The sequence below is a fragment of the Stenotrophomonas sp. BIGb0135 genome, assembly GCF_024810105.1.
In the GTDB taxonomy this organism is placed as follows: Bacteria; Pseudomonadota; Gammaproteobacteria; order Xanthomonadales; family Xanthomonadaceae; genus Stenotrophomonas; species Stenotrophomonas maltophilia_AB.
On the sequence record NZ_JANUDX010000005.1, the window covers coordinates 57672 to 114883 of the forward strand.

A 57212-nucleotide genomic window follows, 5' to 3' on the forward strand; every position below is an offset into this window, starting at 1 on the left:
GCGGCCGCTGGGCCGGCGCCATCACCGCCGGCTGCTTCCTGTCGCGCTTCACCGACGGCCAGCGCTGGGCCCACCTGGACATCGCCGGCGTCGCCAGCGACGAAGGCAAGCGGGGCATGGCCACCGGTCGCCCGGTCGGCCTGCTGAGCCAGTGGCTGCTGGACCAGGCCGCCCGCGCCTGATGCTGTCCCGATCGCGGCCGCCGCACGGCGGCCGCGGTCCTGCCCGGCCCGCGCCGGGCCTTTCCCTCCGTTCCTGGCCTGCCCATGTCCCGTGCTGATTTCTACCTGATCGCCAAGCCCCGCTTCCTCACCGAGCCCCTGCGCCTGGTCTGCGAGCTGGCCCGCAAGGCCAATGACGCCGGGCTGTTCACCTTGGTGCTGGCACGCGACCAGGCCCAGGCCGAGGAGCTGGACGAGCTGCTGTGGGCCTTCGACAACGATGCCTACATCCCGCATCAGATCGCCGGCGAAGACATGGACGAGGAGGAGGCCCTGGTACTGATCGCCGTGCCCGGCACCCCGGCCCCGGCGCGTCCGCTGGTGATCAACCTGCGCGACGACCCCTACCTGGCCGAGTGTGACCGCGTGCTGGAAGTGGTGCCGGCCGACCCGGAAGCGCGTGAACCGCTGCGCGAGCGCTGGCGCCAGTACAAGGCCCTGGGCTTTGACCTGAACAAGTACGACATGTAACCGGCGCGGCGCCCGCCGCGGTGCCGCTGCCTACCGGAGCCCTTGATGCGCCTGCTGATCGCCCTGATCTTTCCCTGGTTCGCCTTCTTCACCATCGGGCGCCCGTTCGCAGGCATCCTCTGCCTGATCCTGCAGATCACCCTGATCGGCTGGCTGCCCGCGGCCATCTGGGCCGCGTATGCGGTCTCGCAGTTCCATACCGACCAGAAGATCCGGCGCGCCCTCGGCCGCTGATCTTCCGGAACCCCATCTCCCGTCTTCGATCCTGGTTCCCGCATGACCCAACTCGCCTCCAGCTACGACCCCACCTCCTTTGAAGCCGAGTTGTACGACTCGTGGGAGAAGGCCGGCCATTTCAAGCCGTCCGGCAAGGGCGAGCCGTACACCATCCTGCTGCCGCCGCCGAACGTGACCGGCACGCTGCACATGGGCCATGCCTTCCAGCAGACCCTGATGGACGCGCTGGTGCGTTACCACCGCATGCGCGGCTACGACACCTTGTGGCAGGTGGGCACCGACCACGCCGGCATCGCCACCGAGATGGTGGTCAGCCGCAACCTGGCGCTGGAAGGCAAGGGCGAGACCCGTGACTCGCTGGGCCGCGAAGGCTTCATCGGCAAGGTATGGGAGTGGAAGCAGCAGTCCGGCGACACCATCGAACGCCAGATGCGCCGCCTCGGCACCTCGGCCGACTGGTCGCGCAGCACCTTCACCATGGACCCGCAACCGTCCGAAGCGGTGATCGAAGCCTTCGTGCGCTGGCACGAACAGGGCCTGATCTATCGTGGCCAGCGCCTGGTCAACTGGGACCCGGTGCTGAAGACCGCCATTTCCGACCTGGAAGTGGAGAGCGCCGAGGAAGACGGTTTCCTGTGGTCGATCGCCTACACGCTGGACGAAGGGCTGAGCTACGAGCACGTCGAGCGCGATGCCGATGGCGTGGAAACCCTGCGCGAAACCCGTGATTACCTGGTCGTTGCCACGACCCGCCCGGAGACCCTGCTGGGCGACACCGCGGTGATGGTGCACCCCGAAGACGAGCGCTACCTGCACCTGATCGGCAAGCACGTGGTGCTGCCGCTGACCGGTCGCCGCGTACCGGTGATCGCCGACGACTACGTCGACCGTGCGTTCGGCACCGGCGTGGTCAAGGTCACCCCCGCGCATGACTTCAACGACTACCAGGTGGGCGTGCGCCACGACCTGCCGATGATCAACCTGTTCACCCCGGTGGCGGCGATCAACGAGAACGCGCCGGAGCGCTTCCAGGGCCTGGACCGCTACGAGGCGCGCAAGGCCGTGCTGGGCGAACTGGAGGACCTGGGCATCCTGGTGGAGACCAGGGCGCACAAGCTGCAGGTGCCCCGCGGTGACCGCACCGGCCAGGTGATCGAGCCGTACCTCACCGACCAGTGGTTCGTGAAAATGGACGAACTGGCGCGGCGTGGCCTGGAGCTCGTCGAAGGTACCGATGGGCAGCCGGGCGCGATCGGCTTCGTGCCACCGAACTGGATCAACACCTATCGCCACTGGATGGCCAACATCCAGGATTGGTGCATCAGCCGCCAGCTGTGGTGGGGCCACCGCATTCCGGCGTGGTTCGATGCCGCGACGGGCACCTGCTACGTGGGCCGCAGCGAAGCGGAGGTGCGCGAGAAGAACGCACTCGGCACCGAGGTCGTGCTGCGCCAGGAAAGCGACGTGCTGGAGACGTGGTTCTCCTCGCAGCTGTGGCCGTTCTCCACCCTGGGCTGGCCCAACGCGCAGGCGATGGCCGAGCGCGGCTTCGACCGCTACCTGCCGTCGTCGGTGCTGGTCACCGGCTTCGACATCATCTTCTTCTGGGTGGCGCGCATGATCATGGCCACCGACAACCTGACCGGGAAGATCCCGTTCAAGGACGTCTATTTCACGGGCCTGATCCGCGATGGCCAGGGCCAGAAGATGTCCAAGAGCAAGGGCAACGTGCTCGACCCGCTGGACATCATCGACGGCATCAGCATCGACGACCTGGTGGCCAAGCGCACCGGCGGGCTGATGCAGCCGCGCATGGTGGAGAAGATCGAGAAGGCGACCCGCAAGGAATTCCCCGAGGGCATCATCGCCCACGGTGCCGATGCGCTGCGCTTCACCATCGCCGCGCTGGCCACCCACGGCCGCGACATCAAGTTCGACATGAACCGCGCCGAGGGCTACAAGAATTTCTGCAACAAGCTTTGGAACGCCAGCCGCTTCACCCTGATGAACACCGAGGGCAGCAGCTTCACCGGCGTGCCGAAGCCGCGTACCGATGCCGAACGCTGGATCCTGGCGCGCCTGGCCGCGGTCTCGGCCGAGGCGCAGGGCCACTACGCCACCTACCGCTTCGACCTGCTGGCGCAGTGCCTGTATGAGTTCGCCTGGAACGAGTTCTGCGACTGGTTCCTGGAGCTGAGCAAGCCGGCGCTCAACGCCGGCGACGCCGCCGATGCCGACAGCACCCGCCACACCCTGCTGTACGTGCTCGAAGCGCTGCTGCGCCTGCTGCACCCGCTGACCCCGTTCATCACCGAGCAGCTGTGGCAGCAGGTGGCCCCGCGCCTTGGCCTGGCCGAGGCCACCCTGTCGCTGCGCCCCTACCCCACGGCCGCCGAGTTCGCGGGCGATTTCGCCCAGGCCGAGGCCGACGTGGAGTGGCTGAAGGGGACGATCAGCGCCCTGCGCCGCGTCCGCAGCGAGCTCAACGTGGCGCCCTCCAGGCTGGTCCCGCTGCGCCTGCTCGGCGGGCTGGAACTGGACCGTGCGCGCGTGCAGCGCTACAGCGCGTCGCTGTCGTTCCTGCTGAAGCTGGAGAGCATCCAGTGGCTGGATGACGCGGCCAGCGCGCCGCCGGCCGCGGCGGCGATCGTCGGCGAGCTCAAGCTGCTGGTGCCGCTGGAAGGGCTGGTCGACCTGGGTGCCGAACGCGCCCGCCTGGACAAGGAAATCGCCCGGGTGGAGTCGGAGAAGGAAAAGAGCGAGACCAAGCTGGCCAAGTTCACCGACAAGGTGCCGGCGGCGGTGGTCGAGCAGGAGCGCGTGCGCCTGGTCGAGTGGACCGCGCAGCTGGCCGGCCTGGTCGAGCAGCGCGCCAAGCTGTAAGCACGGGAGCAGCGCGCCACGCCATGCGTGGCGCCTTCCCGGCCCGGTCTACGTGCAGCCACCCATGGGGTGGCTCTACGCGGATACCTGATAGGCGGGCCTCGGCTGGAGGGTAGCGCCACGCCATGCGTGGCGGCCTCCCGGGCCGGTCTACGTGTCCAGCGAAGCAAGACGCCGATGGTAGAGCCGAGCCATGCTCGGCTGCCGCAGCGCAGCTGCGGCAATCCCCCGACGGTCGATGACGGCGGCGCCACCGGGGCCTCGGCGTGGGATGCACGCGCCGTCAGAGCGGCGGCATTGTCTGGATGTCGTCCTCGACCAGCTCCATGGCCATCACCAGCGCATCCTCGCGCCCGTCGCGGGCCGGGTAGTAGCGCGGGCGTCTACCGATCTCGTTGAAGCCTTCGCTGTGGTACAGCGCCACCGCCGGGGTGTTGGACGGGCGCACTTCCAGGAACACGCGGTGCGCACCGTGGTCACGCGCCAGCTTGACCAGCGCGCGGAACAGGTACCGCCCCAGGCCGCGCGATTGGGTATGGGTGTCCACGCAGACGTTGAGCACGTGCGCCTCGTCGGCGGCGATGCTCAGCACGCCGTACCCCACCAGCACGCCGTCCTCTTCCAGTGCCAGCGCCGGGTAGCCGGCGCGCAGGCAGTCCACGAAGATGCCGCGCGTCCACGGAAACGGATACCCGCGCAGCTCGATCGGCATCAGCGCATCCAGGTCGGCCTCGCGCAAGGCGCGCAGGGCGACCGGACGCGGCGAGCTCACCGCGCTCACGCACGGCCCCGCTTGCGCAGCGCGCGCAATTGCGGCCACAGCGCGCGCTTGGCCGCGGCATTGCCGCGCAGCTCGTCCAGGTTCCAGCCCGCCATCAACGCCTGGGTATCGGGCTCGGCCGGATTGCAGCCGGAGGCACGCAGCAGCGCGATCTGCAGGCGATCGGGCATGCGTACCGCGGTCCGGCGCCCGGGGGCGGCGCTGCGCGCAGGGGGCGCTGCGGCGGGGGCCACCGGCTCGCTGGGCGGTGCGGCGCTGCGCCGCGGCGGGGCCGCCGTCGTCGCGTCAGGCGCGGCCGCCACGGCCACTGGCGCGGGCGGCGCAACAGCCACGCTCAGCTCGATCGGTGCACTGGCAGCCACCTCGTCGACCTGGCCATCCACGAACACCGTATAGCCCATCGCCTGCAGCCACGACTGCTGCGCGGGCGACCACAGCGGCGGCAGGCCGGTCTCGCTCACGCGCTTGGCTCGGCCGTCTTTCGGGTCCGCTGCCACAGCCAGAAACCCGGCCCGGACAGGGCGTAGACCACGCCCACCGCGAACAACACGCGCGGCAGATCGATCACCATGATCGCGATCGCGATCGGGACCAGGGCCAACGCCAGGAACGGCACGCGGTCGGCGCGCGGGCCCTTCTGGCCGCTGCCCTTGAAGCTCCAGAAGCGGATCCGGCTGACCATCAGCAAGGCCGCCACCAGGGTGACGCCCAGCGCCACGTAGCGTAGCTGGTTGCCGTCCCAGCCCAGGTTGCCATCGGCGAAGGCCCAGACGAAGGACATCATCAGCCCGGCCGCGGCCGGGCTGGCCAGGCCGATGAACCAGCGCTTGTCCACCACGCTGACCTGGGTATTGAAACGGGCCAGGCGCAGGGCGGCGCAGGCCGCGTACAGGAATGCCACTGCCCAGCCGACCCGGCCCATCACCGGATCGTCGAACTTCAGCCACGACAGCGACCAGTGGTACATCACCAGCGCCGGGGCCATGCCGAAGCTGACCAGGTCGGCCAGCGAATCGTACTGCACGCCGAATTCGCTGCTGGTGCCGGTCAGCCGCGCCACGCGGCCGTCCAGGCCGTCCATGACCGCGGCCACGAACACGGCGATGGCGGCATTGACGAAGTCGCCGTTGGCCGCGGCGATGATCGCGTAGAAGCCGGCGAATAGGCCCGCGGTGGTGAACAGGTTGGGCAGCAGGTAGATGCTGCGGTTGCGCGGCGGGGGTTTCATCTCATCCATGCGGCCAGTTTAGTGGGTGCGGTGGCCTTTGGGGCAGCCCGGGCACCCGCCCGTCGCCGCCGGCTTGCCAGCGCCCGGCCGGGATGCTGCAATCGCCCCCCTGACCTTGATGCCCGGAGTTGCCATGCGTGCCCTGCCCTCGCTGTGCTGCCTGCTGCTGCTCGCCAGCGCCTCGGCCACTGCCGGAACCGTCTACAAGTGGAAGGACGCCAAAGGCGTGACCCAGTATTCGGAGAAGGCCCCGACCGGCCAGAAGTACGAATCGCGCGAGGTGGACACCCGCGCCCCGGTGGCCCGCGCGGCGCCTGTCGCCGAGGCGCCGGCCGAATCGGCCGATTGCACCACCGCACGCAACAACCTGACCCTGCTCAACGGACAGGGCGCAGTGATGCAGGACACCAACGGCGACGGCAAGGCCGACAGCCCCCTCAGCCCGGAACAGCGCAGTGCGCAGAAGGACCTGGCCAACGCGGCGATCAAGGTCCACTGCAAGCCGGCCGGCTGAGCCGGCCCCGGTCGGCGCCGCGGCGCCGGGGGCGCTTCCGGACCGCCCGGCCGGCGTGATGGGCAGGGCGGCGGCTGGGCTGGCAGAATATCGGCTTCTGCCGTTCAGCGAAGCCGACGATGCGCCTCTCCCAGTTCCACCTGCACACCACCAAGGAAACCCCCAGTGACGCGGAGCTCACCAGCCACCGCTTGATGCTGCGCGCGGGCATGATCCGCAAGCTGGCCTCGGGGTTGTACACCTGGTCGCCGCTGGGCCTGCGCGTGCTGCGCAAGGTCGAGCGCATCGTGCGCGAGGAAATGGAGCGCGCCGGCGCGGTCGAATTCCAGATCCCGACCATCCAGCCCAAGGAACTGTGGGAAAGCACCGGGCGCTGGGAAAAGTTCGGTCCGCAGCTGCTCAAGATCAAGGATCGCAAGGAGCAGGTGTTCTGCTACAGCCCCACCGCCGAAGAGGCCGCGGCCGACTTCGCGCGCCAGGAGCTGTCCAGCTACAAGCAGCTGCCGGTCAACTTCTTCCAGATCCAGACCAAGTTCCGCGATGAGATCCGCCCGCGTTTCGGGGTGATGCGCGCCCGCGAGTTCCTGATGAAGGACGCCTACTCCTTCCACCTGCACGACGACTGCCTGGTGCGCGAGTACGAAAACATGAAGGCGGCCTACAGCCGCATCTTCACCCGCCTGGGCCTGGATTTCCGCATGGTGCAGGCCGACTCGGGCGCGATCGGCGGCGACGCCTCGCAGGAATTCCACGTGATCGCCGAGTCCGGCGAAGACGCGCTGGTGTTCTCCACCGGCTCGGACTACGCCGCCAACATGGAAGCGGCGATCGCCGCTGCCCCGGGTGAGCGCCCGGCCGCCAGCGAGGCGCAGCGCAAGGTGGAGACGCCGACCCAGAAGACCTGCGAAGCGGTGGCCGCGCTGCTGGGCCTGGGCCTGGAGCGCACGGTCAAGTCGATCGCGATCATGAGCACCGATGGCTTCGTGCTGGCGCTGGTGCGCGGCGACCACGAGGTCAACGAGATCAAGCTGGGCAAGGTGGCCGGGTTGCAGGGCTACCGCATGGCCAGCGAGGCGGAGATCGCCACGCACCTGGGCAGCGAGCCCGGCTTCCTGGGCCCGCTCAACCCGGCCCAGCCGATCCGCATCGTCGCCGACCGCGACGTGGCGGCGCTGGCCGACTTCGTGGTGGGCGCCAACGAGGCGGGTTTCCACATCGCCGGGGTCAACTGGGGCCGCGACCTGCCCGAGCCGGAAGTGGCCGACATCCGCAACGCGAAGGAAGGCGACCGCGCCGCCGATGGCGGCGAGCTGAAGATCGCGCGCGGCATCGAAGTCGGCCACGTGTTCCAGCTGGGCCGGCAGTATGCGCAGGCGCTCAAGGCCACCGTGCTGGATGAGAACGGCAAGGCGGCGGTGATGGCGATGGGCTGCTATGGCATCGGCATTTCGCGCATCGTCGCTGCAGCCATCGAACAGAACCACGACGAGGCCGGCATCATCTGGCCGGCCGCGATGGCGCCGTGGCAGGTGGTGGTGTGCGTGATCAACCCGAAGCAGGACGAGGCCGTGGCCACCGCCGCCGCCGAGCTGCTGGCGCAGTTGCAGGCCGCGGGCCTGGATGCGGCGCTGGACGACCGCGGCCTGCGTCCGGGCCAGATGTTCGCCGACATGGAACTGATCGGCGTGCCGCACCGGGTGGTGGTGTCCGAGCGCGGCCTGGCCGCCGGCACCTACGAATACCGGTCGCGCAGCGCCAGCGAGGCCGAGAGCCTGGACCGCGACGCCCTGCTGGGCCGACTGGCGGGTTGATCAGGAAAAGCCGGGGGGAATATCCCGGCTTTTCTTTTGCGTGCGGCGATTGAATATGCCGGTTAACTCTGTGCAGCATCCGGCTGGATATGTATGCTGTCGCGCAAGCCAAGGACTGGCCCACCCCGTCCTTAATTAGATTCCGGAGCAGTTGATGAGTATTGACCTGAGTGGCCTGTCCGCCAAAGAGCTGGGCGCCCTGATCAAGAACGCCAAAAAGCAGCAGACCATCGTGGCCAAGCGCCCGGCGGTGACCAAGGTGCGCGCGCAGCTGACCAAGCTGGCCAAGGCCCACGGTTATTCGATCGAGGAAGTGTTCGGTGGCGCCGCCCCGACTCGCGGCCGCGCCGCGAAGGCAACCAAGGCCCCGGCCAAGAAGGCCGTGCGCAAGCTTGGCAAGGTGGCCCCGAAGTACCGCAATCCGGCCAACCCGAAGGAAACCTGGACCGGCCGCGGCAAGCAGCCGCGCTGGCTGGCCGCGCTGACCACCAAGGGCAAGAAGGTCGAAGAGTTCCTGATCAAGAAGTAATCGTCTCCGGTTTCATCGGAAACTGAAAACGGAAAACGCCGGCGCGATGCCGGCGTTTTTTTTGGTCTGCGCGTTTTTCAGCTGCGCGAAGGGCCGTTGCTGGAGCACTGCAGGATCAACGACTGGCGAGTGCGTGCCCTGCTGGCTTGGGCGGGTACGGGTGGGTTGGCGGGACACGCCGTAAATACGTCCGTGTAGGCTCGCATGCGCCATCCATGGCGCATGACGGTCCCGCCAACCCACCCGCACCCACCCTTTGACAGTGTGCTGGTGCGCAACGGAAAGCGGGCCACCAAGCGCTCTTCGCCGCTGTCTTTTCGATGGCCACATCCCCGCCCAGCCACGGGACAAGCGGCCCTGCGCTCTGACACGCCTACAAGAAACCCCAAAACCCCAACACCCGTCAGAGATTCTTCCGCGCCGGAATCAGCAGATTGCCAAACAGCAAGCCGGCCACCAGCGCCATCACCACGTTGAGGACGGTCATCAGCACGGTCTGGCCGGCGCTCATGTCCTGCTGCTGCACCAGCGTCAGCACGCCGCGCAGGCTGGTACTGCCGGGCACCAGCATGATGATGCCGGGCAGGCGGATGATCGCGCCCGGGCGCTGCACCAGCCGCCCGAACAGATTGCCGGCTGCGGTCATCAGCATCGCCGACATGAAAATACCCGCCGGCAGTCCCCAGGCCTGCCCGGCGAATTTGGAAATCGCGTAGCCGGCCACCGAGGCCGCCATCACCCACGGATAATCGCGGCGGTTGGCCTTGAACAGCATTGCGAACGCGAACGCCGCCAGCAGCAGCGCGCACCACTCCACCCAGTCGGCCTGCGGGCGCGACGCGCGTACGTGCGGCTCCAGCCCGATGATCCCCGACAATGTCACCGCGATCACCGCGCCCACCGTCAATTTGAGGATCGTGGTGATCGCCCCGGCAAACCGCGCCGTGCCCGACACCCAATGCTGGCTGGCCAGCTCGTTGACCGCATTGGTCAGCGACATCCCGGGCAGCATCACCACCAGCGAGGCGATGATGACGGTATTGAGATTGAGCGGCCCCAGGAACGAGGCCACCAGCGCCGCCACCGTGCCCGCCAGCAACGCTGCCAATGCCTCGCTCGCCTCGCGGCTGGCCGGGCGCCGATCGGTATACAGCGTCATCACCCCGATCAGCAGGCCGATCACCCCGGCGGTGGCGATATCCAGCCACGGCAGCTTCCACAGCCCGGCCACGCCGGCCGCGCCCAGGCTGTAGGACAGGATCATCCGGATCTTGCCGCGCCGGCCCGGGTCCTTGTCCAGTTGCCGCAGGGCGGTATGGCCCTGGGCGATGCTCATGCTGCCGGTGGCCACCGCATCGGTGATCTGGTCGGCGATGCTGAGTTTATGCAGGTCATTTTCGCCCGGTGCCAGCCGGATCACGCGGGTGATGTCCGACGAACCGATCGCCTTGGTCGGGTCACTGAAACTCAGGATCAGCCCGGTCGGGTTCGACCAGGGCTCGCAGTCCAGGTCCAGCCGCTGCGCCAGCGCCACCACCGCCGCCTCCAGCCGCTGCGCGGTCGTGCCGTAACTGTGCAGGCGCCCGGCGATTTCCGACACGAACGCCACGCGCTGCGCATAGGTGGCCTGGGGGGTGGCAATGGTGGCGGTATCGACGGACATGCTTCGTAGTATTACCCGAAGCCCGCCCCGGCTGAACAATCATGTCGCAACGCACACACTTGATGTCGACACGGACAAGGTATGCTGCGCGCAGGACGCCCCATGACGCCAACCCAAGCCCCCCATCTCGAACTGGATGCGCAGGATTCCGGCCTGGTCCGGTTGTCCGGCCACTGGACCCTGCATACCGCGCTGGACGCGGCCGAAGTGCTGCGCGGCATTCCCGATGCGCTGACCGGCATCGACGCCAGCGGCATCACCCAGCTCGATTCGGCCGGCGTGCTGCAGGTCCTGCGCGTGGCCCGCCGCGCCGACCTGGCCGACGAGGCGTTGCAGTTCCGCGAGGAACACCGCGCACTGGTCTGCACCATCGAGGAGGTCGCCGACGACCGCCCGCGTTCCAAGCGCGACTTCGGCGTGCTGGCCGCGCTGGAGCGCCTGGGCGTCAGCGTGCACGGCATGGGCCACAACATCGTCGCCCTGGCCAGCTTCCTCGGCGAGAATCTGGTCAAGGGCGCACGCCTGATCAAGGAGCCACGTCGGTTCCGGCTGACCGCCACCGTGGCGCAGATGGAACAGGTGGGGCTGGACGCAGTGCCGCTGGTGGCCCTGCTCTCCTACCTGGTCGGTGCGGTGATCGCCTTCCTCGGCTCGACCATCCTCCGCGATTTCGGCGCGGAGATTTACGTCGTCGAGCTGGTCAACATCGCCTTCCTGCGCGAGTTCGCGGTCCTGCTCACCGCGATCGTGTTGGCCGGCCGCACCGCCAGCGCCTTCACCGCGCAGATCGGTGCGATGAAGGCGCGCGAGGAAATCGATGCGATGCGCACCCTTGGCCTGGATCCGATCGACCTGCTGGTGCTGCCGCGCCTGGTCGCCCTGCTGATCACCCTGCCCCTGCTGACCTTCATCGCGATGGTCGCCGGCCTGGCCGGTGGCATCACCGTGGGCGCGTTCGACCTGGACATCCCGCCGCAGATGTACATCGCGCGGATGCACGAGACCATGGAAGTGCGCAACATGCTGGTGGGCCTGTCCAAGGCGCCGGTGTTCGCGCTGGTGATCGGCCTGATCGGCTGCCTGGAAGGGCTGAAGGTCGAAGGCACCGCACAGTCGGTCGGCGAGCGCACCACCTCCAGCGTGGTGCAGGCCATTTCGCTGGTGATCATCCTCGATGCGTTCGCCGCGTTGTGGTTCATGAAGATGGGCTGGTAAGCGATGACCACCGAGACCGCCGCGCTGGCCGCACCCGAGGACACCACCGGCGATGACGCCGGCCTGGCCATCCGCGTACGCGGGCTGACCAACCGCTTCGGCGCGCAGACCGTGCACGATGGCCTGGACCTGGACGTGCGCCGTGGCGAAATCCTCGGCGTGGTCGGCGGCTCGGGCACGGGCAAGTCGGTACTGATGCGCAGCATCCTCGGCCTGCGGGTGCCCGATGCCGGCCAGATCGAGGTGCTCGGCGTGGACGCGCGCTCGGACGATCCGGCCAGCCGCCTGCACATCGAACGCAATACCGGGGTGTTGTTCCAGGACGGCGCGCTGTTCTCCTCGCTGACCGTCGGCGAGAACGTGCAGGTACCGCTGAAGGAACACCACCGCGAGCTGCCCGAGCGCTGGCATTACGAGCTGGCGTTGCTGAAGGTGAAGCTGGCCGGGCTGCCTGCCGACGCGATCAACAAGCTGCCCTCGCAGCTGTCCGGCGGCATGCGCAAGCGCGCCGGCCTGGCCCGGGCGCTGGCGCTGGACCCGCCGCTGCTGTTCCTGGACGAGCCCACCGCCGGCCTGGACCCGATCGGCGCGGCCGCCTTCGACCGGCTGATCAAGACCCTGCAGGAAGCGCTGGGGCTGACCGTCCTGCTGATCACACACGATCTGGACACCCTGTATGCGATCTGTGACCGGGTGGCGGTGCTGGCCGACCAGAAGGTGATCGCCAATGCCCCGCTGCACGAGATCGAACAACTGGACCACCCGTGGATCCAGGAATACTTCCACGGACCGCGCGCGCGTGCTGCGCGCGATGCAAAGCACGAGAGCGAGTAAGCCATGGAAACCAAAGCCAATTACGTCCTGATCGGCGCGTTCACCCTGGTGGTGGGGCTGGCGCTGCTGGCCTTCGGCCTGTGGGCGGCCAAGTACTCCTCCGACCGCACCTGGACCGAGTACCGGGTGGTGTTCCGCGAGGCGGTGACCGGCCTGTCGGTCGGCAGCCCGGTGCAGTACAACGGCATCGCGGTGGGCTCGATCACCGAGCTGAACCTGGTCCCGGACGATCCGCGCCAGGTGGTCGCGCGCATCCGCCTGAACTCCAATACCCCGGTCAAGACCGACACCCGCGCCAAGCTGGCGATCACCAGCCTGACCGGCCCGTCGATCATCCAGCTCAGCGGCGGCACCCCGCAGGCCGCGGCGCTGACCGCGGTCAACAAGGACCCGGCCCCGATCATCCCGACCACCCCCTCGGCCCTGCAGAACATCACCGACGTGGCCAACCGCATCGTCGAGCGCATGGACCAGGTGTTGAGCGACCGCAACGTGGCCAGCATCAACGCCACCCTGGCCAACCTGGAAACCATCAGCGGCGGCCTCGCCGACCGTGACCAGGGCACCCAGGCGCTGCTGCTCAGCGCGCGCGATGCCGCGCGCAGCCTGGATGTGACCCTGAAGAGCACCAATGGCACCATCCAGCGGCTGGACCAGAATCTGGTGCAGCAGTTGCCGCCAATCCTGGACAAGCTGGAAACCACCCTGTCCAAGCTGGATTCGGCCGCCGGCAGCGCCGATTCGATCCTCGGCGAGAACCGCGCGGCGATCAACAGCTTCGCCAACGACGGCCTGGCCCAGCTCGGCCCGACCCTGACCGAGCTGCGCGGACTGATCCGCGACCTGCGCCGGGTCAGCGACAAGCTGGACAACAACCCGGCACGCTATCTGCTGGGCCGCGACGCGCCCAAGGAGTTCGAACCCAAATGAGCCGCCCGACCCTCACCCGAATCCTCCTGCCGGTGGCGATGATCGCCACCCTCGGCGGCTGCTCGCTGCTGGGCAGCAATGAACGCAGCGCAGTGACCATCTATTCGCCGATCGTGCGCATCCAGGCCGATCCCGGCTGGCCAAAGGTCGACTGGCAGCTCGTCGTGGTCAAGCCCAGCGCCGCGCGCGTGGTCGACAGCCCGCGCATCAACGTGCGCCCGTCGCCGTCCGAGCTGGAGGTGTACAAGGGCGTGAGCTGGGCGCAGCCGGCCACCGACATGCTGGACGACGCGCTGGTGCGCGGCTTCGAGGATTCCGGCCGCGTCGCCGGCGTCGCCCGTGCCACCACCGGCATCCGCGCCGACTACAAGCTGGCCCTGGACGTGCGCCGCTTCGAGGCCGACTACCGCGGCCAGCCCACCCCGGCGGCGCTGATCGAGGTCAACGCCAAGCTGATCCACGTGATCGACCAGCGCGTGGTCGCCGACCGCACCTTCCGCCAGGAACAGCCGGTGCCGACCACCGCTACCGCCGATGTGGCGCGTGCCTTCGAGCAGGGCCTGCAGGCCATGACCAGCGAGCTGGTGGGCTGGACGCTGGTGACCGGCCAGGCCGACTACCAGCAGGCGCAGGTCATGCCGAGCCGGCTGCGTCAATCCAGCGGAAGGTGAGGTTGATGCGCTCGGCCAGCGGCCGCGCGCTTTTCGGCAGGGCATGCTGGTAATGGCGCTGGGTCTGCCCGCCCATCAGCAGCAGGTCGCCATGCCCCAGCGTCACCTCGGCCTTGCGCGCGTGGTCCTCGCGTCGGCGCAGCAGGAAACGACGTTCGGCGCCCAGGCTCAGTGACGCGATCATCGGCGTCGGCCCGAGCTCGGGCTCGTTGTCGCTGTGCCAGCCCATGCCGTCATCGCCATCGCGGTAGCGGTTGAGCAGCACGCTGTTGAACGGCGTGGCGCAGAACGCAGCCAGCCGCTCGCGCAGCGGCAGCAGCGCCGGGTGCCACGCTGCCGGCACGAAGTCGGTGCCCGAATAGCGATAGCGCGCGGCCGGGTCGCCCATCCAGCAACTCAGCCGCGGCGAGTCGACCTGGCGCCCGAACATGCGGATGCGGTGCACCTCCCACGGTACGTCCTCGCGCAGGGTGCGCTGCAGGGCATCGGCATCGGCGGCGGCAAGCCAGTGACGGTGCCAGTGCACCTGCGCATCGGGAAGGTGGAGATCCATGGATGAACGCTAGCACGCGGCGATTTGCCGGTGCGCGGGCAAAGCCCGAGAATGCCCCCACCCGTTGGAGCGCTGGAGCCCGCATGCCTGCTGTCGTTTTCCCCTGGATCGAGGTCGGTCGCGCGTGACCGCGCTCAAGGCCCGGCTGCGCCAGGCGGTCTTCGTGGCGCTGCGCGCCGGTTTCCGGGCGCTGCCACTGTCCGATGGCCAGCGTGATCGACTGCGCGCACGCTTCCTGCGCGATCACGGCGACTGGGTGCCGCCGCCGCCGCGCGGCCGCATCGATGCCAGCCCGGGGCAGGTGAATGGTCCCCTCCCTCGTCCGCTGCTGCGTGCCGATGAAGCCGCGATCGGCTACGTCGCGCATCGCAGCGAGGCCCTGCCTGCACCGCTGCCGGCCACGCTGGTGGCGTTCTACCTGCCGCAGTTCCACCCGTTCGCCGAGAACGATGCGTGGTGGGGCAAGGGCTTCACCGAGTGGCGCAACGTCACCCGCGCCCTGCCCCAGTTCGAAGGCCACATCCAGCCGCGCCTGCCCGCCGACCTGGGCTTCTACGACCTGCGCACCCCGCAGGTGATGCGCGACCAGGCGCAGTTGGCCCGCGAATACGGCATCGGCGCGTTCTGCTTCTATTACTACTGGTTCAGCGGCACTACGCTGATGGAGACGCCGCTGCGCCAGTGGCTGGCCGACGACAGCATCGACCTGCCGTTCTGCCTGTGCTGGGCCAACGAGAACTGGGCGCGGCGCTGGGACGGTCGCGACGAGGACATCCTGATCGGCCAGCAGCACAGCGCCGAGGACGACCTGGCCTTCATCGCCCACGTCGCCGACTACCTGCGCGACCGCCGTGCCCTGACCGTGGACGGCAAGCCCATGCTGCTGGTGTACCGCCCGCACCTGCTGCCCGACGCGCGCGCGACCGCCCGGCGCTGGCGGCAGTGGTGCCTGGACAACGGCATCGGCGAGATCCACCTGGCCTACGTGCAGGGCTTCGAGCGCCCCGATCCGCGCGACATCGGCTTCGATGCCGCGGTCGAGTTCCCCCCGAACATGAGCAACCCGCGCTCGCTCACCGCCGACCAGTACCTGATCAATCCGGATTTCCAGGGCGACGTACGCGACTGGCGCGAACTGGCCGCGGAGATCGCCGCGCGTCCGCTGCCGCCGTACACGCTCTATCCCGGGGTCAACCCGGGCTGGGACAACGAGGCACGCCGCTCCGGCAAGGGCCGCGTCTACCTGCATGCCTCACCGCGTGGGTATGGCGACTGGCTGTCGACCACCGTGCACACGCGCCTGGCCGCCGCGCCGGCCAACCAGCGCCTGGTCTTCATCAACGCCTGGAACGAGTGGGCCGAAGGCGCAGTGCTGGAGCCGGATGCACGGCTGGGGCATGCCTACCTGGAGGCGACGCGGAAGGCGCTGGCCCCCCCCGGTGTGCAGGCCGCCGCGACCCGGCCCTGCGCGGTAATCCATGCGTGGTACATCGACGTGCTTGCCGAACTGCTCGCTGACCTGCGCGCCAGCGCCCTGCCGTGGCGGATCGTCATTACCACCACCGATGAGAAGCGCAGCGACGTTCAGCGGGCGGTGAATGATGCCCGGCTCGAGGCGGAGATCGTGGTGTTCGCCAACCATGGCCGCGACATCCTGCCCTTCCTCCAGATCGCCGAGCGCCTCTACCAAGAGGGTGAGCAGGTTGTGCTGAAGCTGCATACCAAGCGCTCCACGCATCGTACCGATGGTGAACACTGGCGCCGCGAACTGACCGGCCGCCTGCTCGACGCGGACCGCGCGGCACGGATCTTCCAGGGCTTCGTCGAGGATGACCGGTTGGGCCTGGTGGCGCCGGAGGGTCACGTCCAACCACTGCACTTCTACTGGGGCGCCAACCAGCGCAATGTCGAGGCGCTGCTGGTGCAGCTTGGCCTGAAGGCCGCGGACATCGAGGTCGACACGTTCGTCGCCGGCAGCATGTTCTGGGTGCGCCTGTCGGCACTGCGGCCGTTGCTGGATGCGCATCTCTACCGTTCGGCGTTCGACACCGAAGCCGCCCAGCTTGATGGCACGCTGGCCCACGCCGTCGAGCGCATCGTCTCGCTGGTGGTGCGCAGCAGCGGCCAGCGCGAGGTGACTGCGGCGGGCCTGCTGGGCGAACCGTTCGATGCAGATCACCCCTACCGTTACGCGCGGAAGGGGTGAGCGAACGCTGGCACCGCCCCGGCTGGCCGGGGCGGCGCCATCACCTCAGGCGGCGGCGAATGCCACGCCGGTCTTTTCCTTCAGTTCCTCCACGCCCACGCCCGGCGCTGCCTCCACCAGCACCAGGCCGGCGTCGGTCACGTCGAACACGGCCAGGTCGGTGATGATGCGGTCGACCACGCCCACGCCGGTCAGCGGCAGCGTGCAGTCGGGCAGGATCTTGTGCTCGCCGTTCTTGGCGGTGTGCTCCATCAGCACCACCACGCGCTGCACGCCAGCCACCAGGTCCATCGCCCCGCCCATGCCCTTGACCATCTTGCCGGGCACCATCCAGTTGGCCAGGTCGCCCTTGTCGGTCACCTGCATCGCGCCGAGGATGGCCAGGTTGACGTGGCCGCCGCGGATCATGGCGAAGCTGTCGTGGCTGCCGAAGTAACTGGCGCCCGGGCGTGCGGTGACGGTCTGCTTGCCGGCATTGATCAGGTCGGCATCGACCTCGGCCTCGGTCGGAAACGGGCCGATGCCGAGCAGGCCGTTCTCGGACTGCAGCCACACATCCACGCCATCGGGGATGTGGTTGGCGACCAGGGTCGGCAGGCCGATGCCCAGGTTCACGTAAGCACCGTCGGTCAGTTCGCGCGCGGCGCGCGCGGCCATTTCATCGCGGGTCCACGCCATGTCAGTTGCCCTCCGCACGCACGGTGCGCTGTTCGATTCGCTTCTCGGGATGCGGGTTGTGCACGATCCGGTGCACGTAGATGCCCGGCAGGTGCACCTGGTCCGGATCGATGCTGCCCACCGGCACCACCTCTTCCACCTCGACGATGCACAGCTTGCCGGCCATCGCGCAGGCCGGGTTGAAGTTGCGCGCGGTCTTGCGGAACACCAGGTTGCCCGACGCGTCGGCCTTCCACGCCTTGACCAGCGCCACGTCGGCGCGCAGCGCGGTTTCCATCACGTAGTGCTTGCCGTCGAACGCACGGGTTTCCTTGCCCTCAGCCACCACCGTGCCGTAGCCGGTGGCGGTGAAGAAGGCCGGGATCCCGGCACCGCCGGCGCGCAGGCGCTCGGCCAGGGTGCCCTGCGGGTTGAACTCCAGTTCCAGCTCACCGGCCAGGAACTGCCGTTCGAACTCCTTGTTCTCGCCCACGTAGGACGAAATCATCTTGCGGATCTGGCGGGTCTCCAGCAGCTGGCCCAGGCCGAAGCCATCCACGCCGGCGTTGTTGGAGATCACCGTCAGGCCCTTCACCCCCGTGTCGCGCAGTGCGCCGATCAGCGCCTCGGGAATGCCACACAGGCCGAACCCGCCCACGGCCAGGGTCTGGCCATCGGCGACCACGCCGTCCAGCGCGTCGGCCGCGCTGGCGTACTGCTTGCCACGCCGGTTGGCGTTGCCTGGGGAAATACTCATCTACGCCCTCACCTCGTTGATGTAAGCGATCATTGTAGCCAACCCCCATGCCCTTCCCTGTACGCCCCCCAAGGCACTCATCGCCGCGCCGGGCTTGGAAACGATTCCCATACATGCCAAGCGTTAAACTAAGCAGCTGACCTAAAAAAGGACCGACTATGACCCTCCCCGCTTTCAAGGCGTACGACATCCGCGGCCGGGTGCCGGACGAACTGAACGAGAACCTCGCCCGCCGCATCGGCGTGGCATTGGCGGCCCAGTTGGCCCCGGGCGCGGTGGTGGTCGGTCATGACATCCGCCTGACCAGCCCCGCCCTGCAGGACGCCCTGGCCGCCGGCCTGCGCGGCGCCGGGCGCGACGTGCTGGACATCGGCCTGTGCGGCACCGAAGAGGTCTATTTCCAGGTGGACCACCTCAAGGCGGCCGGCGGGGTGATGGTCACCGCCAGCCATAACCCGATGGACTACAACGGCATGAAGCTGGTCAAGGAGCAGGCCCGCCCGATCAGTTCGGACACCGGCCTGCTCGCCATTTCCGACGCGGTCGAAGCCGACAGCGCAGGACCGGTCGAGCCCAAGGCCGGCCTGCAGTCGCACCCGGACAAGAGCGCCTACATCGCGCACCTGCTCAGTTATATCGACCGCGCCGCACTGAAGCCGCTGAAGCTGGTGGTCAACGCAGGCAATGGCGGCGCAGGCACCATCGTCGACCTGCTCGCCCCGCACCTGCCCTTCGAGTTCATCCGGATCTGCCACGAACCCGATGGCAGCTTCCCCAACGGCATCCCCAACCCGCTGCTGCCGGAGAACCGCGCGATGACCGCGCAGGCCGTCCGCGAGCATGGCGCGGACTTCGGCATCGCCTGGGACGGCGACTTCGACCGCTGCTTCTTCTTCGACCACAACGGCCGCTTCATCGAGGGCTATTACCTGGTCGGCCTGCTCGCCCAGGCGATCCTGGCGCGCCAGCCGGGCGGCAAGATCGTGCACGACCCACGCCTGACCTGGAACACCGTGGAGATGGTCGAGGCGGCCGGCGGCCAGCCGGTGCTGTGCAAGAGCGGCCATGCCTTCATCAAGGAAAAGATGCGCAGCGAGAACGCCGTGTACGGCGGCGAGATGAGCGCGCACCATTACTTCCGCGAGTTCGCCTACGCCGACTCCGGCATGATCCCGTGGCTGCTGATCGCCGCCCTGGTGTCCGAGTCCGGCCGTTCGCTGGCCGATCTGGTCGAGGCGCGCATGGCCAAGTTCCCCTGCAGCGGCGAGATCAACTTCAAGGTGAGCGATGCCAAGGCCGCAGTCGCCCGGGTGATGGACCACTACGCCGCGCAGGCGCCGGCGCTGGACCACACCGATGGCATCAGTGCGGATTTCGGCCAGTGGCGCTTCAACCTGCGCAGCTCCAATACCGAGCCGCTGCTGCGCCTGAATGTCGAAACCCGTGGCGATGCGGCGCTGCTGCAGCAGCGTACCGATGAAATTTCCCAATTGCTCAAGGCATCCTGAGGCGAAGATTCCGATGCACAACATCCTTCCTGTCATTCTCTCCGGCGGCTCTGGCACGCGCCTGTGGCCGCTGTCGCGCGAGGCCTACCCCAAACAGTTCCTTGCACTGGCCGGTGAGCAGACCATGCTGCAGGCCACCTGGCAGCGCGTCGCCCCGATCGCCGGGCACGCACCGCTGGTCGTTGCCAACGAAGAGCATCGCTTCGTGGCTGCCGAGCAGCTGCAGCAACTGGGCGTGCAGCCGCAGGCGATCCTGCTTGAACCGATGGGCCGCAACACTGCTCCGGCGATCGCAGTGGCGGCCTTGGAAGCGATGCGACAGGGAGACGACGCGGTCCTGCTGGTTCTTCCGTCGGACCATGTGATCGCCGATGAGGAAGCGTTCCGTGCTGCAGTATTGCGCGCGCTGCCGGCTGCCGAGGCGGGAAAGCTGGTGACCTTCGGAATCGTGCCGTCCGGCCCGGAGACTGGCTACGGCTACATCAAGGCCACTGGGGACGGGGATGCGCGTCCGGTGGATCGCTTCGTGGAAAAGCCCGATGCCCAGACCGCCCAGCAGTACGTGCAGTCGGGCGAGTATTTCTGGAACAGCGGCATGTTCCTCTTCAAGGCCTCGCGCTACCTGGCCGAGCTGGAGAAGTTCAACCCGGCCATGCTCGCCACCAGCCGTAGCGCGTGGCAGCAGGCGCGTCGCGATGCGGACTTCACCCGCTTGGACAAAGATGCCTTCGACGCCGTGCCGTCCGACTCCATCGACTACGCAGTGATGGAAAAGACGGCCGATGCAGTGGTCGTTCCACTGGACGCCGGCTGGAACGACGTGGGTTCATGGACTGCGTTGCGTGACGTTTCCCAGCAGGACGCCGACGGCAACGCCCACCATGGTGATGTCATCGCCATTGATTGCCGCAACACCTACGCCTATGGCGATCGACTGATTGCACTGGTGGGCCTGGATGACGTCATCGTGGTCGAAACGGACGATGCGGTGATGGTCGGCCGCAGCGACCGCATGCAGGAGATCAAGCAGGTTGTCGCCCGCATCAAGGACGCTGGCCGGCCCGAAGCCACCTGGCATCGCAAGGTGTTTCGTCCCTGGGGCGCTTACGACTCGATCGACAACGGTGCCCGTTTCCAGGTCAAGCGCATCACCGTCAAGCCCGGTGCCACGCTCAGCCTGCAGATGCACCACCACCGCGCCGAACACTGGATCGTCGTCAGCGGTACCGCCGAGGTCACCCGCGGCGACGACGTACTGCTGCTCACCGAGAACCAGAGCACCTATATCCCGCTGGGCGTGACCCACCGCTTGAAGAATCCGGGCAAGCTGCCGCTGGAACTTATCGAAGTGCAGTCGGGCAGCTATCTGGGCGAGGACGATATCGTGCGGTTTGAGGATACGTACGGTCGTACGTGATCGAGGAGCGTTGCAAAAAAATAAAACCCGGCAAAGGCCGGGTTTTTTCATTGGCCGGTAGAGCCACGCCATGCGTGGCTGACGCGGTCCAAGTGATCGGGCAGTACCACGCATGGCGTGGCCCCACCCGTACAGCGTCAGAGCGCTGCGATCACCTTTCTCAGCCCATCCTGCCAGCTCGGCAGTGCAATGCCGAAGTCCGACTCCAGCTTGCGCACATCCAAGTGCGAGTATGCCGGACGCCTGGCCGGGGTCGGGTAGTCGGCGGTGGTGATCGCCTCTACCTTCGGCGCGCGCGCCAGCTTCCCAGCCGACACCGCCTCGGCGAAGATCGCTTCGGCAAACCCATGCCAGCTGGTTTCGCCCGTAGCGGTCAGGTGCCAGGTCCCCGACAGGCCACCAGCATGCTGCAAGGCCTGCGCGGTGACATCGGCAATCAGCGCCGCCGGGGTTGGCGTGCCGACCTGGTCGGCCACCACGCGCAGCACATCACGTTCGGCGCCCACGCGCAGCATGGTGCGCAGGAAGTTGGCGCTGTGCGAGGCATATACCCACGCGGTGCGGAAGATCAAGTGCCTTCCACCGGCTTCGCGGATGGCGTCCTCACCGGCCAGTTTGCTGACGCCGTACACGCCCAGCGGCGCGGTGGCATCGTCTTCGCGGTACGGGCGGGTGCCCTGGCCGTCGAACACGTAATCGGTGGAGTAATGCACCAGCGGCACACCGGCCGCGGCGCACCAGCGCGCGATGATGCCCGGCGCTTCGGCGTTGGCGCGCCAAGCCGCATCGCGCTCTTCTTCTGCGCGGTCCACCGCCGTATAGGCGGCCGCATTGACCACCACGTCCGGACGAACGCGATCCAGCAGCGCAACCAGCGACGCGGGCTCGTTGAAGTCGGCCGTCTCGCAGACAGTGTCATCGGGCAGCGCGCCACTACGGGTGGTCGCTACGATCGTGCCCAGCGGTGCCAGCGCGCGGCGCAGTTCCTGGCCCAGCTGGCCGTTGCCACCGAACAGCAGCACGGTCACGGCTGGTAGATCGGCAGGCGATCATCGGCGATGTCCTTCAGGAACGGCGCCGCCTCGTCCTTGCCCGACAGCGTCGGTGCGCTGATCGGCCAATCCACGGCGATGTCGGCATCGTTCCAGCGCACGCCGGCGTCGAAGTCCTTCAGGTACACCTCGGTGCACAGATAGCTGAAGACCGCACGTTCGGAGAGCACCGCAAAGCCATGCGCGAAGCCTTCCGGGATCCAGAACTGCTTCTTGTTCTCCGCGCTCAACACCACCGCTTCCCACTGGCCGAACGTCGGCGAGCCACGACGGATGTCCACCGCCACGTCATACACCTCGCCTTCCAGCACGCTGACCAGCTTGCCCTGCGGCCGCGGCCACTGGTAATGCAGGCCACGCAGCACGCCCTTGGCCGAGGTGGACACGTTGCTCTGCACGAACTTCGTCGGCAGCCCGTGCTGGCCAAAACGCTCGGCGTTCCAGGTCTCAAAGAAGAAGCCGCGCTCGTCGCCGAACACCGCCGGCTCGATCACCACGCAGCCCGACAGCTTGGTCTCAATAATTTTCACGGCACCACTCCTCGTACAGACAGTTTATGCAGGTACTGGCCGTAGCCGTTCTTGATCAGCGGGGCGGCCAGCGCCTCCAGCTGCTCGGCGCTGATCCAGCCCTGGCCGAAGGCGATTTCTTCCGGGCAGCAGACCTGCAGGCCCTGGCGGGTCTGGATGGTCTCGATGAAGTTGGACGCTTCCAGCAACGACTGATGGGTGCCGGTATCCAGCCATGCATAACCGCGGCCCAGCGCTTCCAGGTGCAGGTTGCCCTCGCGCAGGTAACGCTGGTTGAGATCGGTGATCTCCAGCTCGCCGCGCGGTGACGGCTTCAGCTCGGCCGCATGATGGCTGGCATTGCCGTCGTAGAAATACAGCCCGGTCACCGCATAGTTGGACCGCGGGTTGGCCGGCTTCTCGACCAGGTCGATCACCTTGCCGGCCTTGTCGAACTCGGCCACGCCGTAACGCTCCGGATCGTTGACCCAGTAGCCGAACACGGTGGCGCCGGTATCGCGCTGGTCGGCATTGCGCAGCACTTCGCGCAGGCCGTGGCCGTGGAAGATGTTGTCGCCCAGTACCAGGCAGCTCGGCTTGCCGTCGATGAAGTCCTTGCCGATCAGGTACGCCTGCGCCAGCCCGTCCGGGCTCGGCTGCACCGCGTACTCGATGTTCATGCCCCACTGCGAGCCATCGCCCAGCAGGCTCTGGAACAACGCCTGCTCGTGCGGCGTGTTGATGATCAGCACGTCGCGGATTCCGGCCAGCATCAGCACGCTGAGCGGGTAATAGATCATCGGCTTGTCGTACACCGGCAGCAGCTGTTTGCTGACGCCCTTGGTGATCGGATACAGGCGCGTGCCCGAACCGCCCGCGAGGATGATGCCCTTGCGTTGAGTCATGCGTTATTCCTCTGTATGGTGATCACCGCCACTCAGGCGGTGGTGCCGATGCGCTGCAGGCGGTAGCTGCCGTCGAGCACGCCGTTGACCCATTCCTGGTTTTCCAGGTACCAGTCCACGGTGAAGCCGATGCCCTGCTCGAAGCTGTACTTCGGCTCCCAGCCCAGCTGGTCCTTGAGCTTGGAGGCATCGATCGCGTAGCGGCGGTCATGGCCGGGGCGGTCGGTGACGTACGTGATCTGGCTGCTGCGCGGCTGGCCGTCCTCGCGCGGGCGGCGCGCGTCGAGCAGCGCGCAGATGGCGTGCACCACCTCGATGTTCTGCTTTTCCGAGTTGCCGCCCACGTTGTAGGTCTCGCCGACCTGGCCCTTGGCCAGCACGGTGCGGATCGCTTCGCAGTGGTCGCTGACGAACAGCCAGTCGCGTACCTGCTTGCCGTCGCCATAGACCGGCAGCGGCTCGCCGGCCAGCGCCTTGGCGATCACCAGCGGAATGAGCTTCTCCGGGAAGTGGTACGGGCCGTAGTTGTTCGAGCAGTTGGTGGTCAGCACCGGCAACCCGTAGGTGTGGTGGAACGCACGCACCAGGTGGTCGGAGGCGGCCTTGGACGCCGAATACGGCGAATTGGGCGCGAACGGGGTGGTTTCAGTGAACTTGCCGGTCTCGCCCAGGGTGCCGTAGACCTCGTCGGTGGACACGTGCAGGAAGCGGAAGGCCGCGCCCTTGTCGGCCGGCAGCGCCTTCCAGTAGTCGCGCACGGCCTCGAGCAGGGCCAGGGTGCCGACCACGTTGGTCTGGATGAAGGCACCCGGGCCATCGATGGAGCGGTCCACGTGGCTCTCGGCGGCGAAGTTGAGCACCGCATCGGGCTGGTGTTCGGCCAGCAGGCGCGCCACCAGCGACGGGTCGCCGATGTCGCCGTGCACGAACACGTGGTCCGGGTTGCCGTCCAACGGCGCCAGGGTCTTCAGGTTGCCGGCATAGGTCAGCGCATCAAGGTTGACCACCTTGACGCCCTTGGCGACCGCTTCCAGGACAAAGTTTCCGCCGATGAATCCGGCTCCGCCGGTGACAAGCCATGTGGGCACTACCCGTTCTCCTGTTCGGTTCTAAAGTCTCAGGCAGCGACGATAAGGCGCCCTGATGCAGCGCCACAGGATACATGCGGGCCGTCTTCACGACTGCCTGCTGGACGTGAACGAAGACGACGGACTGCGCAGATTGTGCCGCACTGCAGCATAACCATACGCATTCGCATGGTTGCCTCCGGCCAGTTAGAATCGCGGTCCCACCCCCGAACCGGTTGCTGTGAACAGAACCGGACGTTCCCCCGTTATTGAAGGATCCAGCACCAGATGAAAATCCTCGTCGCGTACAAGCGCGTGGTGGACTACAACGTCCGCATTCAGGTCAAGCCGGACGGTTCCGGCGTGGTCACCGACGGCGTCAAGCTGTCCCCCAACCCGTTCGATGAGATCGCCCTGGAAGAAGCGCTGCGCCTGCGCGACCAGGGCATCGCCACCGAAGTCGTGGTGGCCACCATCGCCCCCACCGACGCCCAGGCCCACCTGCGCAACGGCCTGGCCATGGGCGCCAACCGCGCCATCCACGTGGTCACCGACCAGGCCATCCAGCCGCTGACCGCCGCGCGCACCCTGCTCAAGCTGGTCGAGAAGGAACAGCCGGACCTGGTCATCCTCGGCAAGCAGGCCATCGACGACGACGCCAACCAGACCGGCCAGATGCTGGCCACGCTGTGGGGCCGCCCGCAGGCGACCTTCGCCAGCAAGCTGCAGATCGAAGGCGGCAAAGCCACTGTCACCCGTGAAGTCGATGCCGGCCTGGAAACGCTGGAAGTGGACCTGCCGGCCGTGGTCACCACCGACCTGCGCCTGAACGAGCCGCGCTTCATCAAGCTGCCGGACATCATGAAGGCCAAGGCCAAGCCGATGGAAACCCTGCAGCTGGCCGACCTCGGCGTGGACGCCGCCGATACCTTCAAGACCACCCAGTACGCCGCGCCGGTCAAGCGCAGCAAGGGCGTGATGGTCAAGGACGCGGCCGAACTGGTCGCCGCACTCAAGCAGAAGGGGTTGCTGTAATGACCAAGATCCTCGTTGTCGCCGAGCACCACGACGGCAAGCTCAACGCCGCCACCGCGAAGACCGTCAGCGCCGCCGCCGCCATCAGCGGTGCCAGCATCGACGTGCTGGTGCTGGCGGCCGACCCGGCCGCCGCGGCCGCGGAAGCCGCCCAGCTGGCCGGCGTGGCCAAGGTGCTGACCGTGGCCAACCCCGCCAACGCGCAGGCGCTGGCCCAGGTGCTGGCCCCGCAGATCGCGCAGTTGGCCAAGGGCTACACCCACGTGTTCGGCCCGTCGACCACCTTCGGCAAGGACCTGATGCCGTGCGTGGCTGCCCTGCTGGGCGTCAACCAGGTCTCGGACCTGATGACCGTCGAAGGCAGCCACAGCTTCAAGCGCCCGATCTACGCCGGCAACGCCATCATCACCGTCGAGGTGCCGGCCGACCAGATCGTGGTCGCCACGGTGCGCGCGGCGTCCTGGCCGGAAGCGGCCAAGGGCGGCAGCGCCGCGGTGGAAGCGGCCAGCGTCGATGCGGCCCTGCCGACCCACACGCGTTTCGTCGGCCTGGCCGCCGGTGCGACCGACCGCCCCGACCTGCAGAGCGCCAAGCGCGTGGTCTCCGGTGGCCGTGGCGTGGGCTCGGAAGAGAACTTCAAGGTGATCTTCCAGCTCGCCGACAAGCTCGGTGCCGCCGTCGGTGCCTCGCGCGCCGCCGTGGACGCCGGCTATGTGCCCAGCGACCTGCAGGTCGGCCAGACCGGAAAGATCATCTCCCCGGAGCTGTATGTGGCCGTGGGCATCAGCGGCGCGATCCAGCACCTGACCGGGATCAAGGATGCCGGCACGATCGTGGCGATCAACAAGGACCCGGACTCGCCGATCTTCGAGATCGCCGATATCGGCCTGGTGGGTGATCTGTTCACGCTGCTGCCAGAGCTGGAAAAGGCACTGTAATGGCAGACTGTCCGCCCCCGGCGCCGGCGCCGCCGGCACGCCGGGGGCGGGCGGTCAGTTGGGTCATCGTCATTGCGGCGCTGTACCTGATTGGCCTGTGGTACGTCGATCGGGACCGGGACATCCTGTCGCGATTGGCTGAAATGGCGCTCCCCCTTGCTGGCTGTGCACTCCTGGTCCTGGCAAGCTACGTGGTCCGCTACCAGCGCTGGCGTGCAGTCCTCGCCAAGCAGGGATGCCCTGTCTCCAGCTGGGCGCACGGTTTTGCCGCCTATCTGGCCGGATTCGCGTTCACCGCGTCGCCCGGAAAGGCCGGCGAACTGCTGCGCATCCGTTACTTCAACTGGCAGAACGTCCCCGCCCGCGCCACCCTGACCGCGTTCATCTTCGAGCGCGCCATAGATTTGTTGGTCATCACGCTCATGGGCGCAGGTGCCGCGTCGCTGGTGCCCGTATTCGGCCTGCTGGCCTCGATCATCTTCATCGTGCTCCTTGTGCTACTCGCGCTCGGCTGCTGGCCCCCGCTGGCAAGGGCTGTAAGGGACTTGGTTGACCGGTTGCCGGGAGCGGCGGTGCGCCGCTTGGGCAACTTCCTTGTAGATGGCGCCGAACACCTCGGGCCGCTGGTCCGTCTTCCCGTGATCGCCCCCGCTACCGCACTGGGGACGCTGGCCTGGACGCTCACCGCCGCGGCATTCGCCCTGCTCTGCCACGCGGCCGGCATCGACCTGCCGTGGCCGCTCGCTCTGGGCATCTATCCCTTGGCGATGCTGATTGGCGCACTTTCCTTCGTGCCAGGCGGCGTAGGAACCACCGAAGCCGCCGTCGTCATCATGCTGGGCGCCGCCGGCGTTCCAGCAGATACCGGCTTGGCGGTGGCCATCGGTATCCGGCTAGTCAGCCTCTGGCTCGCCGTCGCGGTTGGCATGCTCGCGATGGGTGTGCTGGAGCTCCTTGGCCCAGGCCCGCGCGACCATTGATCAGCCCTGTCCCCCGCCGATGGCCCCATCCTTTATCATTCGTTAGGTTTTTCAGGGATATGAAGGATATTGCAATGCACCAATCTGATTCGCACATGGTCGGAGCGCGTCGCTCGTGACAGCATCCCACCGCGCGCTCTGCGTCGATCTGGACGGAACCCTGCTGCGCTCGGACATCCTGTACGAGTCCCTGCTCGCCCTGCTGGCTCATAATCCGCTGTATATCTTCTTGGTGCCCATCTGGCTGCTCCGGGGCAAAGCGCATGTGAAGCGCCAGCTGGCCTCCAGGGTCCAATTGCCCGCTGACAGCCTGCCCTACGACGAGCGCGTCTTGGAGATCCTGCGCACCACCACGCAGCGTCCGCGCGTGCTGTGCACCGCCTCGGACCAGATGCTGGTGCAGCCGATCGCCGATCACCTGGGCCTGTTCGAAGAAGTCATGGCCAGCGACGGCCATACCAACCTGTCCGGGCACAACAAGGGCAAAGCGTTGGCCCAGCGGTTTGGCGAGCGGGGCTTCGACTATATGGGCAACGGCCAGGTCGACCTGCAGGTATGGGAGCACGCCGGCGGCGCGATCGTGGTCAACAACGGTGCTGCCCTGGCGCGGGATGCGGCCAAGCGCACCGACGTGTTGGCGCATCTGCCGTCGCAGAACGGCGGGCTGCTGACCTGGATCAAGGCCCTGCGCATCTACCAGTGGCTCAAAAACCTCCTGGTCCTGGTCCCGCTGCTGACTGCGCACCGTTTCTTCGACCTCGGCTCGATCATCGACGCGGGCATGGCATTCCTGGCCTTCGGTCTGTGCGCATCGGGCGTGTACCTGCTCAACGATCTGCTGGACCTGACCCCGGACCGCATGCACCCACGCAAGCGCAAGCGGCCGTTCGCCGCCGGCACGCTACCGTTGCTGCACGGCTTGATGGTTGCGCCACTGATCACTCTGGCCGGCTTCGCCCTGGCCTTCTTCTGCAGCCCGGCATTCGCTGGCGTACTGCTCTGCTACTACGTGATGACCCTCGGTTATTCACTCAAGCTCAAGCGCATCGTCATGATCGACGTAGTGCTGCTGGCCGCGTTGTATACGGTCCGCATCATCGGGGGCGCGGTCGCGATCAATTCGGAACTGTCGTTCTGGCTGCTGGCCTTCTCGATGTTCGTGTTCCTCAGCTTGGCAATGCTCAAGCGCTATACCGAACTGGCATCGGCACTGGCCAACGGCAAGGAGATGGCGATCGGCCGCGGCTACTCGGTTGCCGACCTGCCGCTGGTGCAGTCGCTGGGCGCCGCCGCCGGCTATATCGGCGTGCTGGTGTTCGCGCTGTACATCAACAGCCCGGAGAGCATGGAGCTCTACCGCAATCCCAAGCTGCTGTGGCTGCTGTGCCCGATCCTGCTGTACTGGATCAGCCGCATGTGGATCGTTTCCCATCGCGGCGACATGCACGATGATCCGATCGTGTTCGCGGCAATGGATCGCGGGAGCCAGATCGTCATCGCGCTCTGCGTGCTAATCGTCCTGGTCTCGATATGAGTTCAGCGGTTGGACAATCCTGGGGCCGCTACCCGAGAGTCGAGCAACGGATCAACCCGGTGCTCGACCGCGCAAGCGCCCTGCCACTGCCTCCCGATGGCGGCAGCGCGCTGCCCCATGGCAATGGCCGAAGCTACGGCGACAGTTGTCTGAATCCGAATGGCACGCTGCTGACCAGCAGCGCGCTGGACCGTTTCATCGATTTCGATCCGGCAACCGGCGTGGTGCGCTGCGAATCCGGTGCCACCCTGGCCGATATCCTCGATATCGCCCTCCCGCGTGGCTGGTTCCTGCCTGTGACCCCGGGCACCCGTCACGCCACGGTGGGGGGCGCGATCGGGAACGATGTGCACGGCAAGAACCACCATCGCGCCGGCACCTTCGGCCACCATGTCCGTTGCCTGGAACTGCTGCGCAGCGATGGTACGCGCCAGCTGCTGTCAGCCTCCAACGGCAGCGGCCTTTTCGCCGCTACCGTTGGAGGCCTCGGCCTGACCGGTTTCATCACCTGGGCCGAGCTACAATTGCGCCGCGTTCCGGGGCCTTGGATCGAGACTGAGTCAATCCGCTTCGACAACCTGGACGAATTTTTCGAGCTGTCCCGCACGTCGGCCGACGACTTCGAATACACCGTTGCCTGGATCGACTGCCTTGCCAGCGGCACGCACTTGGGCCGTGGCCACTTCCTCCGCGGCGATCATGCCCCGGGCGATACCCGGGCCGCGACGCCGAGCGCCGCCCCGCGCCGCAGCATGCCGCTGGTGCCGCCTGTATCCCTAGTGAACCCGCTGACCTTGCGGCCATTCAACACGTTGTATTACTGGCGACAACCCGCCCGTCGCGTGCGACGTCTGTCCCATTACCAGAGCTATTTCTACCCGCTGGACGGCATCAATCACTGGAACCGCATGTATGGCCCGCGCGGGTTTCTGCAGCACCAATGCGTTCTGCCGCCGGCCACCGCGCGCGATGCCACGGCCGCCCTGTTGGCCGAGATCGCGCGCAGCGGGCGCGGCTCCTTCCTCGCGGTGTTGAAGGAATTCGGTGATCGTCCCTCTCCTGGTCTGCTGTCCTTCCCGCGCCCGGGTACCACACTGGCCCTTGATTTCCCCAATGACGGCCCGGAGCTGCTGACGATGCTCGATAGGCTCGACCGCATCGTCAGCGATGCAGGCGGTGCCGTCTATCCGGCCAAGGATGCACGCATGTCCGGCGCCTTGTTCCGTCAGGCGTTTCCCGCTTGGGAGGCCTTCTCTCGTTACATCGACCCTCGATTCTCATCCGGCTTCTGGCGCCGGGTGATGGAGTAAACATGCAGAAGATCCTGATCATCGGCGCGACCTCGGCGATCGCCGAGTCCGTGGCGCGCCTCTATGCCGGACGCGCCGCCGCGCTCTACCTGGTCGGCCGCAGCGCCGGCAGACTCGAGGCCATCGCCGCCGACCTCCGCGTCCGCGGGGCGCAACGCGTAGACGTTGGCGTGCTCGATGTGAACGACATCAATGCCCACGAGCCGCTGCTGGATACCATCTGGGGCGCACTGGGGAGTGTAGACACCGTGCTCATCGCGCACGGCACGCTGCCCGACCAGACCGCCTGCGATGCGTCGGTCGACCTGTCGCTGCGCGAGTTCGCCACCAACGGCACCTCGACCATCGCCCTGGCCGCAGCCCTCTCCCAGCGCCTGCAGTCCGGTGCCACGCTGGCGGTCATTTCGTCGGTGGCCGGTGATCGTGGCCGTGCCAGCAATTACCTGTACGGAAGCGCCAAGGCAGCGGTCACCGCCTACCTGAGCGGTCTTGGTCAGCGCCTCCGCCCGGCCGGGGTCAACGTCCTGGTGATCAAGCCCGGATTCGTCGACACGCCAATGACCGCGGCCTTCAAGAAGGGGGCCTTGTGGGCGACGCCGGACAAGGTGGCCGCCGGTATCGCCAAGGCCATCAACAAGCGCCGTGCCGTAGTCTACGTTCCTGGCTTCTGGTGGGCGATCATGATGGTGATCAAGAACATTCCCGAATTCGTCTTTCGCAGGATCAAGCTCTGACATGACCGACAAGCACGCCAAAATCGTCATCACCGGCGCAGCCGGCCTGGTCGGGCAGAACCTGATCGTCGAGCTCAAGCAGCAGGGCTACAGCCAGTTGGTGGCAATCGACAAGCACGCGCACAACCTCGAGATCCTGCACACGCTGCACCCGGACGTGCATGTCGTCCGCGCCGACCTTGCCGAACCCGGCCCATGGGCCGCCGAGTTCACCGGTGCCGCCTGCGTGGTGCAGCTGCACGCGCAGATCACCGGCAAGACCACCGACCTGTTCGTGCGCAACAACATCACCGCCACCGATCACGTGCTCGCAGCCACGCGCACCGCGTCCGTGCCCTACATGGTGCACATCAGTTCATCGGTGGTGAACTCCGTAGCCAAGGACGACTACACCAACACCAAGCGCGAGCAGGAAGAGATGGTCGTGGCCAGTGGCCAACGCCACTGCGTGCTCCGGCCTACCCTGATGTTCGGCTGGTTCGATCCCAAGCACCTGGGCTGGCTGTCGCGCTTCATGGCAAGGACGCCGGTGTTCCCGATCCCCGGCGACGGCAAATTCATGCGCCAGCCACTATATGAGCGCGACTTCTGCCGCTGCATCGCCAAGTGCATCGAGACCGAGCCGGACGGCGAGGTCTTCGATATCGTTGGCGATACGCGCGTGGACTACGTCGACATCATCCGCACGATCAAGCGGGTGAAGAAGCTGCACACCGTGATCGTGCACATCCCGATTGGCTTCTTCGCGTTCCTGCTGAAGGTCTACAGCCTGTTCAGCAGCAAGCCTCCCTTCACCGCCGACCAGCTCAAGGCGCTCAGTGCAGGGGATGACTTCAAGGGCATCGACACCCACGCGGTCTTCGGGGTGAAGCAGACGCCGTTCGAAGAGGCGATCCGCGAGAGCTATACCGATCCGCAGTACTCGCACATCGTGCTGCAGCGCTGAACCCCATTTCCCAACTTTCCGAACAAGAATCCATCATGATGAATGACTCATCACCACCTACGACCTCCGGCCCCTTCTGGCGGAACATTCCTGTCGCCGTGATCCTGCTGATGGTCGCCGCCGTAGTTATTCGACTGGCGTTCTGGGCCTACACCGATCGCGTGTGGGAAGACGCGCTGATCACCGTCCTGCATGCCGAGAACCTCTTCCAGGTGGGCAAGCTGTCCCATTTCCGCCTGGATGACAAAGTCGTGCATGGCTTCACCAGCCCCATCAGCGTGCTGGTGCCGGTCATCGGTGGCGCCTTGGACTGGAAGGGCACCTATGCGCTGCCCTTCATCCAGTTCGTGTCGGCCCTGACCGGCGGGTTGACGGTCCTTCTCGGCTACAAGCTGATCACCCGGATCAAAGAGCCTAACCAGCTTGCCTGGATGGTGTTTACCCTTGCCTACCTGGCGTTCGAGCACCACCAGATCCTGTGGGGAATGGCGGGCATGGAGACGCAGCTGGTGGTCGCCACCATCCTGTTCGCCTTCTATGCGGCCACCACCGGGCGTGCGACGGTCATCGGCATCGCACTGGCCCTGGCCCTGTACGCGCGCCCCGATTTCGCCTTCCTCAACATCATCATCGTCGCCTACACGTTCCTGTTCGTCGGTCGGAGCCAAGCCGTCAAGGCCGTCCTGATCGGCGCGGCGCTGTACCTGCCGTGGTTGATCTTCGCGACGGTGTACTACGGTTCTCCGCTGCCCAATACCATCCTGGCCAAGGCCTACGGCTACGCTCAGCAGGACCTCTCCGCGTTCAGGAAGCTGCTCGACTTCTGGGTGCCGATGGGCCCGTCGTTCGCCGGCAATGGCACCGGCTACTGGCGTCTGTGGGACCACGGCTTCATCTCGATCGCGGTCATCTTGCTGTTCGGCTTTGGCGCTTACAGCATCTTCCGCAACCGAATCAAGCAGCTCTATGTGCCGGTGGCCTTCGTCCTGGTCTATTGGCTGTATTACGTGGTCGCCGTCAATGGCGTCTTCGGCTGGTATGTCGTGCCGGTATCGGCAGCGACAGCCTTGGTGGCGGGCTACGGCCTGGCACGGGCCATCCGCAATCGAAAGGCGGCGATCGCCGTTGCGCTGGTGTACACCGCCGCGATGGTCACCGTGCTGCCTACCACGTTCAAAGCCGAGCATGACATCCAGGCCAACATCGAAGCACCGGCTCGCGAGGCCATGGGGCGCTATCTCGGTGCCGTCATGCGGCCGCAGGACAGGGTGGGCATGGAGCCGCTGGGCTACAGCTCCTACTACTCACGCCACGTCATCATCGATTATCCGGGCCTGATCAACCCCGATGTGGTGGCCTACACCAAGGAACACCGTGCCGCCGGCCTATGCGCGCTGCTGCGCGACTTCCAGCCCGAGTATGTGGCCTTGCGCGAGCACGAATGTAAGGGATTCCCTTGGATTGCCCAGCACTACGTCGAGATCAGGAACTTCCGCAGCAATGCCGCCGCTGCCCAGAACTTCATGATCGAACACAACATCGACACGCATTTCGTTTTGTATCGACGTTCCGACGTGCCGGCCGTCGTGGTGCCGGGCCCGGCAGCGCCGGACCGTGAGCAGAAGATGGGCCTGACCGACCCCGTGTTGGCGCAGACCTCCTCGGCCAACACCGCCGCCGCCCTCGCCGTGACCGCCGTTGATCTGGAGGGGGATGTTTCAGAGCGCGGGCACAACCCGGAAGTGGGTCTGCCCTCCACCAAGGGCGATGTCCATGGGTCGTGGCAGATCAAGGGCGATGACGGCACCGGGAAGATCACCCTGTCCGCCGTGATCCCGGCCGGCATCGATGGGATTGCCATCCCCGTCCTCACCGGGCCGGCCGGAACGCACGCAAGCTTCGAGGTCATCGACGGCGGACAAGCGATCGCCCGCCTGGCCGATTCCCCGGGTCTGGCTCATTGGCGCCTTTGGAGCGTTCCACTGGCGGTTCACGATCAGCCGCGCACCATCACCATCACCGCCACCGATACCGGTCATGGCTGGGGCGAATGGGTGGCGATCGGCACACCCCATGTCGTGCAGAAGCACGACTACCTGGTCAAGCAATGACGCCATCGCAATGAATTCACCCGATCCCGCCTTCCTCAGTCTTCCTGGTTCTTGCCCATGAAAAAATTTGCCATCATCGGCGCAGGCCCCATGGGCCTGATGGCCGCCGTGAAACTCCTTGACCAGGGCCATGCGGTCACGATCTACGAGCGTGACGATCGCATTGGCGGCATGTCAGCCAACTTCGACTTCGACGGTCTGTCGATCGAGCGCTATTACCACTTCATCTGCAAGACCGACTACCCGTTGTTCTCGCTGCTGGAACGCTATGGCTTGTCCAATGCGCTGCGCTGGACCGACACCAAGATGGGGTACTTCTACCAGGGCAAGCTTTATAAGTGGGGCAACCCGTTTGCCCTGCTGGCCTTCCCCCACCTGGGTCCGATCAGCAAATTCCGCTATGCGCTGCACGTGATGTACACCAAGGGCATCAAGGACTGGACGGCGCTGGACAAGGAAGAAGCCGGCACCTGGATCCGTCGCTGGGTTGGCCAGAAGGCGTACGACGTCATGTGGAAGGATGCCTTCCGCCTGAAGTTCTTCGAGTTCAAGGACAACCTGTCGGCCAGCTGGATTGGCACGCGTATCAAGCGCGTGGCGCTGTCGCGCCGCAATCTGATGAACGAAAGCATGGGATACCTGGAAGGCGGCTCGATGACGCTGCTAGAGCGCATGGTGCAGGACATCCAGGCCCGCGGCGGCCGCATCGAGCTGTCGCGCGGCATCGACGAGGTGGTTTCGGAGAATGGCGTGGTCACTGGCGTGTCGCTAGGCGGTGAGTTCACCGCCTACGATGCGGTCATCTCCACCGCGCCGATCCAGTACGTGCCTGCGCTGGTGCCCGGGCTTCCGGCCGACTTCCGTGCCAAGGTCGCCGCGGTGCAGAACATCCCGGTTGCCTGCGTGATCCTCAAGCTCAAGCACGCGGTCAGTGAGAACTTCTGGATGAACATCAGCGACCCGGCCATCGATATCCCCGGCGTGATCGAGTACAGCAACCTCAATCCGGGCCGCGATCCCAAGCAGAAGATCCTTTACGCCCCCTTCTATATGCCCAAGACCCACCCGAAATGGCAGCGTTCCAACGCCGAATTGATCGAGGAAGTACTGGGCTACCTGTCGCGCCTGAACCCCGCGTTCCAGCGCGATTGGGTGCTGGCGTCGCACTGCCACCGTTACGATTTCGCGCAGACCATCTGCCCCCCCGGGTTCCAGGACATGCTGCCGTCGATGCGCACGCCGGTGCAGGGTTTCTTCATGGCCGACACCGCGTATTACTACCCGGAAGATCGTTCGATCAACGAGAGCATCAACACCGCCCAGGCGCTGGTCGACGAGGCACTGCGCGGATGAAGGCGTGGGTAGGCGCGGTACGCGCGCGATTAGCGGGATGGTCGGATCCCCTGCATCCGGTCTTCCTGCTGACGGTACTGCTGGTACCGATGATGGCGGTACGTGCCTACCTCGTGCTTTCCCATGGCAGCAGCAGTCCGTTCTGGGACCAATGGGATGCGGAGTTCGACAACCTACTGCTGCCATACCTGCGTGGCGAGTTGGGCATCAGCCACTTCTTTGCCGCGCACAATGAGCACCGCATCCTGTTCACGCGACTGATCTCGCTGGGACTGTTCACCGCCAACGGCAACCAGTTCGATGCCAAGGTGGAGATGCTGACGAACGTGCTGCCGCATGCAGCGGCGATCGGTGCGATGGCCTGGTTTGGCATGCGTACCCTTGCACCGTCTGCCCGTCCGCTACTGGTGCTGGGCGTATTCGCGCTGGCTGCGTCACCGCTGGACTGGGAGAACCTGATCGCAGGCTTCCAGAACCAGTTCTTCATCCTCGCACTGCTGTCCGTAGCGACGGCTTGGTTGACCTCGGCGGATGTGCTTGGCCGCAACCGCCTGATCGCAATGCTGCTATGCGCCACAACGGCGTTGTTCACCATGGCCTCGGGCGTGTTCGCCGCCGCAGCGGCGGCCGGCCTGCTCATCCATCGCCTGCTGGCCGGCGACGTCGATCGTCGCCGGGGCACCATCGGCCTGGTGCTGATGCTGGCCGTGGTCATAGCCGGCCTGCTGATGATGCCCGAGCCACCCCACGGCGATAGCTTCCACGCCCACTCGCCGGGCCAGTTCCTGCATGCCCTGAGAAACACGCTGACCTGGCCGCTTCGTCCGGATTGGATCAGCGCGGTGGTGCTGTGGGCGCCCACTGCCGCCCTTGTCGTGGTCATGCTGCGCCGGATCCTGTCCCGAAGCGGCGTGCAACGCGGTGAGCGCTTCGCATTCGCCATCGCCGGATGGGTGCTGGTCCAGGCCGTTGCAATGGCCTATTCGCGCGGGACCGAGGTGGAACACGGCGTGGCTTCACGCTACACCGACCTGCTGGCGATCGGCGTCATCAACAATCTGTGGCTGGTGCTGTACGCCACCTTCCGCAGCGACAGCCGCTGGCCGGCCTGGGCAAAGGCCATTGTGCCGGTCGTGTTCATCGGCTGGACCGCCCTGTCGATGCATTCCACCTTCATCACCGCCACGGACGGCATGGCCCAGCGCGGTGCTGCCGGTCACGAGCAGGAGCGCCTGCTGGCCAGCTACCTGCGCGATGGCGACCTGCAGGCACTGCGGGATGCACCTGGACGTTTCCCTTACCCGGATGCAGAGCGAATTGCCCGCGTGCTGTCCGCCAACGACGCGGCGGGCATGATGCCGGTAGAGATCCGCCGCGCCTTGCCCTTCTCCCTGGCCGACTGCGCCGGCATCAGCCACCCAGGCGCCTACACCTCGTTGCCTGCCCTGCCCTATGCGCTTGGCACCTACGCGCCCGGCTCGGGCGATAGCAACACGGTGGACTGCAGCAGCGCGCCCGTGGCGATAGCCGGCGGTTGGGTTGCCTATCGCCACGCGGGTTCGGGTGCGCCGTCAGTGGCGGCAACTCTGGCAGGCGAGCGGCACACTCTGGAGCTGGCAGGGCAGGGCGTGCAGGGCGAGCGCTGGAAGACGCAGCTCCGGCGGCTGCCCGCAGATCAGTACCGCCTGCGCATCGTCGACACCGATCCACACACCTGGGTAGCGGTGACCCCACCGACCCAGGTGGGCCGTCTTAGTGCAATGCGACTGTGGGCCGAGGAACGCGCTGGACGCATCCTGTACGGCGTCCTGGTGCTGGTGCTGATGCTGCTGACCTATGCCGTGGCCACGCGCCGCCCCCTCCGTGAAAGGCCCCCCGCATGAGTCGCCAGTTCCTCTTGTTCATCATCTGCGGCGGCACCGCGGCCGCGGTCAATGTCGGTAGCCGCATTCTGTTCAGCCTGGTCGTGCCATTCGAGGCGGCCGTGTGCCTAGCCTACGTCCTCGGCATGCTCACGGCATTCATCCTGAACCGGATTCTGGTCTTCAAGGGGGCTGATCGCCCGCTCGCCCACCAGGCCGCGTGGTTCGTTGCCATCAACGCAGTCAGCCTGCTGCAGACCCTGGCCATCAGCATCGTGCTCAAGCGCTGGCTGCTGCCGTGGATCCACTGGCCGCTGGACATCCCGCTCAGCGCCCATCTGGTCGGTGTCGCAGTGCCCATCTTTACCGCCTATCTGGGCCACAAGCACTTCACCTTCGCCCGCACCAAGGGGCGTGAAGCCTGAACGGCCTCCATGCGGGGCTCACCGGTCCGCAGTAGACTACCCGGTCAATCTCACCCCCCACGTTGAATGCAAGCCTATCCCAGCTCTCCCAGCCACCTGATCCGGTCATTGGTCGACAACCGACGCCTGGTGCTCGCCTTGGCAGCGCGCGAGATCGCGGCCCGGTACCGCGGCTCCCTGTTGGGCTTGGCGTGGGCACTGGTGCAGCCGATCTTCATGCTGGCGATCTATACATTCGTCTTCAGCGAGGTATTCAAGGCACGTTGGCCGGGAGGCAGTGGGTCGCGCACCGAGTTCGCGCTCGTGCTGTTCAGCGGGCTGCTGGTCTTTAACCTGTTCTCGGAAGTCTTCAATCGCGCGCCGGGCCTGATCGTCAGCAACGCGAACTACGTGAAAAAGGTAGTGTTCCCGCTGGAGGTGCTGCCCTGGGTCAGCGTGCTGACTGCGATGTTCAGCCTCGCAGTGAACCTACTTGTCTGGCTGGTGTTCTACCTGGTCTCCACCGGCCTGCCGCCGGTGAGCGCGTTGCTGGCCCCCGTCGTCATGCTGCCGATGATCCTGTTCATGACCGGCGTGGCGTGGCTGCTGTCGGCACTGGGCGTGTTCCTGCGTGACACCGCGCAGATCACCGCGATCATCACTACTGCGGTGATGTTCCTGACCCCCATCTTCTACCCGATCGATGCGATCCCGCCCTCGCTCCGACCGATCCTTAACGTCAACCCGCTCGCGCCGATCGTCGCGCAGATGCGCGACGTGCTGATCTGGGGAAAGGGCCTTGACCCGGTGGTGTACCCGATCTGCCTGTTGGTTTCCGCCGCCGTGTTTTTCCTCGGCTTCGCCTTCTTCCAGCGCACGCGCAAGGGGTTCGCCGATGTGCTCTGACATCGCGATCCAGGTGCGTGACCTGGGCAAGTGTTTCAACGTCTACGAGAAGCCGGCGCATCGCCTGATGCAGATGCTGTCGCTTGGTCGCCGCCAGTACTACCGCGAATTCTGGGCACTGCGCGAAGTCGGCTTCACCATCCATCGCGGTGAGACGGTCGGCATCATCGGGCGCAACGGCGCCGGCAAGTCGACCCTGCTGCAGATGATCTGCGGCACGCTGACGCCGACCGAAGGCGAGATCACCGTCAACGGCCGCGTGGCTGCACTGCTGGAACTGGGTGCCGGCTTCAACCCGGAGTTCTCGGGCCGAGAAAATGTATACCTCGCCGCGTCGCTGTATGGCGTGGGCAAGGAAGAAGTAACGCGCCGCTTCGCCGACATCGCCGCCTTCGCCGACATCGGTGAATTCATCGAGCAACCGGTCAAGACCTACTCCAGCGGCATGTACGTGCGCCTGGCCTTTGCGGTCATCGCCCACGTCGACGCTGACATCCTGATCATCGACGAGGCGCTCAGCGTCGGCGATGCCTACTTCCAGCAGAAGTGCATGCGGTTCCTTGCCGGCTTCCAGCGTGGCGGTGGCACCTTGCTGTTTGTGAGCCACGACATGGGCGCGGTGAATGCATTGTGCGCCTCGGCCGTTCTGCTGCGCCGCCAGGACGGGCGTTACCAGTGCGACATCGGCTCGGCGAGGGAGATTTCGGCGGTGTACCTGCGCGACCTGTACGCCGACCGGCAGGAAGCAACCGTCGCCAAGACCAGCGCCGCGCTTGGCGAGGGCACCTACGATGTCGACAATGTCGAGCCGACGCATTTCCACGCCGGCAGTTTCCGCCCGGACGTGGACAGTTTCGGTGCCGGTGGCGCGCGCATTGAGCGCGCACAGTTCACCGACGTGGATGGTAATCCTGTTTCCGAGTTCACCTCGCAGGACGACGTCCGGCTGACGATCACGGCCCGGGCCAACAAGGCGCTGGACTACCCGGCCATCGGCTTCATGCTGAAGGATCGCAAGGGCCAGTACCTGGTGGCCGAGAGCTCGGACAGTTACCTCCGGGACGAAGCCATCGCAGTCGAGCAGGACAGCACTTTCACGGTGACCTTCCAGCTGCGGCTGCCCCGCCTGATCCGTGGCGAATACAGCCTGGATCTTGCACTCGCCGAGGGACCCGGCGATGACCACGTGCAGCATCACTGGCTGCACGATGCCATCGTCCTGACCGCCCTCAATCCCCAACTTGTACACGGCATCTCTGGCGCCCAGCCGCTGGCGGTGTCGTTCCGCACTTCTCATCGCTCATGACCATCATCACTGGACGTCACGGCGTCTTCGAAACGCTCCCCGGCGATACTGTCATCGCCGACTCGCTGCGCTGGTACGGAGAATGGGCCGAGAACGAGCTGGAGCTGCTACGTCGCTTCATCTCCACCGGAGGCGTCGTGGCGGACGTGGGCTCCTTCATCGGAACCCATGCGGTCGCGCTCGCCAACGCGGTCGGCGGTATCGGCCATGTCCACGCATTCGAGCCCCGTCGCACCGCGTTCGACATCCTCCAGCGGAACATCGAGCGTAACGGGCTGGCGCAACGGGTCACCGCGCACAACGTCGGAGTTTCCGATCATCCCGGCACGATCACGCTGGATGACGCGATCGATCAGGCGCAGAACCAAGGCGGGCTGAGCCTGGTCGATGCCGGTCGCGGCTACGCCGTGCGCATCATCACGCTCGATTCGCTGCAACTGCCACGTCTGGACCTGCTCAAGATCGACGTGGAGGGCATGGAAGCACAGGTACTTGCTGGTTCCTCCGCAACTCTGCAACGGTGTCGCCCGGTGGTCTTCGCCGAGTGCAATTCGGTCGACGGTGCAGCAACCACCCTAGCCGCCGTGGCCGAAGTGGGCTACGCCGTGTACGGCGTGATCTACCCTGCATTCAATCCCGACAATTTCAACAACTGCCCGGACAACTTCCACGGCGCCAACGCCGAATGCGGCCTGTTCCTGGTCCCACAGGAGCGCGTGCCGACCGCGCCGGTCGACGGCATGCACCGGATCAACTCCCTGGAAGACGTCGTCGCGCTGTTGTTGGAAAAGCCGCAGTACCTGCCCGAGATGCTGCCGGATGCGCCGGCAGTCGAAGCAGTCCAGCGCATCCGCGCCGAGACGCTGCAGGCTAATCGGCAGGTCAGCCGTATCCTGCATGTGGTGGCTCCGTTCTACTGCAATGAACAGTTGGTCGTACCGTTCATGCGTGGCCTGCGCAGTGTTGCCGCCGAGCTGGTCGAGGCCCGCGCCTCGGTATGGCTCTACAACGACAGCCCGGACCACGAAGGGCTGCGCGCAGCGCTTGCCGATGCGGTTGCCGAAGGAATCGACGGCATCGACGTGCAAACGTTGGCCAATGACGAGAACCTCGGGTTCATCGGCACCTGCAACCGCGCATTCGACCGCGCGATCGAAGAGGGCGCCGACGTCTTCCTGCTCAATTCGGACACTGAAGTCACCGCCGGTGCGATCGCAGAGATCCTGGCGGTGTCGGCAATGGATCCGATGATCGGGTTCGTCTGCCCGCGCAGCAACAATGCGACACTTGCTACGCTCCCGCATTCTATCGAGAACGTCGACGTCTCAGCGGAGAAGGCGCGCGACTTGTTCCTGCCGATCGCGCGACGCCTGCCGCGCTTCTCGTTCATTCCTACCGCGGTCGGCTTCGCGCTGTGGATCCGCGGCACCCTGCTTGCCGAGTTCGGTCGCTTCGACACCGTCTACGGCAAGGGCTACAACGAAGAGAACGACCTGATCATGCGCGCCAACCGGGCCGGCTATCGCGCCGTGCTCGCCAACCGCGCCTTTGTCTGGCACCAGGGAGAGCAGTCGTTCTCCACCACGAACCAGCAGCGCTCCGAGCGCGAGACGGTAAACGCTGACATCCTGCGCCAGCGCTACCCGGAGTACGACCCGCTCATCTATCGCTACTTCACCTCGCCGGAGTATCGGGCCGAGCGGCTGCTGGAAGCACTGGACCCGGTGAATGGGCAGCGCATCATCGCCTTCGATTTCTCGTCCTTCGGCCCCTTCCACAACGGCACGTTCGAATCCGGTGTAAAGCTGTTGTCGGCTGCGCAACGTGCCTGGCCCCGGGATACCCGCATCGCTGTATACATCAGCGAGCAGGCGTGGGCATTCCATGGGCTGGACCGGCTGCGCGACATCGTGCGCATCGAACCGGGCGATCAACGCACCAAGGTCGCTGCCGTCGTACGGATCGGCCAGCCGTACCAGCTTGGCACCCTGGTGCACCTGTTCGAATCGGCGCCGGTCGTGGGCATCTTCATGCTCGACACCATCTCGACCGATTGCGGTTACCTGTCGTTGGACTTCGACGACGGCATCTGGCGCTTTGCCTTTGAGAACATGAGCGTGTTGTTCACCAACTCGCGCTTCACTCTCGACCGCATCCGCCTGCGCTATCCGATCGGTCCATCCACCCTGCAGCAGGTGTCGCTGCATTCGATGGATCCGGCCGACTATGCAACGTACCAGCCGACCGATTCGGAGGGGTCACACATTCTGGTGATCGGCAACCACTACACGCACAAGTTCGTGCGGGCGACCACCGATGCCCTTGCTGCCGCCCTGCCGGGGCAGCAGATCATCGCCATTGGCTATCCCGACGACATCGAGCTGCCCGCCAACGTTCAGTCGTTCAAGGCCGGTAACATCGATGAGGATACCTTCCGGTCGTTCTATCGCGATGCGCGGGTGGTGGTGTTCCCCAGCCACTACGAGGGGTTCGGGTTCCCAGTGCTGCACGCGCTGGCCCACCGCCGCCCGGTGCTGGTCCGCGACAGCCTCCTGAATCGCGAGCTTGCCGGGCATATCACCACCTCGGCAAATATCCATTCCTACGAAACCACGCGCGAGCTGGTGCAGACCCTGCAGGACGCGATGCCGTCATGGACGGACGAGCGTCGCGCCGGTGAGGTGGATGGGTGGCAACGTTCGGCGCTGGAGGTCCACGCTGCACTGACGTCGGCGATGAATCTCGCCACCGGCAGGCAGGTTGCCTCGGTGCTGCGCCGACTCGACGCGCTCAAGCGCCCGACCGTCGTATCCGCGGAGATTCCCACCTCCGGCCAGCGTGTCGGCCGCCGGCTGGGGCGCATCATTGATCGCCTGCTAACGATCCCGGGCGCGGCGCCTGCGGCCCGCCTGGCCGCCCGGATCTATCGCAGCATCGCCCGCTGACGCGGATACGAGCGGGGCTGAGCCACTTGCGCCGCCCCGCCCCGCTCGCCCCGGCCTGCGCCGGGGCCTCCCGCAGGATTCAGCCCCGCAGCGCCTGCTCCAGATCCACCTGCAGATCCCCCAACTCCTCAACCCCCACGCTCAGCCGCACCAGCGCATCGCTGATGCCCAGCTGCGCGCGGCGCTCCACCGGGATCGACGCATGCGTCATCACCGCCGGGTGGTTGACCAGGCTTTCCACCCCGCCCAGCGATTCGGCCAGGGTGAACAGCTCGGTCTTCTCGCAGAAGCGCTTGGCCGCCTCGTAGCCGCCCTTGAGCACGATCGAGACGATGCCGCCGTAGCCGTTCATCTGGCGCGTGGCCAGCTCGTGCTGCGGGTGGCTGGTCAGGCCCGGGTAGATCACCTTTTCCACTGCCGGGTGGGTGTCCAGCCACTGGGCCAGCGCCAGCGCGTTGGCGCAATGGGCCTTCATGCGCAGCGGCAGGGTCTTCAGGCCGCGCAGGGCCAGGAAGCTGTCGAACGGGCCCTGCACGCCCCCGATGGAGTTCTGCAGGAAGGCCATCTGCTCGGCCAGCTCGGCGTTGTCGCCGACCACCACCATGCCGCCGACCATGTCCGAGTGCCCATTGAGGTACTTGGTGGCCGAGTGCAGGACCAGGTCGGCGCCCAGCTCCAGCGGGCGCTGCAGCATCGGCGAGGCGAACGTGTTGTCGACCACCACGATCAGGCCATGGCGCTTGGCGATGGCGGCCACTGCGGCGATGTCCACGATCTTGAGCATCGGGTTGGTCGGGGTTTCGATCCAGACCATCTTCGTCTGCGGGGTGATCGAGGCCTCGAAGGCGGCCGGGTCGGTCAGGTCGACGAAGCTGAACTGCAGGTTGGCGGTGCGCTTACGCACGCGCTCGAACAGGCGGAAGGTGCCGCCGTAGATGTCGTCCATCGCCACCACGTGGCTGCCGGCATCCAGCAGTTCCATCACCGTGGAGCTGGCGGCCATGCCCGAGGCGAACGCGAAGCCGCGGCTGCCGCCTTCCAGGGTGGCCACGCAGCGCTCGTAGGCGAAGCGGGTGGGGTTGTGGGTGCGCGAGTACTCGAAGCCCTGGTGCTCGCCGGGGCTGGACTGGGCGTAGGTGGAGGTCGCGTAGATCGGCGGCATCACCGCGCCGGTGCTCGGATCCGGCGACTGCCCGCCGTGGATGGCCAGGGTAGCCAGGGCAAGCGCACGGTTGCCGTGCCCGGAGGAAGCGTGGTCGGACATGTTGTTTCCCAGCAATGGAGAGCCCCGGAAGGGGCTCCCGCAAAAGGAGCGGAAGTCTATCAGCGGCGGCTTAATCGGCCGTTGACGCGGATAAACGCTGATTCACGGCGGCGCCGGCCGGCGCCGGGCGGTTACTGGACCCGGCGGCGCAGGTAGTTCAGCAGGTCGATCCGGGTGATCAGGCCCAGGAAGGTGCCGCTGTCCATGACGATGGCGACCTGGCCGCGGTCGAACACCGGCAGCAGGGCCTCGATCGGCGACTTCACGTCCAGCCGGTCCAGCTTGCTGACCATCGCGGTGGCGACCGGGTCGCGGAAGCGGGCTTCGTCCCCGTAGACATGCAACAGCACGTCGCTTTCGTCCACGATGCCGACCAGCTGGTCGCCGTCCATCACCGGCAGCTGCGACACGTCATACAGCTTCATGCGCTGGTAGGCGGTGGTCAGCAGGTCGTTCGGCCCGATCACGACGGTGTCGCGCTGGCCGTACGGACGCAGGATGAGGTCGCGCAGGTCGCCCGACTGCGGGCGCTCCAGGAAGCCGTTGTCCAGCATCCAGTAGTCGTTGTACATCTTGGACAGGTACTTGTTGCCGGTGTCGCAGACCAGCACCAGCACCTTCTTCGGGGTGGTCTGCTCCTTGCAGTACTTCAGCGCGGCGGCCAGCAGGGTGCCGGTGGACGAGCCACCGAGGATGCCTTCCTTGCCCAGCAGCTCGCGCGCGGTATGGAAGCTCTCGGCGTCGCTGATCGCGTAGGCCTTGGTGACCCGGCTGAAGTCGGCGATCGAGGGCAGGAAGTCCTCGCCGATGCCTTCCACCAGCCAGCTGCCGGACTTGTCGTTGAGCACGCCGTCGTTGATGTACTCGGCCAGGATCGAGCCGACCGGGTCGGCCAGCACCAGCTCGGTCTTGGGCGAGGCGGTGGCGAAGGCGCGCGACAGGCCGGTCATGGTGCCCGAGCTGCCGCAGCCGAACACGATCGCGTCCAGGTCGCCGTCCATCTGGGCCAGGATTTCCGGGCCGGTGCCGAATTCATGCGCGGCCGGGTTGTCCGGGTTGCCGAACTGGTTGATGAAGTAGGCGCCCGGGGTTTCCTCGGCCACGCGCTTGGCCATGTCCTGGTAGTACTCCGGATGGCCCTTGGCCACGTCCGACCGGGTCAGGCGCACTTCGGCACCCATCGCCTTGAGGTTGAAGATCTTCTCGCGGCTCATCTTGTCCGGCACGACCAGGATCAGCTTGTAGCCCTTCTGCTGGGCGACCAGCGCCAGGCCCAGGCCGGTGTTGCCGGCGGTGCCCTCGACCAGGGTCGCGCCCGGCGCGAGCTCGCCACGCTTTTCAGCCGCTTCGATCATCGACAGGCCGATGCGGTCCTTGATCGACCCTCCGGGATTGGCGCTTTCGAGCTTGAGGTAAAGCTCGCAGACGCCGGTGTCCAGGCGCTGGGCCTTGACGATCGGGGTCTGGCCAATGAGGTCGAGTACGGAGGAGTGGATTGCCATCGGTTCACATCGATTCGCGCCGCAAGGCGGCCGGACCGGTGATTATCCGACGGTTGGCGTCGAAAGTCAGGTTGCCGCGCTCCAGAGCCGGTGCCCGGCGGGAAACGCACGCACGTGCCGGCCCGGAAAGAGCGACGCGGACGGCGCCCGTCGACGAGGAGACGGACGCCGCCCGCGGCGGTCGGTGGCGGGTACCGGCGGCAGGCCGGCACCCTTGAGGCGTCAATGCGTGGGGGAGTTGTACATCCTTTCCAGCTTCTGCTTGGCCAGCAGCTTCTCACGCTTCATCTGGCCCAAGGTGAGATCGTCTATCGGAAGTACACCCAGCTGGGCATCCGTGCACTTTTTATTCAACTTCTGGTGCCGCTCGTAAAGTGCCTTGAATTCCGGGTCACGCTTGCGGCGTGCATCGATCTCGCTCTGGGGCTGACCTTCGAACATGATGAACCTCCTATCGCTGTCTTGCAGAAACAAGAACGCCCCGGCCTTACGGCACGGGGCGTTGCTTTTGGGCGGAGCGCCAGACGATGACCGCGACCGAACCCGCGTGCGCAACCGGGACTGCCCGGACTGCAGACTGCTGTGGTTCGTGCCCTCGGTTCATCGGCCCGGCCCTCCAATCGTCCGGGTCGCGGAAGGCAACCCGGACAACTGACCCTACGCTTGGTCGGGAGGGTCTTCAAGCGTTTCATTTGAAATGGTCGACGCGTGCCAGCAAAGGTTCAGGCTGAACACGCAGAACAACGAAAATTAAACGAAAACAAGAAGTTGCGTCACAACCATCGGTCATGACCGATACCTCGTCCGGCATCAGGGCGCGATGATCACCTCGGCCGAGCGGGCCTTGGTGGCCGCGGCCTTCTTGCCGCTCACCTGCAACCGGCTGGCGCTGACGCCTGCAGCCACCAGCGCATCGCGCAGCGCCTGGGCGCGCTGTTCGCCGACCCCGGCCGCGGCGTCGTAGGCCTCGATCCGGACCCGGCCCTTCTTGCCGATGTTCAGGTATTCGGCCAGCGCCTTGGCCTGGCCCTTGGCGCCACCGGACAGGCTGCCCTTGCCGGCCGCGAAGGCGTCGCCGTTGAAGGTGAAGACTTCGCCACGGGTGTCGAACTTCGAGCCCGGCAGCTTGCTGCCCGCCACCAGTTCGGCTTCCTCGCGGGCCAGCTTGGCCGCGCTCTGCTGGGCTGCGCTGAGCCGGGCGGTCTGCTTGCCGGCCACGCTGGTCAGCGCGGTCTCGGCGTCCTGGCGGGCCAGGGCCTCCTGCTCGGCGGCCAGGCGCAGGCGCTCGCTTTCCTCGGCCTGGATCTGCGCCTGCACGCGCAGGCGCTCGGCCTCCTGGCGGGCGCGCTGGGCGTCCCGGCGGCTGGCCTCGATCAGCAGCTCGCTGCGGGTGCGCTCAAGCTGGTCGACCTCGCGCTGGGCCAGGGCGGCGCGCACGCTGGTTTCGGCGATCTCGACCCGGCGCTCGGCCAGGTAGCGGGCCTGGTCCAGGTCGCGGCGCTTGGCCTTGGCCAGCTCGGCCACGGCCTGCTGGGCCTGCAGGCGCTCGAAGGCGGCCAACTGCGACGCATCCGGGTTGGCCTGGATGGCCATCAGGCGCTGGGTGAGCTGGGCCACGGCCGGGTCTTCGGCGGCCTGGGCCAGCAGCGGCAGGGCCAGGCCGGCGGCCAGCACCAGGGTGGACGCGCGCAGCATGCGCGACTTCTTCGGTGCGACGGTCATCAACGGTTCTCCCCGGTGGCGAGCTGGCGTTGCAGCTGGGTCACCTCATTGCGGCGCAGTTGCAACTGGGCGGTGGCGGTGGCTTCTTCGCTGCGGGCGCGGGCCAGGTCGGCATCCACCGTGGCGCGAACGGCCAGGGCCGGGGCGTTCTTGCGCTCGCGGCGGTCACCGGCGGCGCGCTGCGCCTGTTCCAGCCCTTGCCGGGCCACGGCGATCAGGTCCGGGGCGTACTGGTCGGCATCGGCCTGGGTGGCCTTGTCGACCGCTTGCCGGGCCTGCATCAGCTCCAGCGCGCCCTCCTGGGCCTGGGCGGTACCGGCGAACGCGAGTGTGCACACCGTCACGCATATCAGCAGGGTGAGGTACGGGACACGTCGTATTTGTGCGAAGCTAGGATTCATTGGGGGTGCCGTCGCCAGAAGTAGGAGCGCGGCCATTGTCGGAAGCCTGCGGCGTGCTTGCAATGGCACGCGGCCGATTGTTGGGGAAACATTTCGCATGGATATCGGCTATTTCCTGAAGCTGATGACCGAAAAGAACGCGTCGGACATGTTCTTGACCACCGGAGCCCCGGTCTACATCAAGATCGAGGGCAAGCTGTACCCGTTGGGCAACACCGGCCTGCCGCCGGGCATGGTCAAGAAGATCGCCTACTCGCTGATGGACGAGGGCCAGGTGCCCGAGTTCGAGCGCGAGCTGGAGCTCAACATGGCCATCGCCCTGCCCGACGCCGGGCGCTTCCGCGTGAACGTCTTCAAGCAGCGTGGCGAGGTTGGCATGGTGATCCGTGCGATCCGCAGCAAGATCCCCAGCATCGAAGAGCTCAACCTGCCGCAGGTGCTCAAGGACGTCATCATGACGCCGCGCGGGCTGGTGCTGGTGGTCGGCTCGACCGGTTCGGGCAAGTCGACCTCGCTGGCGTCGATGATCGACCACCGCAACAGCACCACGACCGGGCACATCCTCACCATCGAGGACCCGATCGAGTACCTGCACAAGCACAAGATGTCCATCGTCAACCAGCGCGAGGTGGGGCTGGATACGCATGCCTTCCACAACGCGTTGAAGAACGCGATGCGAGAAGCGCCGGACGTGATCCTGATCGGCGAAATCCTGGATGCCGAAACCATGGAGGCGGCCATCGCCTTCGCCGAGACCGGGCACCTGTGCCTGGCCACGCTGCACTCCAACAACGCCGACCAGACGATCGAGCGCATCCTCAACTTCTTCCCGGAAAGCGCGCATCGCAACGTGCTGATGAACCTGTCGTTGAACCTGCGCGCGGTGGTGTCCCAGCGCCTGGTCAAGGGCAAGGACGGGCGCCGCCTGCCGGCCACCGAGGTGTTGATCAACACCCCGATGATCCGCGACCTGCTGCGCCGCGGCCAGGTGCACGAGGTCAAGGCGGCGATGGAAGCCTCGCTGGAAGAAGGCATGGAGAGCTTCGACCAGTGCCTGTTCCGGATGGCCAAGAACGGCATCATCGAGCAGGAGGAAGCGCTGCGCGCGGCCGACTCGCGCGATGGCCTGGCGTTGAAGTTCCGCCTCTCCGAAGGCGGCAGCGGCGAGCACGATCCGTACGCGGACTTCTCGGCCAACAGCGCACCGGCGGCGATCACCCACGGCTTCTGAGGGGGGCGCGGAGCCACGCATGGCGTGGCTCTGCCGATACCGGTTTCGAACAATGATGTTGAGAGCCGGCCAACGGCCGGCACGACCGCGTCCGTTGCCGCCGGTCAGGCGGCGTCGGGCTGGTGTTCCGGGCGCGCGGCGTCGAAGGCTGGCAGGGCCAGGCAGGCCGCGTCGATCCGGGCCAGGGTCGGGTACGGCGCCATGTCCACGTTGAAGCGCCGCGCGTTGTACAGCTGCGGCACCAGGCAGCAGTCGGCCAGGCCGGGGCTGTCGCCGTGGCAGAAGCGCCCGGTATCGACCGATTCGACCAGCATCCGTTCCATGGCCTCGAAGCCCACCTGCATCCAGTGCCGGGTCCAGTCGTCGCGCTCGGGCTGCGGCACGCTCCAGGTATCGCTGAAGAACTGCATCACCCGCAGGTTGTTGAGCGGGTGGATGTCGCAGGCCAGCAGTTGCGCCAGCGCACGCACCCGCGCCCGCCCGGCGGCATCGTCGGGCAGCAGCGCCGGCAGCGGGAACACCTCGTCCAGGTAGTCCAGGATCGCCATCGACTGGTGCAGCACCTGGCCGTCATGCCGCAGCGTGGGCACCAGTTCCTGCGGGTTGAGCGCGGCGTAGCCTTCACTGTGCTGCTGGCCACCGTCGCGCAGCAGGTGCACCGGGGTGATCCGGTACGGCAGCTGCTTGAGGTTCAACCCGATCCGCACGCGATAGGCCGCGCTGGACCGCCAGTAGCTGAACAGTTCGATCGCGGTGTCTGCGCTGGCGACGGTGGCGTTCAGGGCTTGGCGGCCTGTTCGATGCGCTGCTCGATGGCCCCGAAGATGCTCTCGCCGGCGGCGTCGAGCATTTCGATACGGACCACGTCGCCGAAGGACATGAACGGCGTGCTCGGCTTGCCGTCGCGGAGGGTTTCCACGGTGCGCTGCTCGGCGAAGCACGAGGCCCCCTTGCTGGTGTCCTCGTTGGCGATGGTGCCCGAGCCGACGATCGCACCGGCGCCCAGCGGGCGGGTCTTGGCCGCATGCGCGACCAGCTGGGCGAAGTTGAACTGCATGTCCACGCCGGCTTCCGGGGCGCCAAACCATTCGCCATTGATATGGGTCAGCAGCGGCAGGTGCACCTTGCTGTCCTGCCAGGCCTCGCCCAGCTCATCGGGGGTGACGAATACCGGCGACAGCGCCGAGCGCGGCTTGGACTGCAGGAAGCCGAAGCCCTTGGCCAGCTCGCCCGGGATGAGGTTGCGCAGCGAGACGTCGTTGACCAGGCCGACCAGCTGGATGTGGCCGGCGGCCTGTTCCGGGGTCGCCGCCATCGGCACGTCGTCGGTGACCACCACGATCTCCGCCTCCAGGTCGATGCCGTACTCCTCGCTGACCACCTTGACCGCGTCGCGCGGGCCGTAGAACCCGGCGCTGGTGGCCTGGTACATCAGCGGGTCGGTGTAGAAGCTTTCCGGCACCTCGGCGCCACGGGCACGGCGCACGCGCGCCACGTGCGGCAGGTAGGCGCTGCCGTCCACGAACTCATACGCCCGCGGCAGCGGCGCGGCCAGCGCCTGCAGGTCGATGTCGAACACGCCGTCGGCGCTGCCATCGTTGAGCGATTCGTACAGCGCGTTCAGGCGCGGCGCCAGGTGGCTCCAGTCTTCCAGCGCCTGCTGCAGGGTGGTGGCGATGCCGGTGGCGCGCACGCCATGGCGCAGGTCGCGCGAGACCACGATCAGGGTGCCGTCGCGGCCGCCTTCCTTCAAAGAACCAAGCTTCATGGGTGGGTATCCGGGATCGCGAAAATAGGTTTCAAGTGTAATCAAATGCGCGACACGGTCACCAGCTGCACCGCCGCATCGCCCACCCTAAAGCATCCTTGCCGCTGCCGGCGACCTGCCCCGTCGCGCCGCGGGCCCCTGCCAGGCCCGTCCCGCCATGCATGGCGTGGATCCCGGCGCCTGGCGCCCTCGGCCAAACTGAACAGGGGCATTTGGTAGGGATCTCAACTATCCGTTAGACTATGCGGGTCTGCAGCGGCCGTCCGTTTCCCTTCGGGATCGCCGGCGATATGGATCAACGATCCGTCGCCCGCCCCCACTCCGACGCCATTCGTCATGCATTCCAGTCTGCGCACCGCGCCGGCTGCACCCAATTCTCGCAGCGCGGTTCACGGGAACGCTCCGAGTCAGCCGATCACATTCTGATCTGCCTCGCGTCTGGCCATTCGGTCTGGCGTTACCTTGTCTTTGGAGCTTCCACCCGATGTCTTTTGAATCCCTGGGCCTTGCCCCGTTCCTGCTGCGCGCGTTGTCCGAGCAGGGCTACGATACCCCCACCCCGATCCAGGAACAGGCGATCCCGCTGGCCCTGGAAGGTCGCGACCTGCTCGCCGGCGCGCAGACCGGTACCGGCAAGACCGCCGCCTTCGGCCTGCCGCTGCTGCAGCACCTGGGCACCAACCCGCAGGCCGTCAACGGCCCGCGCAAGCCGCGTGCGCTGGTGCTGGCCCCTACCCGCGAACTGGCCACCCAGGTGCATGACAGCCTGCGCGGCTACAGCAAGTACCTGCGCATCCCGAGCGCCTGCATCTACGGCGGCGTCGGCATGGGCAACCAGTTCGACGTGCTGCGCCGTGGCGTGGACCTGCTGGTGGCCTGCCCGGGCCGCCTGATCGATCACATCGAGCGTCGCAGCGTCGACCTGTCCGGCATCGAGATCCTGGTGCTGGACGAAGCCGACCGCATGCTCGACATGGGCTTCCTGCCGTCGATCAAGAAGATCCTGGCCAAGCTGCCGCGCCAGAACCGCCAGACCCTGCTGTTCTCGGCCACCTTCGAAGAGAGCATCAAGCAGCTGGCCCTGGAGTTCATGCGCGATCCGGCGCAGATCCAGGTGACCCCGAAGAACACCGTCGCCGAGACCATCACCCACCGCGTGCATCCGGTCGATGGCGCGCGCAAGCGCGAACTGCTGCTGCACCTGCTGGCCCAGGACAGCCGCGAGCAGACCCTGGTGTTCGGCCGTACCAAGCACGGCTGCGACAAGCTGGCCATGTTCCTGGACAAGTCCGGCATCAAGACCGCGGCGATCCACGGCAACAAGAGCCAGGGCCAGCGCCTGCGCGCCCTGGGCGACTTCAAGGCCGGCCGGGTGACCGTGCTGGTGGCGACCGACATCGCCGCGCGCGGCATCGACATCAACGAGCTGCCGAAGGTCATCAACTACGACCTGCCGATGGTGGCCGAGGATTACGTGCACCGCATCGGCCGTACCGGCCGTAACGGCTCGACCGGCCAGGCGATTTCGCTGGTGGCGCAGGACGAAGCCAAGCTGCTGCGCCAGATCGTGCGCCTGCTCGACAAGGACATGGACATCCGCGACGTGCCGGGCTTCGAGCCGCAGACCCCGATCCGCTGGGGCAACAGCGCGCCGGGCAAGGCCGAAGTGCCGGGCGGCGATCGTTCGCCGCGCAAGCACGCGCGTCGCCCGCACGCCGAGGGCCCGCGCCACGCCCATGCCGGTCCGAAGAAGACCGGCGGCGGCCAGCGTGATGGTGCCGGTCGCGGTGCGCCGCGCGGCGGCCAGCCGCAGGGCCAGCGCCGTGGCGGCGCCAATGCCGGCGGCGGCCGTGGCCAGGGCAGCGGCGGCGGTCGCGCCAGCTGATCCGTTCGCGGACCGGTTGAATTGAAAAGGGCGACGCATCTGCGTCGCCCTTTTTTTTGGGTTTGCCTCCGGCCGTAGAGCCGACCGTTGGTCGGCTGCCCTTCGCCCGGCCGTAGAGCCGACCGTTGGTCGGCTGCCCGTCGTCCGGCCGTAGAGCCGACCGTTGGTCGGCTGCCCTTCGCCCGGGCGTAGAGCCGACCGTTGGTCGGCTGCCCTTCGCCCGGCCGTAGAGCCGACCGTTGGTCGGCTGCCCTTCGTCCGGGCGTAGAGCCGACCGTTGGTCGGCTGCCGTTCGTTCGGGTGCTCCGATAGCCGACCAACGGTCGGCTCTACCAGGATTGCGATAGCCGACCAACGGTCGGCTCTACCCGGATCGCGATAGCCGACCAACGGTCGGCTCTACGGGGGCCGCCGTTGCCTTATCCGCGCGGCTTGGTCGGGTTGAGCTGGTTGCCGAAGAAGATCGCGTTCAACAACAGGCGTTCGGTGCCATGCCAGTACTTGCGGTGGGCCGGGTCGTCAGCGAACAGCACCACGTTGCCCTGCCCCTGTGGCGACACCAGCAACCAGGCGCTGCCCGCAACGCGGCTGCGGTTGCTCTCGGACAGATAGCCATTGACGCGCGGCGTCTCGTCCACGCGCACCACCGTGGAGAACGGATTGCGACTCGGCTTGAAGCTGATGCCGTTTTCCTTGTTGATCGCCAGTTGCGTGCGCGGCAGGCCGAAGCCGAGCGGGTGGCTGGTGTCCACGTCCGCGCTGAGGATGTTGCCGCTGACCCGCTCGATCGCGGCAATGTCGCGCTGGTCGCCGAAGGCACGGCGTGCGCTGTCCGGTTGCTTCTCCTCTTCACCGAGGCTTTCCTCGGCCAGCTTCTGTTCGATCGCCCAGCGCGCGGCGGTGCCGTAGGTGACCAGCGAGCCGCCGGCGTTGATCCAGCGCTTCAGCGCCGCCACCGCGGTGGCGTCCACCCCGGCGTAGGTGCCGCCGGCCAGCACGATGGTGGTGTAACGATCCAGCGCGACCTTGCCCAGTTGGGCCGGGTCGAGCTTGCTGGCCGGCAGCTGCACCTGCTGGTCGAGCACGAACCAGGCCGAGCCGATCTCGGTGGCGCTGACACCCTCGCCCATCACCAGCGCCACCGCCGGTTTGCGCAGCGACCTCACGCTGTCGCTGCCCAGGTCGATGCCGCTGCGGCTCTGCCCGCTGGCCAGGGCATGCACGCGCACGCCGCTGCTGCGGGCGGCGTCATCCACGGCAGCGAGCAACGCCGCCCCGGCCAGTGGCTGGCCGGCTACCGGGATCACCACGCTGCCCCGCGCGAAGGATTGCTCGCCCTCGGCAGTCGCGGCGGTGAACGGCTGGAACGCCGCGCGGGTAAGCAAGCCGCGTGCCTGCAGGGCGTACAGCGCGCGGCTGGCGTTGTAGTCGCGCCAGTCCAGCACATACGCATAGCCGGCCTGGCCCCCCACTACCCCGCCCTGCGCGGGCGCCAGGGCACTGACCCGAGCGCCGCCGGCGATGCGGCTGCGGCTGCCGGCGAAGGCCACGCCGTAGGCCGGTGCGATCGCATAGGAGGTGCTGCCGTAGAACACGTCGCCCTTGATCGGCGGCGTGTCGGCGAAGATCGAATGGACCAGCCGGAACTGCGGCTGCGCGGTGGGCACCACGTAGGCGCTGCCCGGTTCGAAGCGCTGGCCATCCACCGTCACCGCAGCGCTCAACGCTTCCACGGTGATCTGGTGCTGCAGCAGCAGGTCCAGCAGCTTGGCAGTGAGCCCGGGATCGTGCGCATCGCCGAACACGAACGCCTTGACCGGCTGCTGGCCCGCCTGCTTCAGCGCGGACTGGAAGAAGTCCTTCTGCAGCTTGAGCAGGCCGCTGCGCTCGGTCACCGCGCCGCGGATCGTCCCCAGGCCGGTAGCGACCTGGTTGCGGATGGTGAACGGGAAGGTCAGCAGGCCATTCACCGATTCCTGCACGCGGCCTCGCGAGCTGGCCTGCTCGACGGTCACCCCGACCGCGCCGTGGAAGTCCGGATAGGTGGAGCCGTACACCGGCGAGAAATTGTCGAAGTTCTCGCCGGTGTAGTACAGCGAGCCCAGCGCGTCCAGCGCCTGCGCGTGGTACTTGGCCAGGGTCTTGTTGAACGCGTACGACGATGCCGGCAGCAGCGGGCTGTGCATGCTCGCCGGCGACGGTTCGAAGTAGTAGGTGCTGTCCTTGCCCATCTCGTGGAAGTCGATCTGGACGTTGGGGTACCAGCGGTGGAAGTAGGCGATCTTCGGCCGCGTGTCCTGCTGGGTGAGGGCCAGCCAGTCGCGGTTGAGGTCGGTGAAATAGTGATTGGTGCGGCCTTGCGGGAACGGCTCGACATGTTCCTTGTCGGCCGGATCGGCCGAGGCCGGTGAGGAGGCATACGCGTTGTGCCAGCTCGCCGCGCGGTCGCGCCCGTCCGGGTTCTGCGCCGGGTCGAACAGCACCACCGCCTGCTGCAGCCACTGCGCGGTATCGGCGCTGCGGCTGGCCACCAGGTAGTAGGCGGTCAGCAGCGCGGCTTCGCCGCTGGAGGTTTCGTTGCCGTGCACGCTGTAGCCCAGCCACACCACCACCGGGCTGCTGCCGGCCGCGCTCAGCGGTTGCGCCGGGTCGGCCAGGGTGACGTGCTGGCGGCGCAGGGTCTCCAGCTGCTGCAGGTTCTGCGCCGAGGTGATGGTGGCGATCAGCAGCGGGCGACCTTCGTAGCTGCTGCCGATGCGCTCGACCTTGATCTTGTCCGAGTGTCTGGCCAGTTCGTCGAAGTAGGCCACGAGCTGGTCATGCCGGGTATAGCGGCTGCCGATCTCGTAGCCGAGAAACTGCTGTGGGGTGGGAATGGACGGATCGAAATCGCCGCCCTGCGGAAAGAAATACGCGCTCTGCGCGAACGCCGGCGCTGCCAGCAACCACAACGACCCCACCAGCCAGCGGATGGGACGTGACACGAGACGATGCAAGGACACAGCAATTCCCCATGGAACGGGGGCCGGCATCGCGGCCGGCCCCGTTGGATACAAAGGAGTTAGAAGCGGTAGTCGAAACCGACGGTGAAGTAGCGCCCGCGCAGGTCGTACTGGCTGAAGTCGTACGGCGCGCGGATGCCCGGGAAGGACGCGTCGTACGGCGGTTCCTCGTCGGCCAGGTTCTGGATCTTGGCGTACACGGTCAGCTTGTCGATGCCGGTGTAGCCCAGGTACAGATCGAACTGGCTGTAGGAATCCACGCGGTCCTGCACGGCGGTAGCGGCCGCGCTGGCCTTCTGGTCGTAACCGCTGGTGTAGTACCAGGTGAGCGCGGTGCGGAAGTCGCCGTAGCTCCAGTCCAGGCTGGTGGTGGCCTTGTTCTTGGGCAGCGTGGCGCCGAGGTTGCTGCCGGCGTAATCCACCAGCGGGCCGCCGACCACGGTGGGACGGCTGTAGTTGCGTACGTGGGTGAAGGCGCTGCTGAGCGCGAAGTCGCCGGCGCGCTCGGTCGGGAAGCGCTGGCGCAGTTCCACGTCGATGCCGGAGGTCTTCAGCTCGCTCAGGTTCTGGTAGCGGTTGTAGACGGCCAGCAGCTTGCCACGCTCATCGCGCAGCACCGCGCCGGGGACGTCGTCGGTGACCAGGGTCTGGGTGTTGTTGGTGCCGACCAGGTTTTCCAGCTCGATGCGGTAGTAGTCAACGCTCAGGCTGGTGTTGGACCACGGCGAGAGCACGATGCCCGCGTTGAAGCTCTTGGTGCGCTCGGGCTTGAGGTCGTTGTTGCCGACGGTGAAGAAGGTCGGGTTCTGGCGCGAGCCCGGCACGTCCGGATCGCGCGGATCGATCACGCTGCCGTAGGCGATGCTGGTGCTGTTGGAGTTCTCCGACAGCGACGGCGCACGGAAGCCCTTGGAGGCGGCCGCACGCACCAGCAGGATGTCCCACGGCTGCCAGCGCAGGCTCAGCTTGGGCGAGAACGCGTCGCCGAAATCGCTGTAATGGTCGGCGCGCGCGGCGGCCTGCAGTTCCAGGCGCTCGGCCAGCGGCACGTTGACTTCGGCATAGGCGGCGGTGACCTTGCGCTCACCATGCACTTCGGCGATGGCCGGGCGGATCTGCAGGCCGGCGTCGATCTGCCAGGGATTGTTCGAATCGAGCTTTTCGCGGCGCCATTCGGCACCGGCGGCAAAGCCGATCTCACCGGCCCAGGTACGGCCCAGGGCCCCGGAGATCTTCGCATCCACGCCCTGCAGCACCGACTCGGCCGGGCGCAGCGTGCTGATGTTGATCGCGTTGAGCACGTCCGGGGAGGTGGCCGCCGGATTGAGCAGGTTGTAGCTGCCGCTGGCCAACGCATCGGCCAGTGCGTACCGGTTGGCGAAGCCGCCGGATACGGTTTCCCGCTCGCTGCTGCGCGCACCGAACGCGCCCACTTCCCAATCCCAGTCCTGCAG

General features: G+C 66.7%; 50 protein-coding genes (2 of these 50 cut by a window edge). 30 read left to right on the forward strand and 20 right to left on the reverse strand.

Translation table 11 applies throughout. The annotated features are described in order from the left end of the window. The 4 genes from M2421_RS12290 to M2421_RS12305 form a co-directional block, all read left to right on the forward strand. On the forward strand, positions 1-182 hold the 3' portion of the coding sequence (locus tag M2421_RS12290) for a leucyl aminopeptidase (protein ID WP_259207037.1). Its footprint begins 1303 nt before the window's first position; the window shows 182 of its 1485 coding nt (coding positions 1304-1485); the start codon falls outside the window, past its left edge; its stop codon occupies positions 180-182. Between the two features lie 84 nt (positions 183-266). Next, positions 267-692 carry a DNA polymerase III subunit chi gene (locus M2421_RS12295; protein ID WP_259207039.1) on the forward strand — a complete coding sequence of 142 codons (426 nt, stop codon included), beginning with the start codon at positions 267-269 and terminating at the stop codon, positions 690-692. A gap of 45 nt (positions 693-737) precedes the next feature. Continuing rightward, entirely contained in the window at positions 738-926 is a 189-nt protein-coding gene (locus tag M2421_RS12300; protein WP_259207041.1) for a YqaE/Pmp3 family membrane protein, read from the forward strand. A 42-nt stretch (positions 927-968) separates the two neighbouring features. Then, positions 969-3812, forward strand: a complete 2844-nt coding sequence (locus M2421_RS12305; RefSeq protein ID WP_259207043.1) for a valine--tRNA ligase — start codon at positions 969-971, stop codon at positions 3810-3812. 283 nt (positions 3813-4095) lie between these two features. Here the strand turns inward: M2421_RS12305 and rimI are convergent, their stop codons facing one another. Genes rimI through pssA form a run of 3 tightly spaced genes read right to left on the reverse strand, consistent with a single transcriptional unit; the run spans position 4096 to position 5830 of the window. Next, positions 4096-4593: a ribosomal protein S18-alanine N-acetyltransferase gene (gene rimI / locus M2421_RS12310; protein WP_259207046.1), complete on the reverse strand. Its 498-nt coding sequence runs from the start codon at positions 4591-4593 to the stop codon at positions 4096-4098. Then, on the reverse strand, positions 4590-4994 hold the full coding sequence (locus M2421_RS12315) for a hypothetical protein (protein ID WP_259207413.1): 405 nt from the start codon (positions 4992-4994) through the stop codon (positions 4590-4592). The genes rimI and M2421_RS12315 overlap by 4 nt, the downstream gene beginning before the upstream one ends. Before the next feature lie 56 nt (positions 4995-5050). Continuing rightward, a complete protein-coding gene (gene pssA / locus M2421_RS12320; RefSeq protein WP_259207048.1) occupies positions 5051-5830 on the reverse strand; it encodes a CDP-diacylglycerol--serine O-phosphatidyltransferase in 780 nt (259 codons plus the stop codon). A 124-nt stretch (positions 5831-5954) separates the two neighbouring features. Here pssA and M2421_RS12325 point away from each other — a divergent pair, with 124 nt between their 5' ends. From M2421_RS12325 to M2421_RS12335, 3 genes are all read left to right on the forward strand, one after another. Beyond that, positions 5955-6335 carry a DUF4124 domain-containing protein gene (locus M2421_RS12325; RefSeq protein ID WP_259207052.1) on the forward strand — a complete coding sequence of 127 codons (381 nt, stop codon included), beginning with the start codon at positions 5955-5957 and terminating at the stop codon, positions 6333-6335. A 119-nt stretch (positions 6336-6454) separates the two neighbouring features. Further along, positions 6455-8146 carry a proline--tRNA ligase gene (locus tag M2421_RS12330; protein ID WP_259207053.1) on the forward strand — a complete coding sequence of 564 codons (1692 nt, stop codon included), beginning with the start codon at positions 6455-6457 and terminating at the stop codon, positions 8144-8146. A 154-nt stretch (positions 8147-8300) separates the two neighbouring features. Continuing rightward, a complete protein-coding gene (locus M2421_RS12335; RefSeq protein ID WP_259207055.1) occupies positions 8301-8675 on the forward strand; it encodes an H-NS histone family protein in 375 nt (124 codons plus the stop codon). A gap of 403 nt (positions 8676-9078) precedes the next feature. Here M2421_RS12335 and M2421_RS12340 read toward each other — a convergent pair whose 3' ends face one another. Then, positions 9079-10338, reverse strand: a complete 1260-nt coding sequence (locus tag M2421_RS12340) for a threonine/serine exporter family protein (protein ID WP_259207057.1) — start codon at positions 10336-10338, stop codon at positions 9079-9081. A gap of 102 nt (positions 10339-10440) precedes the next feature. On the opposite strand from M2421_RS12340, the gene M2421_RS12345 reads away from it, so the two are divergent. The 4 genes from M2421_RS12345 to M2421_RS12360 are packed head-to-tail and all read left to right on the forward strand — an operon-like array spanning position 10441 to position 13988. Beyond that, entirely contained in the window at positions 10441-11553 is a 1113-nt protein-coding gene (locus M2421_RS12345) for an ABC transporter permease (RefSeq protein WP_259207059.1), read from the forward strand. Between the two features lie 3 nt (positions 11554-11556). Beyond that, positions 11557-12387, forward strand: a complete 831-nt coding sequence (locus M2421_RS12350; protein WP_259207061.1) for an ABC transporter ATP-binding protein — start codon at positions 11557-11559, stop codon at positions 12385-12387. Positions 12388-12390: 3 nt separating this feature from the next. Next, positions 12391-13317 (forward strand): MlaD family protein, encoded by a 927-nt coding sequence (locus M2421_RS12355; protein ID WP_259207063.1) that lies wholly within the window; start codon positions 12391-12393, stop codon positions 13315-13317. Beyond that, on the forward strand, positions 13314-13988 hold the full coding sequence (locus M2421_RS12360; RefSeq protein WP_259207064.1) for an ABC-type transport auxiliary lipoprotein family protein: 675 nt from the start codon (positions 13314-13316) through the stop codon (positions 13986-13988). Before M2421_RS12355 ends, M2421_RS12360 begins: the two co-directional genes overlap by 4 nt. On the opposite strand, the gene M2421_RS12365 is transcribed toward M2421_RS12360, so the two are convergent. Continuing rightward, positions 13951-14541: an alpha-ketoglutarate-dependent dioxygenase AlkB gene (locus M2421_RS12365; protein ID WP_259207066.1), complete on the reverse strand. Its 591-nt coding sequence runs from the start codon at positions 14539-14541 to the stop codon at positions 13951-13953. The genes M2421_RS12360 and M2421_RS12365 overlap by 38 nt on opposite strands. Positions 14542-14665: 124 nt before the next feature. On the opposite strand from M2421_RS12365, the gene M2421_RS12370 reads away from it, so the two are divergent. Further along, entirely contained in the window at positions 14666-16747 is a 2082-nt protein-coding gene (locus M2421_RS12370; protein WP_259207068.1) for a glycoside hydrolase family 99-like domain-containing protein, read from the forward strand. Between the two features lie 45 nt (positions 16748-16792). On the opposite strand, the gene M2421_RS12375 is transcribed toward M2421_RS12370, so the two are convergent. Both M2421_RS12375 and M2421_RS12380 read right to left on the reverse strand, forming a co-directional pair. After that, positions 16793-17425, reverse strand: a complete 633-nt coding sequence (locus tag M2421_RS12375) for a CoA transferase subunit B (protein WP_259207070.1) — start codon at positions 17423-17425, stop codon at positions 16793-16795. A gap of 1 nt (position 17426) precedes the next feature. Next, positions 17427-18161: a CoA transferase subunit A gene (locus M2421_RS12380; RefSeq protein ID WP_259207073.1), complete on the reverse strand. Its 735-nt coding sequence runs from the start codon at positions 18159-18161 to the stop codon at positions 17427-17429. A gap of 158 nt (positions 18162-18319) precedes the next feature. On the opposite strand from M2421_RS12380, the gene M2421_RS12385 reads away from it, so the two are divergent. Together M2421_RS12385 and M2421_RS12390 are read left to right on the forward strand one after the other, a co-directional pair. After that, the gene (locus M2421_RS12385; protein WP_259207075.1) at positions 18320-19669 is read left to right on the forward strand and encodes a phosphomannomutase; all 1350 of its coding nucleotides are present in this window, start codon (positions 18320-18322) and stop codon (positions 19667-19669) included. A gap of 13 nt (positions 19670-19682) precedes the next feature. Continuing rightward, positions 19683-21086 (forward strand): mannose-1-phosphate guanylyltransferase/mannose-6-phosphate isomerase, encoded by a 1404-nt coding sequence (locus M2421_RS12390; protein ID WP_259207076.1) that lies wholly within the window; start codon positions 19683-19685, stop codon positions 21084-21086. Positions 21087-21223: 137 nt separating this feature from the next. On the opposite strand, the gene rfbD is transcribed toward M2421_RS12390, so the two are convergent. From rfbD to rfbB, 4 genes are read right to left on the reverse strand one after another with little or no spacing between them, the layout of a single operon-like run. Further along, entirely contained in the window at positions 21224-22114 is an 891-nt protein-coding gene (gene rfbD, locus M2421_RS12395; RefSeq protein WP_259207078.1) for a dTDP-4-dehydrorhamnose reductase, read from the reverse strand. After that, entirely contained in the window at positions 22111-22668 is a 558-nt protein-coding gene (gene rfbC, locus M2421_RS12400; protein ID WP_259207080.1) for a dTDP-4-dehydrorhamnose 3,5-epimerase, read from the reverse strand. Before rfbC ends, rfbD begins: the two co-directional genes overlap by 4 nt. Continuing rightward, positions 22665-23552 (reverse strand): glucose-1-phosphate thymidylyltransferase RfbA, encoded by an 888-nt coding sequence (gene rfbA, locus M2421_RS12405; RefSeq protein WP_259207082.1) that lies wholly within the window; start codon positions 23550-23552, stop codon positions 22665-22667. The genes rfbC and rfbA overlap by 4 nt, the downstream gene beginning before the upstream one ends. A 32-nt stretch (positions 23553-23584) precedes the next feature. After that, entirely contained in the window at positions 23585-24640 is a 1056-nt protein-coding gene (rfbB, locus tag M2421_RS12410) for a dTDP-glucose 4,6-dehydratase (protein WP_259207083.1), read from the reverse strand. Between the two features lie 267 nt (positions 24641-24907). Between rfbB and M2421_RS12415 the strand changes: the two genes are divergently transcribed. The 14 genes from M2421_RS12415 to M2421_RS12480 all read left to right on the forward strand — a co-directional run bounded on the left by M2421_RS12415 (position 24908) and on the right by M2421_RS12480 (position 42983). Further along, positions 24908-25654 (forward strand): electron transfer flavoprotein subunit beta/FixA family protein, encoded by a 747-nt coding sequence (locus tag M2421_RS12415; protein WP_259207084.1) that lies wholly within the window; start codon positions 24908-24910, stop codon positions 25652-25654. Beyond that, positions 25654-26592: an electron transfer flavoprotein subunit alpha/FixB family protein gene (locus M2421_RS12420; protein WP_259207087.1), complete on the forward strand. Its 939-nt coding sequence runs from the start codon at positions 25654-25656 to the stop codon at positions 26590-26592. Before M2421_RS12415 ends, M2421_RS12420 begins: the two co-directional genes overlap by 1 nt. Beyond that, positions 26592-27572 carry a lysylphosphatidylglycerol synthase transmembrane domain-containing protein gene (locus tag M2421_RS12425; protein WP_259207089.1) on the forward strand — a complete coding sequence of 327 codons (981 nt, stop codon included), beginning with the start codon at positions 26592-26594 and terminating at the stop codon, positions 27570-27572. The genes M2421_RS12420 and M2421_RS12425 overlap by 1 nt, the downstream gene beginning before the upstream one ends. A 115-nt stretch (positions 27573-27687) precedes the next feature. After that, positions 27688-29106, forward strand: a complete 1419-nt coding sequence (locus M2421_RS12430; RefSeq protein WP_259207092.1) for a UbiA family prenyltransferase — start codon at positions 27688-27690, stop codon at positions 29104-29106. Beyond that, a complete protein-coding gene (locus tag M2421_RS12435; protein ID WP_259207095.1) occupies positions 29103-30416 on the forward strand; it encodes an FAD-binding oxidoreductase in 1314 nt (437 codons plus the stop codon). Before M2421_RS12430 ends, M2421_RS12435 begins: the two co-directional genes overlap by 4 nt. A gap of 2 nt (positions 30417-30418) precedes the next feature. Further along, positions 30419-31150 carry an SDR family oxidoreductase gene (locus M2421_RS12440; RefSeq protein WP_259207098.1) on the forward strand — a complete coding sequence of 244 codons (732 nt, stop codon included), beginning with the start codon at positions 30419-30421 and terminating at the stop codon, positions 31148-31150. A gap of 1 nt (position 31151) precedes the next feature. Next, positions 31152-32096, forward strand: a complete 945-nt coding sequence (locus tag M2421_RS12445; RefSeq protein ID WP_259207100.1) for an NAD-dependent epimerase/dehydratase family protein — start codon at positions 31152-31154, stop codon at positions 32094-32096. A gap of 98 nt (positions 32097-32194) precedes the next feature. Then, positions 32195-34207 carry a hypothetical protein gene (locus tag M2421_RS12450; protein WP_259207101.1) on the forward strand — a complete coding sequence of 671 codons (2013 nt, stop codon included), beginning with the start codon at positions 32195-32197 and terminating at the stop codon, positions 34205-34207. 57 nt (positions 34208-34264) lie between these two features. Then, a complete protein-coding gene (locus tag M2421_RS12455; RefSeq protein WP_259207104.1) occupies positions 34265-35560 on the forward strand; it encodes an NAD(P)/FAD-dependent oxidoreductase in 1296 nt (431 codons plus the stop codon). Next, positions 35557-37443 carry a hypothetical protein gene (locus tag M2421_RS12460; protein ID WP_259207106.1) on the forward strand — a complete coding sequence of 629 codons (1887 nt, stop codon included), beginning with the start codon at positions 35557-35559 and terminating at the stop codon, positions 37441-37443. Before M2421_RS12455 ends, M2421_RS12460 begins: the two co-directional genes overlap by 4 nt. Then, entirely contained in the window at positions 37440-37847 is a 408-nt protein-coding gene (locus M2421_RS12465) for a GtrA family protein (RefSeq protein ID WP_259207109.1), read from the forward strand. Before M2421_RS12460 ends, M2421_RS12465 begins: the two co-directional genes overlap by 4 nt. Positions 37848-37913: 66 nt before the next feature. Next, positions 37914-38732 (forward strand): ABC transporter permease, encoded by an 819-nt coding sequence (locus M2421_RS12470; protein ID WP_259207111.1) that lies wholly within the window; start codon positions 37914-37916, stop codon positions 38730-38732. After that, a complete protein-coding gene (locus M2421_RS12475; protein WP_259207113.1) occupies positions 38722-40038 on the forward strand; it encodes an ABC transporter ATP-binding protein in 1317 nt (438 codons plus the stop codon). The genes M2421_RS12470 and M2421_RS12475 overlap by 11 nt, the downstream gene beginning before the upstream one ends. Further along, entirely contained in the window at positions 40035-42983 is a 2949-nt protein-coding gene (locus M2421_RS12480) for an FkbM family methyltransferase (protein ID WP_259207115.1), read from the forward strand. The genes M2421_RS12475 and M2421_RS12480 overlap by 4 nt, the downstream gene beginning before the upstream one ends. A 79-nt stretch (positions 42984-43062) precedes the next feature. On the opposite strand, the gene M2421_RS12485 is transcribed toward M2421_RS12480, so the two are convergent. The 5 genes from M2421_RS12485 to M2421_RS12505 form a co-directional block, all read right to left on the reverse strand. Then, the gene (locus tag M2421_RS12485; protein WP_259207118.1) at positions 43063-44247 is read right to left on the reverse strand and encodes a cystathionine gamma-synthase; all 1185 of its coding nucleotides are present in this window, start codon (positions 44245-44247) and stop codon (positions 43063-43065) included. A gap of 131 nt (positions 44248-44378) precedes the next feature. Further along, complete coding sequence (locus M2421_RS12490) at positions 44379-45749, reverse strand: pyridoxal-phosphate dependent enzyme (protein WP_259207120.1); 1371 nt, start codon at positions 45747-45749, stop codon at positions 44379-44381. A 222-nt stretch (positions 45750-45971) separates the two neighbouring features. After that, the gene (locus M2421_RS12495) at positions 45972-46190 is read right to left on the reverse strand and encodes a YdcH family protein (protein ID WP_259207122.1); all 219 of its coding nucleotides are present in this window, start codon (positions 46188-46190) and stop codon (positions 45972-45974) included. 369 nt (positions 46191-46559) lie between these two features. Then, positions 46560-47444 (reverse strand): hypothetical protein, encoded by an 885-nt coding sequence (locus M2421_RS12500; RefSeq protein WP_259207416.1) that lies wholly within the window; start codon positions 47442-47444, stop codon positions 46560-46562. A gap of 26 nt (positions 47445-47470) precedes the next feature. Then, a complete protein-coding gene (locus M2421_RS12505) occupies positions 47471-47815 on the reverse strand; it encodes a DUF4398 domain-containing protein (RefSeq protein WP_259207124.1) in 345 nt (114 codons plus the stop codon). A gap of 154 nt (positions 47816-47969) precedes the next feature. Here M2421_RS12505 and M2421_RS12510 point away from each other — a divergent pair, with 154 nt between their 5' ends. Next, complete coding sequence (locus tag M2421_RS12510) at positions 47970-49103, forward strand: PilT/PilU family type 4a pilus ATPase (protein WP_259207126.1); 1134 nt, start codon at positions 47970-47972, stop codon at positions 49101-49103. A gap of 104 nt (positions 49104-49207) precedes the next feature. Here M2421_RS12510 and maiA read toward each other — a convergent pair whose 3' ends face one another. Together maiA and M2421_RS12520 are read right to left on the reverse strand one after the other, a co-directional pair. After that, a complete protein-coding gene (gene maiA / locus M2421_RS12515) occupies positions 49208-49852 on the reverse strand; it encodes a maleylacetoacetate isomerase (RefSeq protein WP_259207417.1) in 645 nt (214 codons plus the stop codon). Positions 49853-49881: 29 nt separating this feature from the next. Then, entirely contained in the window at positions 49882-50871 is a 990-nt protein-coding gene (locus M2421_RS12520) for a fumarylacetoacetate hydrolase family protein (RefSeq protein WP_259207128.1), read from the reverse strand. 484 nt (positions 50872-51355) lie between these two features. Between M2421_RS12520 and M2421_RS12525 the strand changes: the two genes are divergently transcribed. Next, the gene (locus M2421_RS12525; protein WP_259207130.1) at positions 51356-52756 is read left to right on the forward strand and encodes a DEAD/DEAH box helicase; all 1401 of its coding nucleotides are present in this window, start codon (positions 51356-51358) and stop codon (positions 52754-52756) included. 419 nt (positions 52757-53175) lie between these two features. Here M2421_RS12525 and M2421_RS12530 read toward each other — a convergent pair whose 3' ends face one another. After that, positions 53176-55788 (reverse strand): M14 family zinc carboxypeptidase, encoded by a 2613-nt coding sequence (locus M2421_RS12530; protein ID WP_259207134.1) that lies wholly within the window; start codon positions 55786-55788, stop codon positions 53176-53178. Positions 55789-55817: 29 nt separating this feature from the next. Next, positions 55818-57212 carry the 3' portion of a TonB-dependent receptor gene (locus tag M2421_RS12535; RefSeq protein ID WP_259207136.1) on the reverse strand. The gene runs 1257 nt beyond the window's last position, so the window shows 1395 of its 2652 coding nt (coding positions 1258-2652); the start codon falls outside the window, past its right edge; it ends in the stop codon at positions 55818-55820.

Excerpts from the sequence above, each read along its gene's own strand:
- M2421_RS12295 (WP_259207039.1), top strand. The coding sequence starts at position 267 with ATGTCCCGTGCTGATTTCTACCTGATCGCCAAGCCCCGCTTCCTCACC.
- M2421_RS12300 (WP_259207041.1), top strand. The coding sequence starts at position 738 with ATGCGCCTGCTGATCGCCCTGATCTTTCCCTGGTTCGCCTTCTTCACC.
- M2421_RS12305 (WP_259207043.1), top strand. The coding sequence starts at position 969 with ATGACCCAACTCGCCTCCAGCTACGACCCCACCTCCTTTGAAGCCGAG.
- M2421_RS12315 (WP_259207413.1), bottom strand. The coding sequence starts at position 4,994 with ATGGGCTATACGGTGTTCGTGGATGGCCAGGTCGACGAGGTGGCTGCC.
- pssA (WP_259207048.1), bottom strand. The coding sequence starts at position 5,830 with ATGGATGAGATGAAACCCCCGCCGCGCAACCGCAGCATCTACCTGCTG.
- M2421_RS12325 (WP_259207052.1), top strand. The coding sequence starts at position 5,955 with ATGCGTGCCCTGCCCTCGCTGTGCTGCCTGCTGCTGCTCGCCAGCGCC.
- M2421_RS12330 (WP_259207053.1), top strand. The coding sequence starts at position 6,455 with ATGCGCCTCTCCCAGTTCCACCTGCACACCACCAAGGAAACCCCCAGT.
- M2421_RS12335 (WP_259207055.1), top strand. The coding sequence starts at position 8,301 with ATGAGTATTGACCTGAGTGGCCTGTCCGCCAAAGAGCTGGGCGCCCTG.
- M2421_RS12340 (WP_259207057.1), bottom strand. The coding sequence starts at position 10,338 with ATGTCCGTCGATACCGCCACCATTGCCACCCCCCAGGCCACCTATGCG.
- M2421_RS12345 (WP_259207059.1), top strand. The coding sequence starts at position 10,441 with ATGACGCCAACCCAAGCCCCCCATCTCGAACTGGATGCGCAGGATTCC.
- M2421_RS12350 (WP_259207061.1), top strand. The coding sequence starts at position 11,557 with ATGACCACCGAGACCGCCGCGCTGGCCGCACCCGAGGACACCACCGGC.
- M2421_RS12355 (WP_259207063.1), top strand. The coding sequence starts at position 12,391 with ATGGAAACCAAAGCCAATTACGTCCTGATCGGCGCGTTCACCCTGGTG.
- M2421_RS12360 (WP_259207064.1), top strand. The coding sequence starts at position 13,314 with ATGAGCCGCCCGACCCTCACCCGAATCCTCCTGCCGGTGGCGATGATC.
- M2421_RS12365 (WP_259207066.1), bottom strand. The coding sequence starts at position 14,541 with ATGGATCTCCACCTTCCCGATGCGCAGGTGCACTGGCACCGTCACTGG.
- M2421_RS12375 (WP_259207070.1), bottom strand. The coding sequence starts at position 17,425 with ATGGCGTGGACCCGCGATGAAATGGCCGCGCGCGCCGCGCGCGAACTG.
- M2421_RS12380 (WP_259207073.1), bottom strand. The coding sequence starts at position 18,161 with ATGAGTATTTCCCCAGGCAACGCCAACCGGCGTGGCAAGCAGTACGCC.
- M2421_RS12385 (WP_259207075.1), top strand. The coding sequence starts at position 18,320 with ATGACCCTCCCCGCTTTCAAGGCGTACGACATCCGCGGCCGGGTGCCG.
- M2421_RS12390 (WP_259207076.1), top strand. The coding sequence starts at position 19,683 with ATGCACAACATCCTTCCTGTCATTCTCTCCGGCGGCTCTGGCACGCGC.
- rfbA (WP_259207082.1), bottom strand. The coding sequence starts at position 23,552 with ATGACTCAACGCAAGGGCATCATCCTCGCGGGCGGTTCGGGCACGCGC.
- M2421_RS12415 (WP_259207084.1), top strand. The coding sequence starts at position 24,908 with ATGAAAATCCTCGTCGCGTACAAGCGCGTGGTGGACTACAACGTCCGC.
- M2421_RS12420 (WP_259207087.1), top strand. The coding sequence starts at position 25,654 with ATGACCAAGATCCTCGTTGTCGCCGAGCACCACGACGGCAAGCTCAAC.
- M2421_RS12425 (WP_259207089.1), top strand. The coding sequence starts at position 26,592 with ATGGCAGACTGTCCGCCCCCGGCGCCGGCGCCGCCGGCACGCCGGGGG.
- M2421_RS12435 (WP_259207095.1), top strand. The coding sequence starts at position 29,103 with ATGAGTTCAGCGGTTGGACAATCCTGGGGCCGCTACCCGAGAGTCGAG.
- M2421_RS12440 (WP_259207098.1), top strand. The coding sequence starts at position 30,419 with ATGCAGAAGATCCTGATCATCGGCGCGACCTCGGCGATCGCCGAGTCC.
- M2421_RS12445 (WP_259207100.1), top strand. The coding sequence starts at position 31,152 with ATGACCGACAAGCACGCCAAAATCGTCATCACCGGCGCAGCCGGCCTG.
- M2421_RS12455 (WP_259207104.1), top strand. The coding sequence starts at position 34,265 with ATGAAAAAATTTGCCATCATCGGCGCAGGCCCCATGGGCCTGATGGCC.
- M2421_RS12460 (WP_259207106.1), top strand. The coding sequence starts at position 35,557 with ATGAAGGCGTGGGTAGGCGCGGTACGCGCGCGATTAGCGGGATGGTCG.
- M2421_RS12465 (WP_259207109.1), top strand. The coding sequence starts at position 37,440 with ATGAGTCGCCAGTTCCTCTTGTTCATCATCTGCGGCGGCACCGCGGCC.
- M2421_RS12470 (WP_259207111.1), top strand. The coding sequence starts at position 37,914 with ATGCAAGCCTATCCCAGCTCTCCCAGCCACCTGATCCGGTCATTGGTC.
- M2421_RS12475 (WP_259207113.1), top strand. The coding sequence starts at position 38,722 with ATGTGCTCTGACATCGCGATCCAGGTGCGTGACCTGGGCAAGTGTTTC.
- M2421_RS12480 (WP_259207115.1), top strand. The coding sequence starts at position 40,035 with ATGACCATCATCACTGGACGTCACGGCGTCTTCGAAACGCTCCCCGGC.
- M2421_RS12485 (WP_259207118.1), bottom strand. The coding sequence starts at position 44,247 with ATGTCCGACCACGCTTCCTCCGGGCACGGCAACCGTGCGCTTGCCCTG.
- M2421_RS12490 (WP_259207120.1), bottom strand. The coding sequence starts at position 45,749 with ATGGCAATCCACTCCTCCGTACTCGACCTCATTGGCCAGACCCCGATC.
- M2421_RS12495 (WP_259207122.1), bottom strand. The coding sequence starts at position 46,190 with ATGTTCGAAGGTCAGCCCCAGAGCGAGATCGATGCACGCCGCAAGCGT.
- M2421_RS12500 (WP_259207416.1), bottom strand. The coding sequence starts at position 47,444 with ATGCTGCGCGCGTCCACCCTGGTGCTGGCCGCCGGCCTGGCCCTGCCG.
- M2421_RS12510 (WP_259207126.1), top strand. The coding sequence starts at position 47,970 with ATGGATATCGGCTATTTCCTGAAGCTGATGACCGAAAAGAACGCGTCG.
- M2421_RS12520 (WP_259207128.1), bottom strand. The coding sequence starts at position 50,871 with ATGAAGCTTGGTTCTTTGAAGGAAGGCGGCCGCGACGGCACCCTGATC.
- M2421_RS12525 (WP_259207130.1), top strand. The coding sequence starts at position 51,356 with ATGTCTTTTGAATCCCTGGGCCTTGCCCCGTTCCTGCTGCGCGCGTTG.
- M2421_RS12530 (WP_259207134.1), bottom strand. The coding sequence starts at position 55,788 with ATGCCGGCCCCCGTTCCATGGGGAATTGCTGTGTCCTTGCATCGTCTC.